Source organism: Sneathiella chinensis, from assembly GCF_012720115.1.
GTDB lineage: Bacteria > Pseudomonadota > Alphaproteobacteria > Sneathiellales > Sneathiellaceae > Sneathiella > Sneathiella chinensis.
On sequence record NZ_VNWN01000004.1, the window covers coordinates 401,533 to 457,815 of the forward strand.

Consider the following 56,283-nt stretch of genomic DNA (forward strand, 5'->3'; position numbering starts at 1 on the left):
CGGGGACATGAAACCATCTGAGAGGGTGGTTTAACACAACGACGAATTTGAATAGTTTACTCTGGAAGGAAATAGAGAAATGCGCGTTTATTACGACAGCGATGCCGATGTAAATCTGATCAAGGGCAAGAAAGTTGTCATCGTTGGTTATGGTAGCCAGGGCCACGCCCACGCCAATAACCTGAAAGATTCCGGCGTTGCCGATATCGCTGTCGCCCTGCGGGCAGGAAGCTCCTCCGTCAAGAAAGCGGAAGGCGCTGGCCTGAAGGTCATGACACCGGCAGACGCAGCCAAGTGGGCCGACGTTGTCATGATGCTGACACCGGACGAACTGCAGGCTGACATCTACGAGCAGGATCTGGCTCCGAACATGAAAGACGGTGCTGCCCTGGTTTTTGCCCACGGCCTGAACGTGCACTTCAACCTGATCGAGCCGCGCGCCGACATGGACGTGTTCATGATCGCACCGAAGGGGCCGGGCCACACGGTTCGTTCCGAATATCAGCGTGGCGGCGGCGTTCCGTGTCTGGTTGCTGTTCATCAGGACGCTTCCGGCAATGCACTGGATATCGCCCTGTCATACGCATCCGCCATCGGTGGCGGCCGCGCCGGCATCATCGAAACCACCTTCAAGGAAGAATGCGAAACCGACCTGTTCGGTGAGCAGGCTGTTCTTTGCGGTGGTCTCGTTGAACTGATCCGCGCCGGTTTCGAAACTCTGGTCGAGGCTGGATACGCTCCGGAAATGGCTTATTTCGAATGCCTGCACGAAGTGAAGCTGATTGTCGACCTGATGTATGAAGGCGGCATTGCCAACATGAACTACTCCATCTCCAACACAGCGGAATATGGTGAGTATGTCACAGGTCCGCGCATCATTACGCCGGAAACAAAGGCAGAAATGAAGCGGGTTCTGACCGACATCCAGACCGGTAAGTTCACCCGTGACTTCATGCTGGAAAACAAGGTTCGCCAGCCGTACCTGAAGGCAACACGCTCCCTGAACGACGCCCACCAGATCGAGGAAGTCGGTGCGAAGCTGCGTGGCATGATGTCCTGGATTGGCGAAAACGCCATGGTGGACAAATCCAAGAACTAAGGAACACTGTTCCCGACAGAAAGCCGGTGCCCTGCACCGGCTTTTTTTGTGTCTTTTACTGGTGATTTCGGGGGCAGGGGCGAGTCGGATTCAAGGCTGGGCGATCCGGCAGCAACCGGGGGCAACCAGCATGCCAAGAAAACGGCCCCTTGCAGATCAATTTATAGGGCTGTCTCGTGACAACCTTGTTGCCGGACTGTCATGCTCCTGCCTCATTTGTCCGAAAAGCCAAAAATCCCGTGCGTCCGGCCATAAATCGGTTGCTTGATCCGGGGAAAAGAGCGTAATAGTTTTTGTGTGATGGTTGGGAAATTTTAACGATATTCTGTCATACCCCATAAGGCATTGTGTAGCGCAAGGAATTATTGTGTAATCACAGCGCTTTTTTATGGTTAATCGGGTATGGCGTCGTCGGGCCCGATTGAAAACTGAATTGAAGGGCAAGGGGGGCTTGCTCTTTCGTAATATTTAGGTGAGTGAGGCAATTTAATGTTTTCCAAAATGCTCGGCATGCTTTCCGCTGACATGGCAATCGACCTTGGCACTGCGAACACCCTTGTTTATGTAAAGGGCCGCGGAATCGTCCTGAATGAACCTTCTGTTGTGGCAATCATTCATCGGGACGGGAAGAAACAGGTTCTTGCCGTTGGTGATGAAGCCAAAATGATGCTGGGCCGGACGCCGGGCAATATCGAAGCCATTCGCCCCCTTCGGGACGGCGTCATTGCCGATTTCGAAATTGCCGAGGAAATGATCAAGCACTTCATCCAGAAAGTGCATAACCGCCGCAGCTTCGCCCGCCCTCAAATCATCATCTGCGTTCCGTCCGGCTCAACCGCCGTTGAACGGAAGGCCATCAAGGAATCCGCTGAAAATGCCGGTGCCCGCGAGGTTTACCTGATCGAGGAACCGATGGCAGCCGCAATTGGCGCCGGGCTTCCCGTGACCGAGCCGACCGGCTCCATGGTTGTGGATATCGGCGGTGGCACCACCGAGGTGGCGGTCCTGTCCCTTGGCGGTATCGTGTATGCGAAAAGCGTCCGTGTGGGCGGTGACAAGATGGACGAGGCAATCATCGCCTATATCCGCCGCAACCATAACCTGCTGATCGGTGAAAGCTCTGCCGAGCGGATCAAGAAAACCATCGGGTCCGCCTGTCCGCCGGAAGACGGCAATGGCGAGACCATGGAAGTCAAGGGTCGCGACCTGATGAACGGGGTTCCGAAGGAACTGGTCATCAGCCAGCGCCAGATTGCTGAAAGCCTGGCCGAACCGGTGGGGGCCATTATCGAGGCCGTGAAGGTCGCGCTGGAACATACCGCACCGGAACTGGCCGCGGATATCGTGGACAAGGGCATTGTGCTGACCGGCGGCGGCGGCTTGCTGGGCAATTTCGATTATGTCCTTCGCCATGCAACCGGCCTGCCGGTTTCCATTGCCGACGAGCCGCTTTCCTGTGTGGCAATCGGTACCGGCCGTGCGCTGGAAGAATTGAAGACGTTGCGTCACGTTCTGAGCGGCGACAACTGATTAAGTGAACCGTATCTGACGATCGGGTGACCGGAGTTAATCTATGAGCTTGAGGCAGGGAACCGCTTCGAAAATTGCATTTCCGCTGAAGAATATCATTCAGCGCTTTGCTTTTCTGAGCCTGATTGTCCTGTCCATCGCCCTGCTGGTTCTTGGCAAGGCGGATCTGGTGCTGATGGAACGGGTGCGGACCATCAGCGTGGATGCCCTGTCTCCGGTTCTGGGCACCTTGTCGCAACCTGTCAATGCCATCAACAAGGGCATCGAGAGGGTGCGGGAACTGGCCAGCCTGATCGAGGAAAACGAACGTCTTCGGCGCGAGAATGAACGCCTGCAGAAATGGCAGGCGGCCAGTCTGGCGCTGGATAAGGAAAACGAGAATTTCCGCCGCTTGCTCAACGCCCTGTCCGATCCGCTGGTCCTGCCGATTACGGCCCGGGTTATTGGCGATTCCGGGGGGCCGTTTGTGCGGACCCTGCTGCTGAATGCAGGAAGCCGGGATGGCATCCGGGTTGGTCAGGCCGTGGTTGGGCCCCATGGCCTTGTCGGGCGGATCGCGGAAACCGGGCGGCAATCGTCCCGTGTCCTGTTGCTGACTGACTTGAACTCCCGCGTACCGGTGTTGCTGCAAAATTCCCGCCACAAGGGGATTTTGGTGGGGGACAACTCGATTTCTCCGAAACTTGAATATCTGCAGACCAACGCGCAGGTTTCCGCCGGGGACCGGGTGGTGACCTCGGGTGATGGCGGCATGCTGCCAAGCGGCTGGCCGATCGGAACCGTGTCCTCGGTTACGGAAGGTCAGGTCCGTGTGCAGGCCTTTGCCGATTGGGCCCGTCTGGAATTTGTCAGCGTGCTGCGCTATGACCTGCCGGGGCTGACCGATCAGGGAACCAATCCGGGTGATTTGGGGGAAAGCCGACTGGGCGAAAGCCGTTTTGGCAACTGACGGAGTGTCGTGTCGCCCATGAACCCTTCTTTTTCATATCAGGTTAATCGCCTTTTACGGGGCAGCTTGCCGTTCTGGCTGACCTTTCTGCTGGCGGTGATGACGGTTATCCCGGTGCGGATCGAGAATATGGCCACCGTGACGCCTTCTGTGGTGTCGATCTCGGTATTTTACTGGAGCTTGCAGCGTCCCTATCTGATGCCGGCACCCGCCGTGTTTCTGATCGGTCTGACAACGGATATCATGACCGGCGGCCCGATGGGGATGAGCTCCCTGATCCTGTTGCTGGTGCACTGGATTGCCAGTTCCCAGCGGCAGGTCTTTGTGGGCAAGGCCTTTATTCAATCGTGGTGGGGATTTCTGCTGGTGGCGACAGGGATGGCGGCGCTGTCCTGGGTGATCATGTGCCTCTATGCGTTTGCGTTCGTTCCGGCGCTTCCTTTCCTTGTGCAACTGGCGCTGACGGTTCTGTTGTTCCCCGCTTTTGCGTGGGTGTTCGGGCTGCTCCAGAACAGTATTTTGAGGCATATCTGAGATGTCAAACAGGCGGGACAAGGAAAAATCCAAGGTTTTCACCCGGCGGGCCCTATTGTTGGCTGGCGGGCAGGCTGGCCTGATGTCCGTTCTGGCCGGGCGCCTCTATTATCTTCAGGTGATCCAGTCCGACGAATATACCATGATGGCCAACGAAAACCGGATGAATATCCGTCTGTTGGCGCCCTTGCGCGGGCGGATCCTTGATCGGTTTGGGGTGGAAGTGGCCAGCAACCGCCAAAACTATCAGGTGGTCCTGATCCCGGAGCAGACAAAAAGCGTTGAAGAAACCCTGGACAGGTTGTCGGGTCTTGTTCCGGTCCCGGAAATGGACCGTGAGCGGGTTCTGAACGAGGTGAAGCGGAAGCGCGGTTTCGTTCCCATTCCGGTGATGGAAAACCTGACCTGGAACGAGTTTGCCCGCATCAATGTGCACAGCCCCGAATTACCCGGCGTCCAGATGGAAGTGGGGGAGACCCGCGATTATCCGTTCGGCGAGGTTTTTGCCCATGTGGTCGGCTATGTGGGTGCGGTTTCCGAAAAGGACCTGCAAAAGCTGGAGCCGGACCCGCTGCTTGAATTGCCGGGCTTTCGGATCGGTAAGAACGGTATCGAGAAATACTATGATCTGGCCCTGCGGGGCACGGCAGGCACCAGCCGGGTTGAGGCCAATGCCTATGGCCGTGTTATCCGGGAGCTGAGCCGGCAGGAAGGAACCGCCGGCGATGATCTGGTTCTGACCATTGATGCGGAATTGCAGAAATTCGCCACCCGTCGGCTGAATAACGAAAGCGCGGCGGCGGTGGTCATGGATATCCATTCAGGAGACATTCTGTCGCTTGTATCCGTGCCGGGCTTTGATCCCAACAGTTTTACCACCGGCATCAGCAGCCGGGAATGGAAGACACTGGTCTCCAACCCCAAGCGGCCGCTTGGCAACAAGGCGGTGGCCGGGCAGTATCCGCCGGGCTCCACCTTCAAGATGGTAGTGGCGCTGGCGGCCCTTGAGGCAGGCGTGATCTCGCCGGAAAATACGGTTTTCTGCGGCGGCTATACGGACCTTGGCAAGCATCGCTTCCATTGCTGGAAACGGGGCGGTCATGGCAAGGTCAACCTTCGGGAATCCATCGAGCAATCCTGCGATATCTATTTCTATGAAATTGCCGCCAAGGTGGGCGTGGACCGGATCGCGGAAATGGCCCATCGTTTCGGTCTTGGCGACAAGCTGGGGATCGACCTGTTGGGCGAACGCAAGGGCCTGATGCCGACCCGCGACTGGAAGCTGGCGGTTCACGGGGTGCCGTGGCAGAAGGGCGAAACCTATAACGTGGGGATCGGGCAGGGCTTTGTTCTGTCAACGCCGCTGCAACTGGCGGTCATGACGGCCCGGCTTGCCAATGGCGGCAAGGCCGTGACGCCGCGTCTGGTTCGCCGCGACGGCGGTGTTGATCATGGCGTGTCCGATGCGGAGCAAGCCCCGGATATGGGGATCAGCAAATCATCGCTGCAGGCGGTCCTGCATGGCATGTATGATGTGATGCATGGGCGGCTCGGAACAGGCCGGGGCGCCAAGCCAAAGGATGTGGACTGGGAGATGGCTGGCAAGTCCGGAACCGCACAGGTGCGGCGGATTTCCAAGAAGGAACGCCAGACCGGCGTCCTGAAATCCCATGAAAAGCCGTGGGAAGAACGGGATCATGCCCTGTTCGTTGCCTATGCGCCCTATGATGAGCCGCGCTATGCGGTGTCGGTCATTGTCGAGCATGGGGGCAGCGGCTCCAAGGTGGCGGCCCCCTTGGCGACGGCCCTGCTTGAGGAAACCATGCGTCTTGACCCGGTTCGCCGGCCCGGACGGGGGCAGTTCGCCCACACCCATGAGGACAAGGAGGATGGCAATGCTTAGGGAGCTTGGCTCGCCGGATCCGGCGCCGTCTTTCTCGCGCAAAATCTGGGATGTTAACTGGGGCTTCGTCCTGCTGATCTGTGCGGCGGCGGCGGTCGGCTTTACCATGCTCTATTCGGCGGCCAACGGCAGTATCGAGCCTTGGGCCTCGCGCCAGATGATCCGGTTTGCTGCCGGGTTGGTGATCATGTTTGTGGTTGCCTTTGTGGATGTTCGGATCTGGTTGCGGCTTGCCTATCCGCTTTACGCCATATCGCTGTTGTTGCTGGGCGCGGTCGAGGTCATGGGCGTTGTGGGCATGGGCGCGCGGCGCTGGGTGGAAATCGGCCCGTTGCAATTGCAGCCCTCCGAGGTTATGAAAATCACCCTTGTGATGGCGGTGGCCCGCTATTTCCATGGCCTGTCACTGGAAGATGTCCGGCGTATCCGCTGGGTTCTACCGCCCATTCTGCTGGTGCTGGCGCCGTCCGCGCTGGTTCTGCGTCAGCCGGATCTTGGCACCACCCTGTTGCTGGTGGCCGGGGCGGGGATCGTGTTTTTTGCGGCAGGGGTCAGTCTGTGGAAATTTGGCGCGGTGATCGGTGCCGCCATCCCGGTGGGTTTCTTTGCCTATCAGTTCCTGCATGACTACCAGAAGAAGCGCATCCTGATCTTCCTGAACCCGGAATCCGACCCGCTCGGTTCCGGCTATCATATCATGCAGTCCAAGATCGCGCTGGGCTCAGGCGGGATTTTTGGCAAGGGGTTTGTTCAGGGAACGCAAAGCCATCTGAATTATCTGCCGGAAATGCGGACGGACTTCATTTTCAGCATGCTGGCCGAAGAATTTGGCATGATCGGCGGCCTGACCCTGTTTGCCCTCTATATCCTGCTGATGGCCTATGGCTATGCCATTGCGCTCCGCTCCCGCAACCAGTTCGGAAAGCTCTTGGCGGTGGGGATGACCGGGGTGTTCTTCCTGTATGTCTTTATCAATGTGGCCATGGTGATGGGGCTGGTTCCCGTGGTGGGGGTTCCGCTCCCACTGATCTCATACGGGGGAACCTCCATGTTGACCCTGATGGTCGGCTTTGGTCTGATCATGAGTGTCTATATCCACCGGGACGTGGAAATCGCCCGCCGAAAATACTGAATTTTTGACGTATTTTTCTGTCGACATGTTCGTAAAACCGGTGTTATATTCCGCGCCCAACCCCTTGGGGGCGCTTAGCTCAGTTGGTAGAGCAGCTGACTCTTAATCAGCGGGTCACAGGTTCGAACCCTGTAGCGCCTACCATTCAAGCCCTTGAAAACGAACCGTTTTCAAGGGCTTTTTCGTTTCTGAAACATCTTCAGTGTTTATTAACGGCTCCTTGCTATGTCCTGCAGGTTAAAGTGGTAACTTGTGTGGTTGGAGTAAGGAAGTGTTGAAGAATATTACCATCAGTAAAAAGATACTGGCACTGGTCGGGGCGTCGCTGATTGCGATGCTGGTTATGGGGGGGCTGGGGATCACGGCGATTGACAGCGCCCTGACAAATGGCCGCAAGGCGACCCTGAAGACCGTTATTCAGAATGCGGAAAGTGTTTCCGACCATTACTACAAGATGGCTGTGGCCGGGGAGTTGACTGAGGAAGCTGCGAAGCTGGAGGCCATGAAGGTGCTTCAGGACATGCGCTATAACGACAGCGATTACCTGACCATCACCGATTCCAATGCGGTCATGCTGATGCATCCTTTTGTGAAAGACCTGATCGGCAAGGATCAGATGCAGACAAAGGATGCCAATGGAAAATTCTTCTTCCGTGAAATGCTGGAGGTCTCGAAGAAGCCGGACGGCGGATATGTGGGGTATGTGTTCCACAAGCCGGGATCGGATGTCCCCATCGAGAAATTGAGCTATGTGAGGCTTTTCAAGCCGTGGGGCTGGATCATCACAACCGGCGTTTATATGGATGATCTGGAGAAGACCCGTTCTGAATATGTCACCGAGTTGGTGGCAGCGGGGGCAGTTGTCCTGTTTGTCATTATCGGCATTTCCATGCTGATCGGCCGCAGTATCGTCCGGCCATTGGCCCGGATCACAGGCAATGTGGAACGTCTGGCCGAAGGGGACAAGGATTTCGAGCCTACGGATACGGACCGCGGGGACGAGATCGGGCGCCTGTCCAAGGCATTGGCCCTGTTCCGGGAGAATGCGATCCAGATGGATGCCATGGCGGCCGAGCAGGAAGAGATGCGTCAGCGCCAGATCGAAGAGGAACAGCGCGCCATCACGGAGCGGGAAGAAGCGAAGCGCCGCGAAGTCGAGCAGCAACAGGCCGCAGAACAGCGTGCGGAAGAAGAACGCAAGCGGGCCATGCTGCAACTGGCGGAAACATTTGAAAGCAGTGTGCAGGGGATCGTGACCACGGTGTCTTCCTCGTCCGAGCAGATGCGGGGCGCCGCGGAAGGTTTGAGCCGCAACGCATCCGATGCCAGCGAGCGGTCCAATCTGGTGGCTTCCGCGTCTGAGGAAGCATCGACAAGTGTGCAGGCGGTCGCATCGGCCACCGAGGAATTGTCTTCCTCCATCCGGGAGATTTCCTCACAGGTAAGCCGGTCGGCCAGCATCTCGACCCGTGCGGTGGAGCAGGCCAACAGCACCGGAAATGCCATGACATCGCTGCAGAATGCGGCCAGCAAGATCGGCGAGGTAATCACCCTGATCAACGATATCGCCGGCCAGACGAACCTGTTGGCCCTGAACGCCACGATCGAGGCGGCACGGGCGGGGGATGCCGGCAAGGGGTTCGCCGTGGTTGCGTCCGAGGTGAAGAGCCTTGCCAACCAGACGGCCCGGGCCACCGAGGAAATCTCTGCCCAGATCTCTGCCTTGCAGTCTGAAACCCAATCCACGACGACGGCGATCCAGGAGATTTCGGAGACCATTCGGGAGATCAACCACATCGGGACGGCCATTGCCTCAGCCGTGGAACAGCAAGGCGCGGCAACGTCTGAAATCAGTCGGAACGCGCAGACAGCGGCCCATTCCGCAGGGGATGTGACAATGAATATTACCTCCGTTCGGGAAACGTCCGGTGCCACCGGTGTGGCGGCGAACGAGGTTCTGGGGGCGGCGGAGTTGCTGTCCCGGCAATCTGGTGAGTTGCGTGATCAGGTGAGCCGTTTCCTGGCATCGGTCAAGGCATCCTGACCTGGGCGACAGATCAGAAAAAAAGCCGGGCCCAAGGGTCCGGCTTTTTTTGTCAGTAAAGGCAAGTTTTGCGCACAAAAAAAGGCGGGGAGACCCCGCCTTGATTTTGCATTGCAAAAATAAATTCTAAATTAGTGGTAGGAGCCAACTGCCCACAGAACCATCATGATCGGAAATGCGAAGATGGCTGCGAAATCCTTGATTTTGGAGGCGTTGAACGTCTTATTCGCGGATTGTGTGGCGTTGGTTGACATCGTGACTACCTATATTTTATGCAAAGTGATTCATTCAATTCGGTCGCCTTATAGGCAATGTTCGCATATGCAGCATTGATTGTGATCAAATGAATTGAAAAATATTTTTTCGTGATCCATTCGGTGTGAAAAAACGTAATCAGGTAAGGGTTGATAAAGGAAGTTGGCTGTACTATTGCAGCCTTGATTGCCGGGAAGCGAGCGAAAAGTCTGGTGGCGTCATTGGAGAAAATCGGGGCGAATGAACGGGGGCGGGCCGCCTTGGCAGCGGCGCTGCTGATGTGCGCTGGCACCGCGTTCCTGACAGGGCTGACGGTTCTTCCCAATGCGAAAACCCGTCATCTGGCCGTTATCTTTCCGCCAACTGCGGCGCTGACGGATATTCTGGGTGACCTGTCCGCCCATCCGGTCCAGTTCATCGGCACCGGGGGATGGGACAATATTGTGGTTGTCCGCCCGGAAGACGGTGTTCAGGCTGATCATATGCAGTTTGAGAATGCCCTGTTTGTTGTTGATGCGCTGGCGGGGGGCGCCTGCCTGTCCGCAGAAAGCCGGTCCGGTTCCTTGAAGAGGGGGTTATTATGAATGCACTCGAAAATCTGCGATTGTCCGTTGCCCGATCAATCGTAGTTCTGTTGTGGCTCCATGTGCCGGTAACCTTTCTGACGGCCATGGCCGTGGGCGCGGACTGGATGGCGGCAACGGTTGGGGCTGCTGTTCTGGCCGGGCTTACCACGCTGTTCTATCGGCGGGATGAGGTTTCGCTGCTGTTCCGGTATATGGCGGGCATCAGCTATATGGTTCAGGTCGGTTTGCTGGTTTACGTCTTTACGGGTCACCCGTGGCAGATCGATATTCATATGTATTTCTTTGCCAGTCTTGCCATTGTGGCCGCGCTTTGCTGTTGGCGGACCATTATTGTGGCAACCCTGACCATTGCCCTGCATCACCTGATCCTGAATTTTGTCTTCCCGGCGGCGGTCTTCCCGGACGGGGCGGATTTCCTTCGGGTTGTCCTTCATGCCGTTGTGGTGGTTCTGGAATCGGCGGTGCTGACCTGGCTGACCTTCAACCTTGTCCGGGCCTTCGGCAAATCAGCGGCAGCGGTTGAGGAGGCGGAACAGGCAACCCGGTCCGCCGAAAGCGAGAAGCTGCGCGCCCTGCAAGCAACCGAGGAGGCGCGGCAGTCAGAAGCGCATGTCAATGAACTGCGGGCGGAGGCAGAGCGTCTTAACCTTGAGAAGCTGGCAGAGGTGGAAAGCGCCCGGGAAAAACGCCAGAAGGAACGGGCAGAGGTGGCCGGGCATTTTGAGGAAAATGTCGGGCAGATTGTGCGCAAGGTCGCCGAGAATTCCCGCACCCTGACCCGTCTGGCGGCCAACATGCAGACCCTGTCCGGGTCGGTGAGCAGCAAGGTAACAGAAGCCGTCAATGTAACGGATACCATGTCCGGCAACGTTCAGTCTGTTACATCCGCAACCGAGGAATTGAGTTCGTCCATCCTTGAGATTTCCAGTCAGGTCAACCAGTCAAGCCGGGTGGCGGCCAATGCCACGGAGCGGGCTTCGGCAACGGCGCAGACCATGGGGCAACTGAAATCGGCGGCACAGCAGATTTCCGAAGTGGTCAGCCTGATCAGCGATATTGCGGAACAGACAAACCTTCTGGCGTTGAATGCGACCATTGAGGCCGCCCGGGCCGGTGAAGCCGGGAAGGGGTTTGTTGTGGTTGCCAACGAGGTGAAGAATCTGGCGACCCAGACGGCCCGTGCCACAGAGGATATCACCACACAGGTGGCCGGTATCCAGCAGGTCAGTGAAAAGGCCGCTGGCGAGATCGAGACAATCCTGTCCATCATCAACGAGATCAGCAGTACCACCACATCCGTTGCCGCTGCGGTGGAGCAGCAGACCGTGGCAACCAACGAGATATCCCAGAGCACACGGTACGCCTATGACGGGACGATCCGGGTCAAGAACGAGGTGTCCGAAATTGACGGATACTGCACGCAAAGTATCGAGGCGTCGGAAAATGTGCTGAACGCGTCGTCCGAACTGGTCGAGGATGCGGACAAGGTGCTGGCTGAGGTGAGCCGGTTCCTTGAAAAAATCCGCGCCTGACGCGGACCTGAGAAAAAATACCCTTCCTACAGCAGGATGATTTCCAGCCTGTAGGGAGGGGTTCCCTTGACCAGAACCACCTCAAGATCATGGGTGGTTGGAACGGATTTCCGAAAATGAACCCCCCACGCGGTGATGTCGATCCGGCAGATCAGCGGGCCGTATTTCAGGGCCACCTGATACCCGGCGGATGATCCGGTGCATTGGCAGCGGTGATACTGAAACGGGGGCAGGGTTTCAGGGGGCGGGGAGGTCCAGACAAGGTCGTCCGTCTCCAGCGACGTGTCCGAGGCAAGGGACGTGTAGGCCAGATCCTGACCTTCAATGGTATTGATCAACGCGATATCCACATCCAACGGCATTTTCTTCCCTTTCCTGTCGTGTCAGCTAGACGTTTTGCTGGCGGGACCTGTGACGAGGTGCGAATGCCGTTGCGTCGCGGGGTAATCTTCGATAGTGCTGAACAATGCAATGGAATGATGAAGGGCTGGTGCTGTCTGCCCGGAAATACGGGGAGAACAGCGTTATTCTCCACGCCCTGACACGGGAACATGGCCGATATGCCGGCATGGTCCGGGGCGGAACCGGCAAACGGCTGAGGGGTATCCTGCAACCGGGCAATGAGGTTGGCCTTGGCTGGAACAGTCGTCTGGCGGACCAGTTGGGCACCTTTTCCGTTGAGGCCCGTCGATCGCTGGCCACCCTGTTGTTTGACCGGCCCCTGAACCTGTTGGCCTGCGGATCGGTGACGGCGTTGCTGGAAATTGTCCTGCCCGAGCGGGAACCCCATCCGCCGCTTTTCGAGGCTACGCGCTATCTGCTGGAGCAATTATCCGGGGATCTGGATATCTGGGGGCCGCTTCTGGTGCGCTGGGAACTGGGTCTGCTGCGGGAGCTGGGATATGGCCTCGACCTTGGCCGGTGTGCAGCAACGGGAAGCACGGAAGACCTTGTTTTTGTATCGCCGAAATCGGGCCGGGCCGTCAGCCGGGCCGCTGGCGAGATTTACAAACAGCGCCTGTTGCCCCTGCCGGGCTTTCTGTCCCCTGAAGGGGGAGAGGCGGAGAGTGCCGATCTGGTGGCAGGGTTGACGCTTTCCGGGTACTTCATCCAGAAATTTCTGCTTCCCAACTATGGAAATGTGGTTCTTTCGACGCGAGAGCGATTTATTGATGCCTTGAGGCGAAGGAATATTTGATCCCTGCCGCCCTAAAAGGGTAAAAGGAACATCAGAAATTTGTGGCTTGGGGAGCGGCCGATAACTGCACGGCGGAAATGTCTTTCGCCTGCAATCCGCCTCCCCGTGTTCCGAGGGTAAAAGAATTCATGAGTGAGCAGTCTCCAATCAAACCGGGTGAAATCCTGCCGACATCGTTGAAAGATGCGATCAGCGAACGGTATCTGGCCTATGCCATGTCAACCATTATGGCCCGATCCCTGCCGGATGTTCGCGACGGCTTGAAACCGGTTCACAGGCGCTTGCTCTATGCCATGCGGCTGCTCAAGCTGGACCCCAACTCTGGCTTCAAGAAATGCGCCCGTGTGGTGGGTGACGTGATCGGTAAGTATCACCCCCATGGCGACCAGTCCGTCTATGACGCGCTTGTCCGTCTGGCTCAGGAGTTTGCCCAGCGTTACACCCTTGTGGACGGGCAGGGGAACTTCGGAAATATCGACGGGGATAACGCGGCGGCCATGCGGTATACCGAGGCGCGCCTGACTGTCATTGCCGAATTGCTGCTCCGGGATCTTGATCAGGATACGGTGGATTTCCGCCCGACCTATGATGGGGAAGATCAGGAACCGGTGGTTCTGCCGGCGGCCTTCCCGAATCTGCTGGCCAACGGGTCAAGCGGTATCGCCGTGGGGATGGCCACATCCATTCCGCCGCATAACGCGCTGGAACTCTGTAATGCGCTGCTGCACCTTGTGAAATACCCGAACGCGGGAATCGAGAAGCTGCTGGAATTCGTGCCGGGACCGGATTTCCCGACCGGCGGCGAACTGGTCGAGAAAGCCGAGAATATCCGCGAGGCCTATGTGACCGGACGCGGCGGTTTCCGACACCGCGCCAAGTGGGAAGTTGAGGATACGGGCCGCGGGACCTATCAGATTGTCGTGACCGAGATTCCGTATCAGGTGCAAAAAGGCAAGCTGATCGAGCGGATTGCCGAACTGATCCAGTCCCGCAAGATACCGCTGTTGTCCGATATTCGCGACGAATCTGCTGAAGACATCCGTCTGGTGCTGGAGCCGAAAAGCAAGAATGTGGATGCGGAGGTCCTGATGCAGGGGCTGTTCCGTCTGACCGATCTGGAAAGCCGCTTCTCGCTGAATATGAACGTGCTGGATGCCAGCCAGACCCCTCGTGTCATGGGACTGCGCGAGGTGTTGCAGGCCTTTCTGGATCACCGCTTCGAGGTTCTGGTCCGGCGGTCCCGTCATCGTCTTGCCCGAATCGAGAACCGGTTGGAAGTTCTGGAAGGCTATCTGGTTGTCTTCCTGAACCTGGACGAGGTGATCCGCATCATTCGTGAGGAGGACCATCCGAAACAGTCCCTGATGGACACCTTCAAGCTGACCGAGGTTCAGGCCGAGGCGATCCTGAACATGCGGCTGCGGTCCCTGCGGCGTCTGGAAGAAATGGAACTGCGGACCGAGCATGACAACCTGACACAGGAAAAGAACACGCTGGAAGCCCTGCTGGGAAGCGAGGATTTGCAGCGCGAAGCCATTTCCAATGAGTTGCGGGACCTGAAGAAAACCCTGAAGGACATTCCCGAAATCTCGAACCGGCGGACGGCGATCGGCGATTTTGTCGAGGTGCCGGACATTCCGCTGGAAGCCATGATCGAGAAAGAACCGATTACGGTTATCTGTTCCGAAAAAGGCTGGATCCGGGCCCTGAAAGGTCATGTTCAGGAAACCGGCGAAGAAAAATACAAGGACGGGGACAAGGGCAAGTTCTGGATTACTGCCGAAACCACGGACAAGCTGGTTCTGTTGGGAACCAATGGCCGTTTCTATACGCTGGGCTGTGACAAACTTCCGCGGGGCCGCGGGCAGGGGGAACCGGTTCGCCTGATGATCGATCTTGGCAATGATCAGGATATTGTCGCCCTGTTTGTTCACCAACCGGATCGGAAACTGATTGTGGCGTCAACGGACGGGCGCGGCTTTATAGTGGATGAGAACGGTATTATCGCACAGACCCGGAACGGCAAGCAGACGCTGAACGTCTCGGGTGATGTGGAAGCGTCCTTCTGTCTGGAGGCAACCGGGGATACGGTTGCGGTGATCGGCGATAACCGCAAGCTGAACTGCTTTGCGATTGAGGAAATCTCGGAAATGACCCGTGGACGCGGTGTCATGTTGCAACGCTACCGGGATGGCGGACTGTCCGATATCAAGACTTTCAACCGTGAAGAAGGGTTGACGTGGCGGTCCGGCGAGCGGACACGGACGGAAACGGATTTGACAGGGTGGTATACCCGGCGCGGAAATGCAGGGCGTCTTGCACCGCGCGGCTTTAACAGGAATAATAAATTTACTCAATAAAAGTCTAATAGGGGGTTGGGGGGAGTATGAAGACATTACATGACGCTTTTGCCGATACGGCAAAGCGGTTTCCGGATAATGCCTTTCTGGCGGTGCCGCCGCTGGAGGGGAGAAGTTATTATCCGGACGGTGCCGAGTTCACCTATGCGGAGGTGGTGGACGAGGTGGCGCGCCTTCAGGGGCTTTACAGGAAGGCCGGATACGCCCATGGGCATCGTGTCGGCCTTCTTCTGGAAAATCGCCCTGAATATGTGATGCATCTTCTGGCCCTGAACGGTTTGGGCGTCTCCTGTGTTCCGATTAATCCGGACTACCAACATGATGAAATGCTCTATCAGATGGAGCATTCGGAAGCCGATCTGGCCGTGTGTATCGCGGCCCGTCATGCGGACCTGATGAAGGTGTCCGAAGACAGGGAACAGCCCTTACCCGTGGTCCGGGTCGAGGATCTGGATCAGGGGTTGCCGACACCGGTTCGGCCTGCCCGCACCGACGCGCCGGATTTGATGACGGAAGCCACGCTTCTGTATACGTCCGGGACGACCGGACGGCCGAAAGGCTGCATCCTGACCAACGAATATCACCTGACGGCCGGACACTGGTATGCCCATATTGGCGGTCTGGTGGACATTCGGACCGGACAGGAACGGCTGTATAATCCGCTGCCTTTGTTCCATATGAATGCGGCGGTTGTCTCGCTGGGCTGCATGATCCTGACCGGCGGTTGCCTGATCATTCCCGATCGTTTCCACCCCCGCAGTTGGTGGAAAGAAGTGGTCGCCACACAGGCAACCATTATCCATTATCTGGGGGTTGTGCCCCCCATGCTGCTGAACCAGCCGGTCACACCGGAAGAAACGGCCCATTCGGTTCGGTTCGGGATTGGCGCCGGGGTCGAGCCGGAATTGCACGAGGTTTTCGAGAAACGGTACGGCTTCCCCCTTATTGAGGTTTGGGGCATGACGGAAACCGGGCGTATCTTTGTGGTCAATACCGAGCCGCGCATGATCCATACGCGGGCCTTTGGGCGCCCCACAGGGGATTTCGAGGCGAAGATTGTTGATGAGAACGACAATGAACTGCCGCGCGGAGAGCCGGGGGAATTGCTGGTACGCTGCCGGGGTAATGATCCGCGCCGGGGCTTTTTTGCCGGGTACCTGAAAAATGACGAGGCCACGGTAGAGGCCTGGAAAGGTGGCTGGTTTCACACCGGCGATACGGTTATTCAGGATGACAGCGGCATGTTGTTCTTTGTGGACCGAAAAAAGAATATCATCCGCCGGTCCGGTGAGAATATCGCCGCCGCCGAGGTGGAGGCCGTCCTGCAATCCCATGACGGTGTGGCGCAGGTGGCGGTGATTGCGGTCAAGGATGATCTTCGCGAAGAAGAGGTCATGGCCTGTATCGTCCCCATGGCGGGCTGGCAGCCCGATGAGGCGCTGGCGCAGGCCCTGTTTGATTATACTGCCGAACGGATGGCCTATTACAAGCCGCCGGGATGGCTGTTATTCATGGACCAGTTGCCGACAACGGGAACCCAGAAAATTCAGAAAACCCAGATTTTCAGCAAGGACGAGGACCCACGGGAGCAGCCGGGCATCTTTGATTTCCGGGCCCTGAAGAAAAAGAAAAAGCATTAAGACGGGACCGGGGCTGTTATGGCGCCGGTTTTTTCGGTTTTGACCACCAATAAAAAAGCCGCAGGTTTGACCTGCGGCTTTTTTGTCGGGACAGGACCCGTCTAGTAGGACGATCCGAATATCACCTGCGGCAACCATGTGGCGATCTGCGGGAACATCGCCAGCAGGATCAGGCCGAAAATCTGGATCAGCACAAAGGGAATGACCCCTTTATAGATCATGCTGGTGGTAACCTCGGGCGGGGCAACGCCGCGCAGGTAAAACAACGCAAACCCGAACGGCGGTGTCAGGAACGATGTTTGCAGGTTCATGGCAATCATGACGCCCAGCCACACCGGGTTGACATCCAGTTGCAAGATTACCGGGGCCACAATGGGAACCACCACAAAGGTGATTTCAATGAAGTCCAGAAAGAACCCGAGAACAAAGATGACCGCCATGACCATGAGGATGGCACCAAAGGCACCTCCGGGAAGGTTGGTCAGAAACTCGTGAACCATGTCGTCCCCGCCAAGACCCCGGAATACGAGGCTGAACAGGGCCGCACCGATCAGGATGACAAACACCATGGCGGAAATTTCCATGGTTGATTTACAGACATCCGTCAGGATACCGGCTTTGTGAACGCGGCGGAGGCTGATGAACAACCCATACAGCACGACACAAAGCAGCAGGACGCTGAGAACCAGCCCGACAATTGTTCCTGTCGAGAAGACCTCAAGCCCGACACGCAGGTCAAAGATATTGGCCAGTGCCAGCATCAGGAAAATGCTGATACCCGCGCCATAGATAAGCTTGCTGTGGGATTCGTCCAACCGCAGGCCCGCCAGAAGAATGGCGCCAAGTCCGCCCACGGCAGCCGCTTCGGTCGGCGTGGCAAAGCCCATCAGGATGGACCCCAGAACGGCGATGATCAGGATCACCGGTGGCAACAGGGCATGCAGGACCTGAAGGATGAAACTGCCCTCGATCTCGCCGATATCCTCGCGGGGGATCACAGGTGAACTGGACGGTTTGACGATGGCCATGAACACCTGATACAGCATGTACAGGCCGACCAGCATCAAGCCCGGCAGCAGCGCCCCGGCGAACAAATCCCCAACCGAGACCGGTTCAGGAGACCAGTTGCCGATGGTCCGCTGGGCGTCCACATAAGCATTGGAAATCTGTTCCCCCAGCAGCACCAGAACGATGGAAGGGGGGATGATCTGTCCCAGCGTCCCGGAAGCACAGATGGCCCCGCTTGCCAGTTTCGGATCATAGCCGCGCTTCAACATGGTTGGCAGGGACATCAGTCCCATGGTGACCACGGTTGCGCCAACGATCCCGGTTGAGGCCGCCAACAGCGCGCCCACCACGAAAACGGAGATACCAAGGCCGCCGCGCATCTTTCCGAACAGCATACCCATGGTTTCCAGAAGTTCCTCGGCCACGCGGGAGCGTTCCAGCATGACCCCCATGAACACAAAGAGCGGTACGGCGATCAGCACCTCGTTCCACATGGCGTTGCCGAACACCCGCGAGGGCATGGCACCAAGGATACTGAAGTCGAAAATGCCGACAATCCAACCCAGACCGGCCACAAACAGGGCGACCCCGGACAAGGTGAAGGCCACCGGAAAGCCCGCCATGAGGCAGGCAACAGCCAGAAGGAACATTCCAATGGCAAAAATCTCTACAAGTTCCATTGCTTAGATGACCTCCAGCTTTTCTTCTTCATGGGGTTTTTCATGTCCGGTCAGGATCAGAATGGAATGAAGAATGGTGGAAATGCCCTGTAGGATCATCATGCCACAAAAAATGACGATGACAGTTTTCAGGCCGTAAACGAACGGAATGCCGCTGGTCTCGCGGGAGATTTCAAGGATTTCCCAAGACTTGGCTACGTATGACCAGCTAAGCAGAAGGATGACCAGACACACCGGGATCAAAAAGAACAGGGTGCCGAGCGCATCGATGATGGCTTTGGTTTTCGGGGTGGTGTCGGCGTAAAAGATATCAACGCGAACATGCCCCCCATGAAGGAGTGTATAGGCGGATCCCAGCATGAACAGCAGGGCATGTGAATAGATAATGGTTTCCTGAACGGCGATTGAACCGATGCCGAAAACGTAGCGCGCAAGGACGACAGCGAACTGTACCAGGACCATCACAAGTGCCAGCCATGATACATATTTTCCCACAAAATCGCTGAACCCATCGATCCTGCGCGCAATGGAGGCAAGACCAGTCAAATGATTTTCTCCCTGAAAAATCAGAACATCAACAATTAGGATTCCCTAGTGGCCTTATAAGGGAAACCTGTTTTCTTGGCAAATAGCAGAAGAAAAAAAGGCCTGTACCGCACCGCGATACAGGCCTGCATTTTCCGACCCTTCAGGGTTAGCCGCCGTATTTGAACGGAAGGCGACGGGCCTTGGCATAGGCTTCGTCCGCATATTTGCCCATGGCAATGGCGTTCTTACGGAAGCTGACAAAGCTGTCATAGACCTTGCGGGTGATCTTGTCCGTGTTGGCCACATCCGCCATCACCTGACCGGATGCCTCGCCCATGGCATTGAGGATGTCATCCGCGGTTTTCTTGATCTGGACACCATGCTTGGTGACAAGGGTCTCAAGCGCGGCACCGTTGCGGGCGTTGAATTCCGCATAGAGATAGTTGTTCTCTGCGGTAGCGGCGTCCTGAACCAGGGCTTTTTCAGACTCGCTGAAGCCTTCCCAGACCTTGGAGTTGATCCCGACACCCAGTGAGGAGCCCGGCTCATGGAAGCCCGGATAGTAGTAGTATTTGGCGACCTTGTAGAAACCGAAGGCCAGATCGTTCCACGGACCAACCCATTCGGTGGCGTCGATGGCACCGGATTGCAGGGCCGGATAGATTTCACCGCCCGGTAGGGCCAGTGCATTGGCACCGATCTTGTTGAGAACGTCACCGCCCAGACCCGGCATACGCATTTTCAGGCCCTTCATGTCTTCCAGGCTGTTGATTTCCTTGGTGAACCAGCCGCCCCACTGAACGCCGGTATTACCGCACAGCAGGTGCTTGATCCCGAACTGGGAGCCCAGTTCATCCCACAGTTCCTGACCGCCGCTGTGATGAATCCAGGCGTCCATTTCATTGGCTGTCAGGCCAAAGGGAACGGAAGCGAAGAAGTTGTAGGCCTGGGATTTGCCTTTCCAGTAATAGTCCGCACCGTGATACATGTCGGCGGTTCCCTGAGAGACCGCATCGAAACTTTCAAAGGCAGGGACCAGTTCGCCGGCAGCGAAAACCTTAACGGTCAGTTTTCCGTCGCTGGCTTTGGTGATCCGGTCAGCGAAACGCTGTGCCCCGGTCCCGAGACCCGGGAAATTCTTTGGCCAGGTGGTGACCATTTTCAGTTCTCTTTTGCCCTGCGCGATGGCGGGTTTGGCAAAAGTCGCGGCACCAACAGCCAAGCCTGCTGCGCCGGTCAATACGGAGCGACGATCCATTTATATTCTCCCTGTAATAAACATTACGGTTCCCTGTTAAGATCCGCAGATGTTGTTTATGAAGAGCCGGGAAGACCGACCCTAGACGGTTGAGTATAAAAAAAGTCTGTATAAAGGCAACCGCAAGTATGGTTGGGGAGAGCAGAAAAATACTCTTTTTCAGTATTTTCCTTATATTTTCAAAATGTTGTCCGGATTTCGGGGCCTCAAAGAGGTTGCCAGCCTTCCTTGGTCAGAATCTCGGCTGGCTGGTACCGTTCCTTGTAGGACATCTTTGGGCTTTGGGCGATCCAGTATCCGAGATAGACATTGGGCATGGCCAGATATTTGGCCTGCAGGATGTGCCACAGGATCAGGAAGGTGCCGGGACTGCGCTTTTCTTCGTCCGGATCAAAATAGCTGTATACAAGGGAGAGCCCGTCATCCATCAGGTCCGTCAGACAGACCCCGTAAAGGGTGCCGTCGGCCCGCCTGAATTCCACCAGTTGGGAGCGTACCGGGCTGTCCTCGACCATGGCCTGATAGTCGCTGTAATCCATATCGACCATGCCGCCATCGGAATGGCGGTGGGTCAGGTAGCGGTGAAACAGGGCGTAATGCTCATCGGTTGCGAGGGGGGGCTTTTCCGTGACTTTCAGGTCGCGGTTGCGGCTCCAGATTCGCTTGAACGACTTGTTGAGGGTGAAATCCTTGGCCTTGACGCGGATGGGAATGCAGGCGTTGCACCCCTCGCAGGCTGGACGATAGGCAAGGTCCTGACTGCGCCTGAAGCCTGCCAGACTGAGGGCGTTGTGGAGGTGATCGGGCTCCTCTCCGGCAAGGAGGGTTACGATTTTCCGTTCCAGTCGGCCAGTCAGATAGGGGCAGGGGGCAGGCGGAGTCGAAAAGAAAAATCGTGATGGAATTTCGACTCGTTTCATCAGGGTGTGTGTTCCTCTCTTGCCGTCAATATGAGGGTAACGCGCTTTGGAAGTTTAGCAAATTTTCGGATAAAAAACCGCTAAAATACTAAAGAAGACCGTAATAAAAGGGCGCAAACAGTGAAAAAATAATCCACAGCAGCACCACCAGCGGTGCCCCCGCCTTGAAAAAGTCCATGAACTTGTAGTGCCCCGGCCCCATAACGAGAAGATTCGTCTGATACCCCATGGGGGTTGCGAAGGAGCAATTGGCGGCGAACAGGACCGCGAAAATAAACACCATCGGACTGACCCCAAGCCCTTCTGCCACACTGATGGCGATGGGGGTGAACAGGACCGCGGTGGCATTGTTGCTGAGCACATTGGTGATGACCGCAACCAGCAGGAAGAAGGCGGAGAGGATAAACGCCGGACTGGCCCCCTGCATGGTGCCAAGAAGCTGGTCGGCGATATAGCTGGCACCGCCGGTGGCCTGCATGGCGGCCCCCAGTCCAAGCGCCGCCCAGATTAGCATCAGTACCTTTCTGTCGATGGAGCGGCTGGCTTGAAACACGTTGAGGCAACCCGACGCAATCATGGCCGTGGCCCCGGCAACTGCCGCCACCAGAATGGGCAGCAGGCCCGTCGCGGCAGAAATAACAACAGCGCCGAAAATTACTCGGGCCCGCCACGAGAGGGCGAGGGCGGGCAGTTCGCGGGCGGACCATTCCAGAAGCAATACATCCGGGTTGCTGCGAAGCTGCATGACGTTCTTCTGCTTGCCAAGCAGCAACAGCACATCGCCAGCCTCAAGACGGATATCCCGCATCCGGCTGGTCCGGATCATCCGGGACCGGCGCTGGATCCCCACAATCACGCAGCCCGTGCGGTAGTGGAAATTGATCTGGTGCAGGGCTCTGCCGATCATGCGGGAAGCCGGGGCGATCACCACTTCGGCCAGTGTCTGGTCCCGGACAGAGTGAATTTCGTGGGCATCCCCTTCGGCGGGCTCCTCGGTGTCCAGGAAGTCCTGCAGGATTTGCGGGTTGTCTGAAAAAGCCTCCGCTAGGGATTTCCGGGTTCCGGCAAAGACCACCAGATCATCCGGGCGCAGGGCCATGTCATCAAAGGGAGGCAGCAGAAGTTTGTCATTTCGCTGGATGAAGCGGATGGTGATATTGCGCAGGCTGGGGAATTGGCCTGCCACGGCGGTTTCCCCCACCAGCGGGCTGTCCGCGGAAATTTCCATCTGGACAATAAACTGTTTGCCGGACAGGTTCTCCAACCCATCCGAGGAAGCCTCGCGGTTGGGCAGGAGGCGGGGAATGATCACAAGGGCATAGATCAGCCCTGAAACCGCAAGCACGGCACCGGGAATGGTGATGTCAAAAAAGGTGATGGCCGGTTGTCCCGCCTGCACGGCGGCGGCAGACACCAGAAGGTTGGTGGACGAGCCGATCAGGGTTGTCATCCCGCCCAGAATGGACGCATAGCTGAGGGGGATCATCAGGGTCGATGTGCTGCGGTGCAGGCGTTCGGCAAGAGCGGTCATCAGCGGAATGAAGATCACAACCACCGGGGTGTTGTTCATGAAGGCACTGATGATCAGCACGGTCGCAAGCACAACGGCAATGGCCATGACCGGGTGATGGCGTCGAAGGGTGACCAGAAGGCGGATCGGTTTTTCAAGGGCGCCCGTCCTGACCATTCCTTGCCCGACCACAAGAAGGGCCAGAACCGTGATCAGGGCCGGGTCGGCAAGACCCGCCAGAATATCCCGCGACTTCACCAGGATTTTTCCTGTTTCGTCTTGTAGCGGATAGATGTAAAACAGCAGAAGAAGACCGGCGATTACAGCGGTAGCGGAGATTTCAAGTTCGATCCGTTCGCTGGCAAAGGAGATCATCGCAACAGCAATAAACCCGAACACGATCCACATATGTAGTTGTGATTCAACCATTGTCCTTGAATAATCCGCCGTTTCTGGTGTGTTTCTCTTTAAGAAGGTTAAAGTGAAAGACCCGAATTAACATTAAAAATTTTGTCTGTCATGAAGAATACGTTCGAACCTTGAGCGTTCCTGTTTCCCTGCCCTTTCCCTATACTGTCCTTATTCAAAAGGATTGAAAGCCGTGTCCACCGAGACAAATTATTATTTTGCGACCTCAAACAAAAGCCTGACATTTCCGGAACTTCGCGGGGATGTGACGGCGGATGTCTGCGTTGTCGGGGCCGGGTTCACCGGCCTTGGGACAGCGCTGGAACTGGCCTTGCGGGGCTTGCGGGTTGTCGTGCTTGAGGCCCGGTGTGTTGGCTTTGGGGCATCGGGGCGAAGCGGCGGGCAGATCGCGTCCGGTTTTGCCGCCGGCATGATGGATGCCGCGTCTGAGGTCGGGGCCGATGATGCCCGGCTTTTGTGGCAGTTCTCGGAGGAAGCCAAGCGGATCCTGTATGGCCGGATCGAGCAACACGGGATCGAATGTGACCTGTTGCCGGGCGAGTTTTATTGTGTGCCCAACAGCTCCCACGAAAGCTGGTTGCGCGAAGAGCAGGCCTTTTGCGAAGAGAATTACGACTATACCGGTTACACTTGGTTGGACCGGGCGGAGTTGCAGGAGAGGATCAGCACGGATCGATATGCGGGGGCGCTTTATGATCGGGAAGGGGGCCATCTGCATCCCCTGAACTATACGCTGGGGTTGGCGGACGCTGCCCGCAAGGCCTCTGTGCAGATATTCGAGAACTCGCCGGCGCTGGCCTTTGACAAGGGGAAAACCGTTACGGTGAAAACCCTGCGGGGACAGGTGACATGTACGCATCTGGTGCTGGCGGGGAATGCCTATCTGTCGAATTTCGAGATCCCGGCCAACCGCCGGATCATTCCGGTCAGTTCCGGCATGCTGGCCACCGAGCGGTTGCCGGATGAACTGGCGCGGGAGTTGATCCGAACCGAGGCCTGTTTTTGCGATACCTATGACAATCTGGATTATTTCAAGCTGACGCCGGATCAGCGGATCGTTTATGGCGGTCAGGACGAGGCGTTCAAGTTTGGCAGATCGGGAAACCGGGGTCTGCGCCGTCAGATGTTGAAAACCTTTCCGCAACTGAAGGATACCCGGATTGAATTCGAATGGTCCGGCAAGGTCGCCATGACGCGCAACCGGCTGCCGGATATCGGGACCATGGGCGGGAATATTTTCTGGGCGCACGGATATTCAGGGCAGGGGGTTCCGCTGTCCGCCGTGGTCAGTGAAATTCTGGCCGATGCCATTTTGGGCGATGATGACCGGCTGCGGGTTTTCCAGCGGATCGAACACAGGAATATTCCGGGGCGCAAGCTGTTCCGGGCGCCGCTTCTGACGCTTGCGCTGCTTTGGTACAGGATCAAGGACCTGTTCTAGGCAGGTTTGGGGTGGCTCCGCTTGATGACGCTGTTGGTGATGAAATCATGCAGCAACCGGCCTTTCGCATTGAACAGCGAGATTGCCAGCAACAGGAAGGATGTCAGGGCCATTGTCACGTAGAACAGCGCCGCATGAAGGAACGCGGTGATATAGTCCGGCTCGCGCCCGTCCAGAAGACAGACTTCAAGCCCCATCATGCGCATCCCAACCGTGGCATTCCATTGGCTGCCAACCGTCAGGGTGTGATATCCCAGCGGCACCATGGTGATCGCTAGCACAAGAATGGGCGTCAGGGTCCCCAAAGAGATAATCCCCATGAGGGCGGCAATCACGTTGGCGGCAATGGTCAGGAAGAAGATACAGACAAGATCGATAATATAGGCGAATACGCGCTTGGAGCGGACGCCATCAAAATCGTCCGGTTGCTCTGTATACAGGGTCTCTTCCTCGAGGCCATCAAGAGATGACAGGGTAATCAAGGGATCTTTATTCTGGGCCACTTTCTAAAACACTCCCCAAAGAGAAAAAACTGTCTCTTGTTTACACTAGATGGTACTCGTATGCACGATTGCAAGATGATTGTAACACCACTTTTGCAGACACGGAACAATGCGGATTTCCACTTGATGGTAATTAAAGAATCCCGACAAACAGGTTGGCCCCCCATTCTGGTCACGGCAGGGGTTCAGGCCGCCCTGTATTTTCTGGGGATGTTCATCCTTCCCCATGTTGCCAACTGGACCGGGATGGGCGTACCCTTTTTCTGGCAGATGGTGGCGCAGGGCCTGTTGGCGGGATTGCTGACCTATCTGCTTCGGTTTTCCATGTGGTGGGTCGTTATTCAAGGGGTGGCACCGCCGCTGCTGGTGGTGTTCCTGATCCTTGATCCGCCGGTCTGGGTGTATCCGGTTCTGGTGGGCGGCTTGTTGCTGGTATTCTGGAATGTGGCCATCAACCGGGTGCCCCTGTATCTGACCAACCGGGCCACGGCGGATTGCTTGCACAGGCTGTTGCCTAAACGGGCTGGGTTGGCCGTTGCCGATCTTGGCAGCGGGTTTGGCGGGACGCTGCGGGTTCTCAGCCTGAAACGCCGGAACCAGACATTCTTCGGTCTTGAAACCGCCCCTGTCCCTTGGGGGATTTCAATTCTGCTGAACCGGTTGGCCGGTGCAGGAAACTATCGCATTCTGTTTCAGGATATCTGGAAGCAGGACCTGTCCGGGTTCGATGTGGTTTACTGTTTCCTGTCCCCGGTTCCCATGCCCGCCCTTTATGAGAAGGCGAAGAAGGAAATGAAGCCCGGAAGCCTGTTCATCAGCAACAGTTTCACTGTGCCGGACGTACCTCCAGACCGCACCCTTACCGTTGAGGACAGCCGCAAAACCACCCTGATGATCTGGACCCTTTAGGAAAAATCCTGCGGCAGAGGACGCTATTTCAGGTCAGGCGGCAGGACCGGTGCCTCGCGCAGCAGGATGATGCTGATCCTGCGGTTGCCGGGGTTGGACGGGTCATCCGCAATCAGCGGTTCCTGATCGGCCTTGCCGGAGACACGGCGAATGCGTTCAATATCCAGCCCGCCTTCCATCAGGGCACGGCGACTGGCATTGGCGCGGTCCGAGGACAGTTCCCAGTTGCCGTAGGTGCTGCTGGCAAACCCGGCGCTGTCCGTATGGCCGCTGATGGACAGGCCATTGGGAAGATCCTCGATGGCCTTGGCAATCTTGCCAAGTAACCGTTTGACGCGGGGCGAGATTTTGGCACTGCCGCTTTCGAACATGCTTTCGTCATACTGATCGACGATCTGAATGCGCAGTCCTTCGGGGGTCATGTCGATAATGATATTGTCGGCCAACCCTTCAAGTTCAGGGTCTGACGAGATGGCCTGCTTGATCTGTTCCTTGGCGTGATCGAAGGCCCGTTCTTCCAGTTCGGCAAGCCGTTCCAGAAACTCGGTTTCGTCAATTTCACTGGGGCTGTCTTCCTTGGCGTCGTCCTTGCGGCCCTCCTCGGGCGGGGAAATGCTGGATACGACAGACGGTACGCCGGTATTGGAGACCATGGCCCCTTCGGTCTGCATGCTTTGTCCGCCGAGAATACCGCCGGCACCGGAACGGCTGGAACTGGCCATGGTGGGGGCGAAATACTCGGAGATGCCCTTTTTCTGCTCGGCGTCTGTCACATTCAGCAGCCACAGCAGCAGGAAGAACGCCATCATGGCCGTCACAAAGTCGGCATAGGCCACCTTCCAGGCGCCGCCATGATGTCCATGACCGCCCTTCTTGACCTTCTTGACAATGATGGGTTTTGCGTCGTCAGCCATTGTTCAAAAACCGATTTACCTGTGACCTAGACCGCCGGAGCGTTGTTGCAGGCTTCCTCAACTTCAAGGAAGGAGGGGCGCTCGTGGCTATACAGGGTCTTGCGGGCAAACTCCACGGAGACAGCCGGGGCATAGCCCTGCAAGTGGGCAAGCAGGCCCTGTTTCATACATTCATAGTATTTGCCGTCGGCCTCGAAATACTGATTGAGGTTGCTGCCCATGGGGGAAAACAGGCCATAGGCGACCAGAATACCGAAGAAAGTACCGACAAGGGCCGCAGCAATCAGGCCACCCAGAACTTCCGGCGGTTCGGCGATGGAACCCATGGTCACAATCACACCCAGAACGGCGGCCACGATACCAAAGGCGGGCAGGGCGTCGCCAAGGGTGGTAACGGCGGATGCCATGGCGTGATGTTCCTGATGGTGGGTTTCCAGATCCTGATCCATCAGCGCTTCCAGCTCGTGCGGGTTTTCCGTTCCCATGGTCATGAGACGCAGATAATCGCACATGAAATCCACCGCGTGGTGGTTCTTGGTGAAGCTGGGGAAATTCTGGAACAGGGCGCTGTCCTTGGGGTTTTCGATATGGGGTTCCAGCGCGATCATGCCCTTGGTCTTGGCCAGCTTGAACACGGAATACATCAGGGTCAGAAGATCGGAATAGGCCTTTTTGTCATAAGGTGATCCCTTGAGCAGTTTGCCAAGGTTGCCCAGCACGCCGAAAATCACCCATTTCGGGTTCCCCTGAAGGAAGGCACCGGCACCGGCCCCAAGAATGATCAGAAATTCCAGTGGTTGGAACAGTACGCCAAAATCGCCATGCGGGGCGTACCCGCCAGCAACGCAACCAAAGGTAACGACGACACCTATAATCCAGAACATCCCTTTGGAATTCCCCTCGTTTGTCCAATTGTAACTTGTGGTCGCGATTTTGGCCTGAATTTGGTTAATAAACCATGAGCAACTTTAAGGTGAATTTTAAAATAATTGTTTTCCAGAGACAATTCCTACTCGGGATGATAGCGATTGAAGAACGTCCACCTCCGGTATTTTCTGCCGGTTTTTCTGCGGTTGCCATAAAAAACAGATGATTTTGACGGGCAGCTGTGGGATGGTGCCCCCGCTTTGATCAGGATCAATGCGTTTACAGTTTTTATTTATCGGTTCTTTTGAAGCGTAACAGAAAAAATGACATTTGATGCCAGAACATTTCGTGATGCCCTTGGTTGCTTTGCTACCGGGATAACCGTGGTGACCTCCCTGAACGGAGAGCGCGAGCCCATGGGGATTACGGTGAATTCCTTCAATTCGGTATCTCTTGATCCGCCGCTGGTCCTGTTCAGTCTGGGCCATACAGGCAATCATTGTCAGGAATTCAGGGAATCAGGCGTTTTCGCCATCAATATTCTGAGCGATGAGCAAAAGCATCTGTGTGACCGGTTTGCCTCCCCGAAAGAGGATCGCTTCAACGGGGTGCCCCATATCCTTGGGGAAAATGGCAGCCCCGTGTTCGAGGACAGCCTTGCCGTGTTCGAGTGCGAGACCTTCAAGACGGTTGAGGCCGGGGATCACCTGATCTTCATTTGCCGGGTGACCAACGTGGCGGTGGATACAAGCCGGTCCGCCCTGTTGTTCCATAAAGGCCAGTTCCCCGTTCTTTGAACCGCCTATCGGGGGCGCAGAACCAGCGTCCCGATGGCGTTTGCCTGATAATCTTCCGGTCGGGTTGACATGGGGCGATAGCGTGTCGCGGCCCAGTCACTTGCCATATCCGCATAGAAACGGGACAGGATATTCCCCGACTGACCGGTTGAGTGGATGAAGAGCGATTTGTCCAGATCGGAAAAATCGTATATGGCCCGCAAGGATGCCGCATGGGTGTTGGCAAAGGGCTGCTGTTCATCCTTCAGGCGGTTGCGCCCCACATTCACGGTATAGGACCCTCCCATGGAGGGAACGCGGATATCGAACAGGTCCTTCAGCACCGGTATGCGCGAAAAGGGCAGATGATCCCCGTGGGCAAAATGGGCATCCCCCCAGTTCCAGTCCGGCATGGACGTCCCGAAGCGTGCGGTCAGATCCTGCAAGGCGGTTTGCAGGGATGTTTGCAGGATATCCTGACAGGTTTCGACCTGATCGGGGGTGGACTGGTCATCACACCATTGGCCCTGATTGCCGCGATTGCGAAGCACGTTCAGCAGGAACGCGGGGCGCTGGCGCCAGAAATCGGGGAACATATCGCCCAACTCATCCGCATAGACCGCCTTGTTCAGGTTGCGTATCCAGGCGCTGAAAATCAGCGGGGCGGGATCGTTCATGGTCATGTGACTGTCCCACGTGGACAGGCGGATCAGGGCGTCGCGGGATAGATCGTCCGCCGGTGTGGTGGTCAGCAGGATTTCCAGAAACTCCTCTGCCATCAGGGAATGGACATCACCATGCATTAGCTGGAAGCTTTCCACGCTGTGATTGCTGTCATGGTCAAGAAGGCCGCGAATGCGATTTGCCCGGTAGGGGGCCGACCAGTCCGATGTGATGAAATGCGGATAGCTGGCGGGAACAATTTTGTGATTGGCGGTGTAAAAGAGGCCGGACGGCGGATTATAGGCCTGTGGTAATTCCTCGAAGGGGATGTATCCGTCCCAATCATAGTCGGCAAGCCAGCCCGGTACCGGGATTTTGCCGCGGGCGGTGTTTTCAGGTTTGCGCACGGGGACAAGTCCGGGCGCATAATAGCCGATATTCCCGTCCGTATCCGCATAGACCATGTTTTGCTGGGGGCTGTTGAAGTTGCGGATGGCGCTTTTAAATTCGTCCCAGTTTTTGGCTGCCATCAGTCTGGCCGAGGCATCGGGGGTGCGATCCTCCAACCGAAGGGCGGTCCAGGCCAGCGACAAGGCATGGCTTTCCCCCATCATGTCAGCAGATTTTCGGTGACTGTCCGACAGGACAGGGCCGTGGCGGGTGCTGCGGACCGTCAGGGTGACAGGGTCGGCGTCCTTGACAAGGATGGTTTCCTCGCGCTTTTCGAAATCGGCCCATCCGGTCGGGGTTTTGTACTGATCGGGATTGTCCGGGTTGATTTTCTCAATATAGAGATCCTGAACATCCGGGCCTGTATTGGTGAACCCCCATGCAATCTGTTGGTTGCGGCCAAGGATAATGGCGGGGACACCCGGCAAGGTGGCCCCGATGGCATCAACGTCCGGGGTCTGGATATGGGCAAGATACCAAAGGGCCGGGGCGCTCAGCCCAAGGTGGGGATCGTTGGCCAGTAGCGGTTTGCCGGTTTTGGTATGAGCGCCCGACACCACCCAGTTGTTGGAGCCGGCCCCTTCCGGCAGCGGTTCGGGGGCGGCGGCATAAAGGCGGCCCGCATCAAGGCCAGCCTGCTGATACATCTCCCGGAAATCGGGGAGCGGGTGGGCCGGGTCTCCCGGATAGGGCGGATAGAATTCCAGCACCTTTTCCGGCGGCATCACGGCCATCAGACGCATCCGCTCCAGCTCTTTCGCCCAGTTCCCGCCAAGGTCCCATGCCATCATTTTCGTCCAGACAACCGAGTCCTCTGGCTTCCACGGTTCAGGGGAGACCCCCAGTATGAGGAATTCCGGCGGCAGGGTGGGGCCGGTCTGGCCCAGAAAGGCGTTCACCCCGGCAGCATAGGAGGAAAGCTGGTCCCGTGTGTCCGGCTGAAGAAGGGGCAGCACGTTTCGCGAGGCCTCATAAACCCCAAGGGTGCGCAGGAACCTGTCCGTATCCAGTGTGGCATCACCCATGATTTCCGACAGGCGGCCCGCCCCGATCCGGCGGTTGGTTTCCATTTGCCAAAGGCGATCCTGCGCATGGACAAACCCAAGCCCGAACAGGGCATCGGTGAGGGTGTTCGCGACGATATGCGGCACGCCTGAGGCATCGCGGGTGATGCGGATTTCATCCTGCAGGCCCGCCAGCCGGATTTCACCGTCCATTTGCGGAAGGGAGGTGCGAAGATAGAGGTATCCACCCGCAGCGATCACGGCGACAAGCAGAAGCAGGCCGGCAGTCAGGCGTAGAAACCATTTCATCATAATTCTCCTTTTCCGCATATGAGGGGATTGTGACCCCAAGCCGGGAATTTGGCAACCTGTCCGTCAGGATCGAAATTAGCGCTTTTCTGAAACAGGCCCAATGGATACAAAAGGAGAAACATTCTTGTACGGGGAGATGGCGGATGAGCAAAAAAGCGGCGTTTATCGGACTGGGTGTCATGGGATATCCCATGGCTGGCTTTCTGGCGAAAGCCGGATATGCGGTAACAGTGTATAACCGGACCACATCGAAGGCGGAGGCATGGGTTGCCGAATATGGCGGGGCCTTTGCGGGGACACCGCGCGAAGCCGCGGCAGACGCGGATTTCGTCATGACCTGTGTTGGCAATGATGATGACCTTCGCAGCGTGGTTCTGGGGCCGGACGGCGCCTTTGCCGGAATGAAGGCCGGGGCCCTGTTTGTGGATCACACCACCGCATCGGCGGAAGTTGCCCGTGAATTGGCCGATGTGGCAGGCGGAAATGGGATCGGTTTCGTGGATGCGCCTGTTTCCGGCGGGCAGGCCGGGGCGGAAAATGGTGTTCTGACCGTTATGTGCGGCGGGTCGGACGCGGATTTCGACCGGGCGAAAGAACCGATCGATGCCTATTCCCGCGCCTGTATGCTGATGGGTGGTGTCGGTGCCGGGCAGCTTGCCAAGATGGTCAACCAGATTTGCATCGCCGGTGTTGTTCAGGGCCTGTCGGAAGGAATTCACTTCGCGCAGAAGGCCGGGCTGGATGCGGAAAAGGTGATCGAGGTGATCTCGAAAGGGGCGGCGCAAAGCTGGCAGATGGAAAACCGCTACAAAACCATGATCGCGGACGAGTTTGATTTCGGCTTTGCCGTGGACTGGATGCGGAAGGATCTGGGGATTTGCCTTGATACGGCAAAGGGAATTGGCGCGTCCCTGCCCAATACAGCCCTTGTGGATCAGTATTACAGTGATGTTCAGGCCATGGGCGGCGGCCGGATGGATACGTCCAGCCTGATTGTGCGGCTTCGCAAGTTGAGTGAAAAATAGAAACGGGCGCGGGGGGCAACTTGTGCACCGGCAGGGTCAGGAGGGGCACCCTTCATCGCCCCCTGATGATTGCGGCGTGCCAAGAATAAGGCACCAGTAATAATCCGCCGCCGTGTCGGTGTCTTCCGTGATGTCCGGGCCGCAGGCCACGCCGACCCCCACCTGGGTGTAGGAGGGGTAGAGCATGGTTTTTCGGTGCGGTGGGCTGTCCTGCCACAGGGCGAAGGCGTCATATGCGGAATAGGGGCAGCAGGCCAGATTCTCTCCGGCGAACAGAAAGCTGTAGCCCGCAGCCCGCAGCCGGTCTGCCAGTTCGGCATCGCCGGGGCCAAAATGGGTGAGGGCGGTCACATCGGCCATAAACTGCGCCTGCAGGCCCGCCGCCTGACAAAGGCGGCCGTTCAGGGAAAGTGGCAGGCGGTTTTGGGACAGGCGTTCCCGGTTGATCAGGGAAACAAGTTCTGTCGTCATGTTCATGGTGCAGCCCCTCGGTGGTGTGATCCGGCAGTGACATGACGGCTGATGGGAAAAGTTGTGAGAAAAGGAACGGTTATGAAGAAGGAACGGACGGTTCGGCCCGAAACACTGGTTGCGCAGGGGCTGGGGCATATGGACAGCGAATTTAAGGGGATCATCCCCGGTATCTTCCCCAGCACCACCTTCGAGCGGGACGTGGATGGTGGTTATCCGTCCGGGCGGGTTTATACCCGCGATCAGAACCCCAACTATGACCAGCCCGAGGCGGTCCTGACCGCGCTGGAAAAGGGGGCGGACAGTTTCCTGTTTTCCTCCGGGATGAGTGCGGCAGTGACCGTTTTTCAGGCGCTTCGGCCGGGGGATCACGTGATTGCCCCGAAGGTCATGTACTGGTCGCTCAGAAACTGGCTGGCCACCTATGCGACGGAATGGGGGATTGAAACCAGCTTTGTTGACAATGGCGATCTGGACGCGCTGAAGGCCGCCGTCCGGCCGGGGCAGACACGGCTGTTGTGGCTGGAAACCCCGGCGAACCCCACATGGGTGGTGGATGATATCGCTGGCTGGGCGGAGGTGGCCCGGTCCTGCGGTGCCCGCCTTGCGGTGGACAATACAGTGGCAACACCGATCCTGACCCGCCCGCTTGAGCTCGGGGCGGATATCGTCATGCACTCCGCCACCAAGTATCTGAACGGCCATTCCGATGTGCTGGCAGGGGCGCTGGTCACCCGGCAGGCGGATGAATTCTGGGATCGGATCAGGACCATCCGGGCCGCAGGCGGCGCGGTGATGGGACCGTTCGAGGCGTGGCTTCTGATGCGGGGGATGCGGACCCTGTCGATCCGGGTTCGGCAGGCATCAACCAACGCCCTGAAAATTGCCGAAGCCCTGAAAACCCATGCCGGTATTGCCGAGGTGCTGTATCCCGGATTGCCGGAACACAAGAACCATGCGGTTGCGGCAAGCCAGATGACCGGCGGGTTCGGCGGGATGCTCAGCATCCGGGTTGCCGGGGGCGAGGCGCGGGCCATGAATGTGGCCGGGCGCCTGACGCTGTTTAAACGGGCGACTTCCCTTGGCGGGGTTGAAAGTCTGGTGGAACACCGGGCGAGTATTGAGGGGGCAGGCACCCCCTGTCCAACGGATTTGTTACGCCTGTCCGTCGGGATTGAGGATGCGTCCGACCTGATTGCGGACCTTGAACAGGCGCTGGAGGAATAATTGATGAAGGGTTCTATTGTCATTACCGGGGCCAGCCGCGGTATCGGGGCTGTCACGGCCATCAAGGCAGCCGAGGCCGGGTATGAGGTTTGCGTCAATTATCATTCAAACCGGGCCGCCGCAGACAGCGTTGTCGCCGCCATTGAGGCAAAGGGCGGGAAAGCCATTGCCGTGCAGGGGGATGTGGCTGTTGAGGCCGATATCCTGCGGATGTTTGAAACCGTGGACAGCCAACTGGCGCCGCTTTCGGCACTGGTCAACAATGCCGGAATTCTGGAGACCCATGACCGGGTCGAGAATATCACCTTTGATCGGCTGCAGCGGGTCATGACAACCAATATCACCGGGTCTTTTCTGTGTGCAAGGGAAGCGGTGCGGCGCCTGTCCACAGCCCACGGGGGGCAGGGCGGGGGTATCGTCAATATCTCGTCTGCTGCATCCCGGCTGGGGTCGCCCAATGAATATGTGGACTATGCCGCCTCGAAGGGGGCGATTGACAGCTTTACCATTGGGCTGGCGAAGGAAGTCGCAACCGAGGGGATCCGGGTGAATGCGGTTCGCCCCGGTGTGGTCTATACGGAAATTCACGCGCTGGGCGGAGAGCCGGGACGCGTGGACCGGGTCAAGGACGCTGTTCCCATGCAGCGCGGCGGTCAGCCTGAGGAAATCGCCAATACGGTCCTTTGGTTGCTGTCGGATCAGGCCAGCTATATCACCGGTTCGTTGCTGGATGTGTCGGGCGGACGCTAGAGCAAAAAGAGACTGAAAAAGAGAAGGGCGAGAATATCTCGCCCTTTTTCGTTTAGCCTTGCATATATTTCGCGGCCTCAACCGAGAAGTAACTGAGGACGCCGTCACAGCCCGCCCGCTTGAAGCTGAGCAGGGCTTCCATGACCACTTTTTCCCGGTCAAGCCAGCCATTGTCGGCAGCCCCGGCAATCATGGCATACTCACCCGAGACCTGATAGGCAAAGGTGGGGACGCCAAATTCGTCTTTCACGCGGCGACAGATGTCCAGATAGGGCATGCCCGGCTTGACCATGACCATGTCCGCGCCTTCTGAAATATCAAGGGCGACCTCGCGAATGGCTTCGTCCGAGTTGGCGGGGTTCATCTGATAGGTGCGCTTGTCCCCGGTGCCAAGATTGCCGGTTGATCCGACCGCATCCCGGAACGGGCCATAGAAACCGGAGGCATATTTGGCGGAGTAGGCCATGATGGATGTTTCCGCATAGCCATCCTGTTCCAATGCGCCGCGAATGGCGCCAATGCGCCCGTCCATCATGTCGGACGGGGCCACGATATCGCAGCCGGCAGAAACCTGATTGAGTGTCTGGGCGATCAGGGCGTCAATGGTGCGGTCATTGACCACATAGCCGTTTTCGATCAGGCCGTCCTGACCGTGGGTGGTGAAGGGGTCCAACGCCACATCACACAAGACCCCCATGTCGGGAACCGCATCCTTCAGGGTCTTGATCGCCTTGCAGATGATATTGTCCGGGTTGGCGGCTTCCCGCCCGTCCTCGGTTTTCAGGGACGGGTCCACCGCCGGGAACAGCGCAATGCAGGGGATCCCAAGGGCATAGGCCTCTTTGGCAGCCTTGGCCAGCAGATCGGTGCTCAGGCGCTGGACACCCGGCATGGAGGGAATGTCAACGGCGTGGTCCTTGCCTTCGTGCACGAAAACCGGCCAGATCAGGTCGTTGGGGGTGAGGGTGTTTTCCGCCACCATCCGCCGTGACCAGTCAAATTTACGGGTTCTGCGCATTCTTGTTCCGGGGAAGGATGGGCTCGGTCTGGACATATCCTGCTTCTCTCTCGCTCGATTATTTTGCGTCAATATATCCTTGCGGGTGGGGCGGGGCAAATGATTAAGGCGACGCATTTTGTCACATGGCCTGCCAAAAAACCTAACGGTCGTTAGGTGAGTGTTTGACAGGGTGCGCGGAAGGCCGTATCTAAATTTGTAAAGGGAAATGGAGGAGACGTCATATGGATTTCAACCTGACAGAGGATCAATGTGCCTTTCGGGATATGGCCCGATCATTCGGACAAGAGGTTTTTGCCCCCCATGCCGACACATGGGATGAGGAAAAGATCTTTCCGGTGGACGAATTGCGTCAGGCCGCCGAACTGGGGTTTGCGGGAATTTATGTGGGCGAGGAATATGGCGGCTCCAACCTGACCCGCCTTGACGCTGCCATCATTTTTGAGGAACTGGCGGCGGGCTGCACGTCCACGGCGGCCTATATCTCCATCCATAATATGGCGACATGGATGATTGACCGGTTCGGATCGGACGTGGTGCGGGGCAAGTTCTTGCCCAAGCTGACCACCATGGAACATTTCGCCAGTTATTGCCTGACGGAACCGGGGGCCGGATCTGACGCGGCATCGCTGACAACCCGTGCTGTCCGGGACGGGGACCATTATGTCATTGACGGCGGCAAGGCCTTTATTTCCGGGGGCGGGCGGTCCGATGTTTATGTGACCATGGTTCGCACAGGCGATGAGGGTGCCGGCGGGATCAGCTGCATTGTGATCCCGAATGACACGCCCGGCCTCAGTTTCGGGGCGCAGGAACGCAAGATGGGCTGGAATTCCCAGCCCACGGCACAGGTTCTGTTCGACGGGTGCCGGGTGCCGGTGGAAAACCTTGTTGGCAAGGAAGGCGAAGGGTTCAAGATCGCCATGATGGGGCTGGATGGGGGGCGCCTGAATATCGGCGCCTGTTCCCTCGGGGCGGCGCGGGCCTGTCTGGAGGCCGCGCAGGAATATACGGCGGATCGCAAACAGTTCGGGGCACCGATCGGGCATCTTCAGGCGGTTCAGTTCACGCTTGCGGATATGGCAACGGAACTGGAGGCCGCCCGTCTCATGATCCGTCAGGCTGCTGCCAAGCTGGACGCCAAGGACCGGGAAGCCACGCTTTTTTGTGCCATGGCAAAGCGGTTCGCCACCGATGTGGGCTTCAAGGTGTGCAATGAGGCCTTGCAGCTTCATGGTGGATATGGATATTTGAAGGACTTTCCGATCGAGAGGTTCGTCCGGGATACCCGGGTTCATCAGATTCTGGAAGGCACAAATGAAATCATGCGTGTGGTGATTTCCCGTAAATTGCAGGACGGTCAGGGTCGGGGGTAACGATGTCAGAAGAGCAAAAACAAGAGCAAGAAATCATTTTTGAAATCCGGGGGCAGATGGGTGTCATTACCCTGAACCGGCCCAAGGCGCTGAATGCCCTGACCCATGAAATGGCGGTTGCGCTGGACGCGCAACTGGTGGAATGGGCAGATGATCCGGCGGTTCAGGCCGTTTTGGTGAAGGGGGCCGGGGAAAAGGCGTTCTGCGCTGGCGGCGATATCGTCCGGCTGTATAACGAGGGCAAGTCCGGCGGTGATTACCCCTATCAGTTTTACCGCGATGAATATGTCTGTAATGCGAGGGTCAAGCATTTCCCCAAACCCTATATCGCGTTTCTGGATGGGATCGTCATGGGCGGCGGTGTCGGTGTGTCGGTTCATGGCAGCCATCGCATCGCAACGGAAAAGACCCTGTTTGCTATGCCGGAAACGGGCATCGGGCTGTTCCCCGATGTGGGGGGAACCTATTTCCTGCCCCGCTGTCCGGGAGAGGTCGGCATGTATCTAGGCCTGACCGGGGATCGCCTGAAGGCCGCCGACACGGTCTATGCGGAAATCACAACGGGGTTTGTGGCATCTGAAAATCTGCAGGCGCTGGAAAATGCGCTGGTGTCCATGGAATTTTCCGGCAACAGCTTTGTGCAGGTCAACCAGCTGATCAAGGCCTATGAGGAAGACCCCGGGGAAGCACCGCTTCAGGTCCTGCAGGCGCAGATTGATGCGCATTTCTCGAAGGGATCGGTCGAGGATATTCTGACAAGCCTGGAAGCGGCCGGGGATGCTTGGGCGATGCGGGTGGCCGCGTCCCTGAAAAGCAAGTCGCCGACTGCCCTGAAGCTGGCGTTCCGGCAATTGCGGGAAGGGGCCAAGGCCGAGTTTGACGAGTGCATGCAAATGGAATGGCGCATGGTGAACCGGGTCATCAAGGGCACGGAATTCTATGAAGGAACCCGTGCGGTCCTGATTGACCGGGACCAGTCCCCCAAATGGAACCCCGCCACCCTTGAGGACGTCCATGAAGCGGACATCGACGCGTATTTCGCGCCGCTGGAAGTCGGGGAACTGGATATCTGATGTCTGAGTTCAGGTGGCGCCCTTATTCGGGCACGTAACCATCCAGAATGACAAACTGGCCCTCGGCTGCCCCGGAACGGGCGTCGCGGGCCTTTTTGTATTCCGGGCTGTCATAAAAGGCGCGGGCTGTCTCGAAATCGGGAAATTTGACCAGAACAACACGCTGGGTTTCCTCAGGCCCTTCCAGTGTTTCCATGGCCCCGCCCCGTGTCAGGTATTCGCCGCCATATTTCTGAATGGCAATCGGCGCAAGGGATTTATAGACCTCATACTGGTCCGGGTCACTGACGGTAATACGGGCAACCATATAGGCGGGCATGAAAGGATCCTTCTTTCCGGTTTGGAACGGTGTTAGTCTTCTTGAAAAAAGACAATAACGGGGGGTTCCATGTCCTACAAGTACGTTACCATTGAAAAGAAAAACCGGATTGCAACGGTTCGTTTTGATCGGGGGAATGAAATGAACCCCCTGTCCGTGGACCTGATGAAGGAACTGACGGAAGCGGCCCGGTCGTTTGAGGGGGATACCGAGACAAATGTGGTTATCCTGACCGGGAACGGACGCAATTTTTCCGCAGGCTTCGATCTGAAGGACGCCGCCCTGAAAGAACGGATGGAAGCCGGGATGCTGGAAAAGCGTCACATGCTGTCCGTTGGGCCAAAGCTGTGCAAGGCGTGGGAAGAGGTCGAGCCCATGACGCTGGTTGCGGTGGATGGATACTGTATTGGCGGCGGCGTTGCGCTGGCGGTGGCCTGTGATATGCGGATTGCCCATCCCGACGCCCTGTTTTATGTGCCAGAAATCCGCAATGGCATGAATATGAGCTGGCAATCCATTCCCCGGATGGTCAACCTGATGGGACCGGCCAGAACGAAACAGCTTTGTATTGTCGCCGATATGATCACCGCGGCGCGGGCCGAGAAATGGGGGCTGATCGAGGAGGTGAGCGACGGTGTCCCAGCGTACGAGTTGGCGCTGGCCTATGCGGAAAAGATTGCGGAACGGCCGCCCATTCCGGTGCGCATGATCAAGCAGGGGGCGACCGCGGCGGCAACGGCCCTGAACCATGCGACCAGTTACATGGATCTGGATCAGTATTCACTGGCCACCCTGTCCGAAGACTATGCCGAAGGCATTCAGGCTTTTGTGGAAAAACGGGCGCCCCGCTTCAAGGGGTGTTAGGCGGTATCGGGGCAGGCGAGCCTGCCCCGGTCATTGCTGGAATTGGTAAGTTGGTAGTCTGTTATCGGCCTGTTCCCAGTTTTGCCAGTTGCCTGTCATGCAGGCGGGGCAGGGTGATCAGGGCCAGAATGGCGCCCAGCAGGGCCAGCGCCATGTCCGACTGGGTGTCCCAGACATATCCTTGTGTGCCAAGAAACGCCTCGGCGGCCTCGCCGCTGAGAAGGGCTGCCCACCATTCGATCAGTTCGTAAAAGGCGCTGAAGGCCAGACAGATACTGACAATGAACAGGGTACGCCATCCGGCGGAGGGGACCACGTTCAGGCGGATCAGGATTTCGCGGGCAATGATGGCGGGCACGAACCCCTGCGCCAGATGTCCGACCTTGTCATAGTTGTTCCGCTCAAACCCGAAAACCTCTTTCAGGTCGTCAAATAGCGGCACCTCGGCATAGGTGTAATGGCCGCCAATCATCAGAATGACCGCGTGGATCAGGATCAGCCCATAGAGAAGCGGGGTCAGCGGAAAGGTTTTTCGGGTGACGGCCAGCAGGATCAGGCCGATGATGGCCGGACTGACTTCCAGAAACCATGTGAAGCCGTCCTTCGGGTTGATGCCCGACCAGATCAGGACACCCAGATAAATCGCCAGCCAGAGTATTTTCATCCCAAAAAAATCCTTTCCCGCGAACCCCTGTTGCGAGGGGGGATTACTTTACATAGAGGTCCCGCAAGCGCCGCATGCCGTTGATCCAGCGGTCATAATCGGCTGTTTTGCGGCGCATGTAGTCCAGCACTTTCGGGTGCGGCAGGATCAGGAATTCCTCCCGGTCCATGGTCTCGATAACGCAATCGGCCAGTTCCTCCGGCTCCAGCGTACCGTCCACGTCGGAAACGGATCCGGCCCGGTTCTGGGTCATGGCCGTGCGGACCTGCTGCGGACACAGGACGGACACCCGGACCCCCTTGTCGCCATACCGGATCGCAAGGGTTTCGGCAAAGGCCACCGCCGCATGTTTGCTGGTGGCGTAACTGGCGCTGTCGATCTGGCTGAGGAGCCCGGCGGCCGACGCCGTGTTGATCAGGTAACCGGAGCCGCGCTGGACCATCTTGTCCACCAAGGCGCGAGCCGCATAGACATGGGCCATGACATGGATATCCCAGTTCATCTGCCATATTTCGTCGGGGGTTTCCTCCCATCCATAGCGGGCAATCCCGGCGTTGGAGACAAAGATATCAATGGGGCCGTATGCCTGTTCCGCTTGGGCGACAAGGTTCTGGATGTCGGCCTCTTTGGAAACGTCGCAGCGGACTGCCAACCCGTCAATGCTGGCGGCAACCTCCTTGAGAAGGTCTTCCTGCAGGTCGGCGACGGTAATCCCGGCGGCACCTTCGGCCCGGAAGCGTTCCGCAAGGGCCTTGCCAATGCCGCTAGCACCGCCGGTGATGACGATATTCTTTCCTGCTACTTTCATGATGGTCTCCCTGTCAGCTGCCTGTATGGTTTTTTGTATGGCAGTCTTTTCTTGTTTACGGACAGGGTACCCCAATCGGGGTCAAGTACAATAAAAAATGGCCCGGGGGATGCCCGGGCCATTTCTGGTATCTGTGTCAGACAGAGCGCTTATCAGGCGCCTGTGAAAGACTGCAGGCCGGTCTGTGCGCGGCCAAGGATCAACGCGTGAACGTCGTGCGTCCCTTCATAGGTGTTGACCGCTTCAAGGTTCATGACGTGGCGAATGACGTGGAATTCGTCACTGATGCCGTTACCGCCATGCATGTCACGGGCAACACGGGCAATGTCGAGGGCCTTGCCGCAGGAGTTCCGCTTGATCAGGGAAATGGTCTCCGGTGCAGCGCGGTTCTCGTCCTTCAGCTGGCCAACGCGCAGGCAGCTTTGCAGGCCAAGGGTGATTTCAGTCTGCATGTCAGCCAGTTTTTTCTGGATCAACTGGTTGGCAGCGAGCGGGCGGCCGAACTGCTTGCGATCCAGAGTGTAGTTGAGGGCAGCCTGCCAGCAGAATTCAGCGGCGCCAAGGGCACCCCATGCAATACCGTAGCGGGCGTTGTTCAGGCAACCGAACGGACCGGCCAGCCCCTTGACGTTGGGCAGCAGGTTTTCTTCCGGCACGAAAACGTTGTCCATGACAATTTCGCCGGTGATGGAAGCCCGCAGGGAGAATTTACCCTCGATCTTCGGTGCGGACAGACCTTCCATGCCTTTTTCAAGGATGAAGCCGCGAATAACATCATCGTCGGTCTTGGCCCAGACAACGAAAACATCCGCAACCGGAGAGTTGGTGATCCACATCTTGGCACCGTTCAGGCGATAACCGCCGTCAACGGACTTGGCGCGTGTGACCATGCCGCCCGGATCGGAACCGTGGTCCGGCTCTGTCAGGCCGAAGCAGCCGATCCATTCGCCGGTGGCCAGCTTGGGCAGGTATTTCTGGCGCTGCTCTTCTGTGCCATAGGCGTGGATGGGGTGCATCACGAGGCTGGACTGTACGCTCATCATGGAGCGGTAGCCGCTGTCCACACGCTCGACCTCACGGGCAACAAGGCCGTAGGAAACGTAGGACATGCCGGCGCAGCCATATCCGTCAATGGTGCAGCCGAGCAGGCCCAGTTCACCCATTTCCCGGAAAATGCTGACATCCATCTTTTCGTGACGGTTAGCTTCCAGCACCCGCGGCATCAATTTTTCCTGGCAATAATCGTGCGCGGTTTGCCGGACAAGGCGTTCTTCTTCGGTCAGTTGTTCCTCAAGCAGGAAGGGGTCTTCAGCATTGAAGGCGGGGCGGTGGTTGCTTGGGGTGCTCATGGCATGATCTCCGATGCTATATACTTCTGTTATTGTTTTTCAAAATGAACCAGATGCGGTGTCCAGCTTGTATCGGATGTTATATACAATCTCAACGCTGGCTGTGGTATTCTTTTTATCTGTTCAGGCTGTTCCGGGTGAAAAATATGTCGGGCCGACAAGAAAATGAAGGATATATCGTTGAATTTGTGCCGAACGGGAACGCGGTAAAGGTGTCCGCGGTGGACCCTGTGAGCCTTCGGGAGGTTTCGATCGTGGGTCCTGCGTCGGCCAGTCGCATGGAGTTGCAGATGGCGGCGGTGCGAAAACTGGAATATGTTCTGAACAGGGAGGCGGAGAAATCATCCGCAGAAACCCAGACCCCGCCCCGGCGCGGTATCATTGTCTAGCGCGGGCAAGCAGGGCCGACCGTGTCCGGGCCGGCCCTTGATTTAATCAGTCTTTATCCATCCGGGGATGCCAGACCTGAAATCAGTGCTGACAGATTCTGGCCACTTCCGCGCCGCGCATCAGGATTTCAAAATCCCAATCCGTGACATGGACCAGATTTTCGTGGTCTCCGGCTTCGAAATAGATGTCGGTTTCCCCTTCCAGAGACTGGTCCATCATGACCTTCATGCCATAGGCATTGCCGATCGGCGGGACAGCCCCCACCTCGCAGTCATTGAACAGGGTGCAGAATTCCTGTTCCGGTGACAGGGCAAGGTGGCGATGGGTCTTTTTATTGACCTGATCGATGGACAGTTTTTCGGTGCTGGGCAGGACGGCCATGATAAAGCCCTGATCGTCCTTGAGGACCACAGCCTTGGCAACACAGTCCGATTTTACATGGGCATTCCGGGCTGCGCCCTGGGCCGTCATCGAAGGTTTGTGGTGAACAAGGTCGTATTCAACGCCCGCGTTCAGCATGTAATTTTCAAGTGAGGATGCAATTCCCATTGTGTTTCCTTTCCGTAAGAAGGCGTAGGGGCAGAACTTCTGTCACAATGGTACGGAAAACGCGCTAACAAGAGGCATTAGGTCTGCTTCTGTTCGGTATTGCTAATATACACAAATTTGCGGCGTTTTGGTAGCGGGAAACTTGGATCAGATGGAAGGTTCCGGGAGGTGGTGGGGCAGGTCCCCAATTTTCTCGGAAATGGGCGTTTCTTTCCTATGATCTCGCCGGGGGTTGTGCTATTGAACCGGGGCCGATTGTGGGGCTGAAGTTGATAGCCGACCTGACTGACGACGACCCCGCCCCTTTCGGGAGATGGAAGGGGAATTTCCTTTTTACCCGGCTTGATTGTCCTGTCAGGGTGGAACCGCAAAGTCAGTGCGCCCTGCTCAAATTGAATGGAGTGATTTCGTGACCAGCCAGAGCTCTAACCACGTTAAGTTTTTCAACACCGATCTCAAGACGAATGACGCCGACGTCTTCAATGCGATGGAACAGGAACTGGGTCGTCAGCGGGACCAGATTGAACTGATCGCATCCGAGAATATCGTCAGCCCTGCTGTTCTTGCCGCCCAAGGGTCAGTTCTGACAAACAAGTATGCCGAAGGATATCCGGGGCGCCGCTACTATGGTGGCTGCGAATATGTGGACATCGTCGAAAATCTTGCCATTGAGCGGGCCAAGAAACTGTTCGGTTGCGAATTTGCCAACGTTCAGCCGAACTCCGGCTCACAGGCCAACCAGGGCGCCTTCATGGCCATGATCCAGCCGGGTGATACCATTCTGGGGATGTCGCTGGCCGCTGGTGGTCACCTGACACATGGCGCCGCACCGAACCAGTCCGGTAAATGGTTCAATGCCGTTCAGTATGGTGTTCGCAAGGAAGATCATCTGGTCGATTTTGACGAGGTTCGCAAGCTGGCGCAGGAACATAAGCCGAAGCTGATTGTTGCCGGTGGGTCCGCCTATCCGCGTCATCTGGACTTTGCCAAGTTCCGGGAAATTGCCGACGAAGTTGGCGCCTTCCTGATGGTTGATATGGCGCATTTCGCCGGTCTGGTTGCCGCCGGTGTTCACCCGAGCCCGTTCCCGCACGCCGATGTGGTTACCACAACAACCCACAAAACCCTGCGCGGTCCGCGCGGCGGCATGATCCTCACCAATAACGAGGCGCTGGCCAAGAAGATCAACTCTGCCATCTTCCCGGGCATTCAGGGCGGCCCCCTGATGCACGTGATTGCCGGTAAGGCCGTTGCCTTTGGCGAAGCCCTGACACCGGAATTCAAGCAGTATGCGGCGGCAGTGGTTGAAAATGCGAACGCCCTTGCCAGCACACTGGTCGGGCATGGTCTGGATATCGTATCCGGCGGTACGGATACCCACGTTCTGCTGGTTGACCTGCGGCCCAAGAAGCTGACCGGTAACGTTGCCGAACGGGCGCTGGAAAATGCCAACATCACCTGCAACAAGAACGGTATTCCGTTCGACCCGGAAAAGCCGATGGTGACATCTGGGGTCCGTCTTGGATCGCCTGCTGCAACAACCCGTGGCTTTGGCCGCGAGGAGTTCGTGAAAGTTGGTGACCTGATCGCCGAAGTTCTTGACGGACTGGCCGCAAACCCAGAGGATAACAGTGCGGTAGAGGCGAAGGTGCGGGCCGATGTCAAGGAGTTGTGTGCGCAATTCCCGCTCTACCCGGCAATCTGATAGGGACGGGACGTCGGCGCCGCCCGGTGTTGGCGCCGACCTATTGAGGAGTTAGGATATGCGTTGCCCATTTTGTCACGGTGAGGAAACCCAGGTAAAGGACAGCCGTCCGACGGAAGACAATACGGCCATTCGTCGGCGTCGTGTCTGTACGGGGTGTGGCGGTCGCTTCACCACGTTTGAACGGGTTCAGCTTCGTGAACTGACCGTGGTCAAGAAAAATGGGCAGCGAATTCCCTTTGAACGGGACAAGCTGGAGCGGTCGGTGATGATCGCCACCCGCAAGCGTCCTGTTGACCAGGAAAAGGTGGACCGGATGATCAACGGGATTGTCCGCCAGCTTGAAAGCAGTGGTGAACAGGAAATCCCGTCGGATAAAATCGGCGAACTGGTGATGGAAGGGTTGGAAAACCTCGACAGTGTCGCCTATGTGCGCTTTGCCTCGGTCTACCGGGACTTCCGCGAGGCAAAGGATTTCGAGAAATTTATTGGTGAACTCAGCAGTGGCGTCACCTCCTGACCATACCGTCGTTGATGCGGAATTCATGGCGCTTGCGCTTCGTCTGGCCCGGCGGGGCCTTGGACGCGTGGCGCCCAATCCGGCTGTTGGCTGTGTGATCGTTCGGGACGGGGTTGTGGTTGGCCGGGGCTGGACCCAACCGGGTGGTCGCCCCCATGCCGAAGTGGGGGCGCTGGCCGCTGCCGGGGAACAGGCCCGGGGCGCCACGGCCTATGTGACGCTGGAGCCTTGTTCCCATCACGGAAAAACACCGCCTTGTTGTGATGCCCTGATTGATGCCGGTGTGGCGCGGGTGGTCGTGGCGGTTCAGGACCCGGATGGCCGGGTCAACGGACAGGGGCTGGCGCGGCTGAAACAGGCCGGGATCACCGTCACAACCGGCCTTTGCGAGACTGAGGCCCGGACCCTCAATGAAGGGTTCATGTTGGCCAAGACAGCGGGTCGGCCCGTGGTTACCCTGAAAATGGCCACCTCGCTGGATGGCAAGATCGCCACCAAAACCGGTAACAGTAAATGGATTACAGGCGATGCCGCCCGCCGCTACGGACATCTGTTGCGGGCCAGTCATGACGCCATCATGGTCGGGGTGGGAACGGCCCTTGCGGATAATCCGTCCCTGACCTGCCGGATTGACGGGCTTTTGGACCGCTCGCCGGTTCGAATTGTCGCCGATACCCGGTTGAGCCTGCCCCTGACCAGTGAACTGGTTAAAACCGCAAGGCAGGTTCCCGTGTGGATCGTGACCGTTCCCGGCAATGACCCGGACCGCCTTGAAGCGTTTCGCGATCTTGGGGTTGAAATTATCGAGGTCAAGCCATCGGAAAGCGGTTTTGCCCATATGAAAACGGCCCTTGATGTGCTGGCCCAGCGCGGAATTACGCGTTTGCTGGTCGAAGGTGGTTCCCATCTTCAGGCATCATTGGTAAAAGAACATTTGGCCGACTACCTGATGTGGTTCAGGGCGGCAAAGATCATTGGAGGGGACGGTATTTCCGCGCTTCAGTCCATTGGGCTGACAAATGTCGGATTGGCGCCTTCTCTGGAATTACTGGAGACCCGTCGGGTGGGCGGGGATCAACTGGAAAAATACCTTCTTCGGAAATAGGCGACCATGTTCACGGGAATAATAACGGATGTTGGCACGATTGATGCCATCGAAAAAAGCGGTGACACGCGTATCACGGTCAAGACAAGCTTCGATACTGATGATATCGAAATCGGGGCGTCCATTGCCTGTTCCGGGCCGTGCCTGACTGTTGTCGACAAGGGCGATGACTGGTTCGCGGTCGAGGCGTCTGACGAAACCCTGTCCTGCACCAACCTGAACGGCTGGGCTGTCGGCACGCCTGTCAATCTGGAACGCGCCCTGAAACTGGGTGACGAGCTTGGCGGGCATGTTGTCACCGGGCATGTGGATGCGGTGATTACCCTGAAATCCATCGAGACAATCGGGGATTCCACCAAGCTGACCTTGTCGCTGCCCGCCGATTATGCGGCTTTTGTGGCGGCCAAGGGCTCGGTGACACTGGACGGCATTTCACTGACCGTCAACGAGGTGGGGGATGACTTCTTTACCGTCAATATTATCTCTCATACCAAGGCCCACACAACTTTCCGGACTGTGCAGGAAGGCCAGAGGATCAATTTCGAAATCGATGTGCTGGCGCGGTATGTGGCACGGATGACCGAGGTGCAAAACAAGAAATGAGCGACAGCTATAAACAATACCTCTCTCCGATCGAGGATATTCTGGATGATGCCCGCAATGGCAAGATGATCATTCTTGTGGATGCGGAAGATCGCGAAAATGAAGGGGATCTGGTGATCCCGGCCCAGATGGCGACCCCGGACGTTATCAATTTCATGGCGAAATACGGGCGCGGCCTGATCTGTCTGACCATGACGGAAGAGCGGATCAACGAATTGGAACTGCCGCTGATGGCGCAGTCCAATGCCTCCCGCCTGCACACCAACTTCACCGTCTCCATCGAGGCGCGGGAAGGGGTGACAACGGGTATTTCCGCTGCCGACCGGGCGCATACCATCTCTGTCGCCATCGACCATTCAAAAGGCGCGCAGGATATTGTCAGTCCGGGGCATGTGTTCCCGCTGGTCGCCCGCGAAGGCGGTGTATTGCGCCGCACCGGCCATACAGAAGCCGCCGTTGATATTGCGCGGCTGGCCGGCCTGATGCCGTATGGTGTCATCTGCGAAATCATGAACGATGACGGGACCATGGCCCGTCTGCCCGATCTGGTCGAGTTTGCAAAAACGCATGGCTTGAAAGTCGGAACCATTGCCGACCTGATCGCCTATCGCCGCCGTCATGACAGCCTGATCACGCGGGAAGTGGAAACCGACATTTCCAGTAAATATGGCGGTGACTGGAAGATGATTGTGTTTTCCAACAAACCGGAATATGCAGAGCATGTGGCGCTGGTCAAAGGGGACATTACCGCTGACGAGCCAGCATTGGTCAGAATGCATGCCCTGAACCTGCTGGGCGATGTTCTGGGGGAAAGCGACGAGCACCCGGACATGCTGCATGACGCGATGGAGCAGATCAACGAGGCAGGCAAGGGTGTTGTGGTCCTGATCCGCGAGCCGCGCCCGATGGCCTTGTCCGATCGGGTTCGCAAGAAGCTGGGCAAGCCGGTCAAGGAAAACCCGGACCTGCGCGACTATGGTATCGGGGCGCAGATTCTACTGGATCTTGGCGTTCGGGAAATGGTCCTGCTGTCCAATACGGAGCGGCATATTATCGGCCTGGAAGGCTATAGTCTGAAGATCGTGGAAACCCGGCCGATCACGGCAAAAGGATAAGAGTATGAGTGACAATATTCATGTATTGATCGTGGAGGCGGATTTCTACCGCGATATTTCTGATGCTCTGCTGGACGGGGCGAAGACGGTTCTGGACGGGGTGGATGCCACCTATGAAATCGTTCGGGTTCCGGGCTGTCTGGAAATTCCGGCGGCGGTTCGCTATGCGGTCAAGTCCATGGAATTCATGGGCGGACGGCGCCGGTTTGATGCCTATGTGGCGCTCGGCTGTGTGATCCGCGGTGAGACCTCCCACTATGACACGGTTTCCGAGGAAAGCGCCCGCGGCCTTCTGGACCTGTCCACTGAATTCTGCCTTGCCCTTGGAAACGGGATCATTACCTGTGAGAACGAGGCTCAGGCCTGGGCACGTGCCCGCAAGGAAGAAAAAGACAAGGGCGGCGCTGCGGCGCAGGCGGCCCTTGACATGTTGTCAGTTAAAGAACATTTCGGACTATTCCCACGATGACAAGCAAATCCGATAAGCGCGGTGACAAGCACAGCCGGCGGCGGCTGGCCCGGTTGAACGCGGTTCAGGCCTTCTACCAGATGGGGTTGGAGCAAAAATCCCCCCACGAGGTCGTTTCCGAGTTTGAGACTCACCGCCTTGGTGCCGAGATAGACGGTGTCCAGTTCAAGGATACGGACAAGACGTTTTTCCGTGATCTGGTGATCGGTGCATCGGAACGACAGGGTGAGATTGATGCCGCCATTTCCGCCGTTCTGGACAAGGACCGGAAGCTGGAGCGGCTGGAACTGGTGTTGCAGGCCCTGCTGCGTGTTTCCACCTATGAACTGATGGCGCGGATTGATTTCCCGGCCAAGGTGGTCATCGCCGAATATGTGGGATTGGCCCGCTCCTTCTTTGGGGGGAACGAACCGTCCTTCGTCAATGGTGTTCTGGATCGGCTCGCCCGCGATATGCGTTCTGCCGAATTCGAATAAATGACCAAAACCGGCTCAACATCCGGCGAGTTTGACATTATCCGTCAGGCCTTTGCGCCTCTGGCATCCGCGATGCCAGGGGCGCTTGACTTGTTGGATGATGCCGCGCTTCTGGATGTGCCGGCAGGGGAGCAGCTGGTCCTGACAAAGGATGCGCTGGTTGCGGGCGTTCATTTTCTGGAAACGGACGCCCCCGACCTTGTGGCGCGAAAATTGTTGCGAACCAATTTGTCCGACCTTGCAGCCATGGGCGCAGCGCCCGCCGGATATTTGCTGGCAACAGCATGGAGCCCGGATTGCGACGATGCGTGGATACAGCGCTTTGCCGACGGGCTGCGGCAGGATCAGGAAGAATTTGGGATTGCCCTGCTGGGCGGCGATACGGTCAAGACACCGGGCCCGAAAACCTTCACCCTGACAGCCCTCGGCCGGGTGCCACGCGGAACGGCGCTGCGGCGCGGCGGGGCGACTGCCGGCGAGACGGTTTATGTTTCCGGTACCATAGGGGACGGGTTTTTGGGGCTGATGTCCCTGACGGGCAAGCTGCCGGCAGGTGCGGTTTCGAAAACCGATGCGGAATATCTGGAAGGCCGGTATCATCTGCCCCGCCCTCGTCTGGCACTGGGCCAAAGGTTGCGGAATGTTGCATCGGCCTGTCTGGATGTGTCGGATGGTCTGGTCGCGGATCTTGGGCATCTTTCGGAGGTGTCCGGTGTGGGGATCAATCTGTATCTGGATCAGGTGCCCTTGTCGGATGCGGCAAGACCCCTGACAGAAGCAGACCCTGCCTTGGTTGCCCGTCTGGTCACCGGCGGGGATGATTATGAACTGGCCTTTACAGCCCCTGCAGACTTGGCGGGGGAGATAGAGGCGATATCTTCTGAACTGAACCTTTCGATCACGGCCGTTGGCACGGTGGTGGAGGGGGCCGGGGTCAGGGGGTTTGACAAATCCGGTGCGGAAGTGGTTTTTGACCGCGCCGGCTGGACACATTTTTAGGGGGTATTTGGAAAAAGCGGTTTATGCCTTCCTTATATGCATGCGAGGTATGCGTATCTGACAATTGTTCTGGGCGCCGCTTTTTGGAAAAATCCCCTCTTCGATCCATCGTGTGGGAGAGCTATATGCTGGCAATGCAGTATTCAGTCCGTTTGCCCGAAGATTTCGATGATGCCCGGGTCCATGATCGTGTATCCGCCCGCGGCCCCATGTTCGAAGGGTATCCCGGCCTGACATACAAGTTTTATTTGTATGATGCCGAAGAGCATATCTATGCTCCGCTGTATATTTGGGAAAATGCCCAGGCCGCACAAAGTTTTCTGATGAACAACCTGTTTGGGGATGTGGTTCAGGATTTTGGCCGCCCTCGGGTTAGAAGCTGGCAGATTCTTGAATTCGGTTATAAAGGGGCTGATGTGGAGCCGCGCTTCATGATGTCCGAAATCGACAAGGTCCAGTGTCAGAAACCGCTTCGCGACCTGAAAGAGCGGGAAAGCTGTACGCATCAGGAAATGATGAAACATGAAGAACTGGTGGCCCATATGGTCCTTTTGGACCCGGACCGCTGGGAAATTTCACGTTTCAGCCTCTGGACGTCAGAGGACAAGGCCGTTTCTTCAAAGGCCGATTGTGTCTGTCGGTACGAAGTGCTGGAAGAAACCAAGCAGATCAGCGGAGCGGCGTAGGACGGGGAACCCTGTCCTGAGTCGCTTTTTCTGTTTTTGTGGCTGGTGTAAACCTTTCGGTAAATCTTGTGTGCAAAAGTCTGCCCAGGTGAAACAAGTACCAAGAGGTGGATGCGGATGGCCCGGGAATGTTCAAGGCGCCTGTTCGGCAAGGTTATCGTGGCGGTCCTGATGTCCGTTCTTGTTCTGGGGAATCCGGGACACAGCATGGCGGCCGGTTCCTCCGAAGAGGAAGAAAACGCGGAAGTCGGTCCCTTCTACTGGGAGATGGAGCCGCTGAGCATCCCGGTTCGGTCCAAAAGAAGCGGCCGGACCAAATACTATATGTTCATGACCTTGAGCATGGAATTCGCCGAACGGTCCCAGAAAGAATACTCAGAGCGTCTGGCCCCCCGTATTCGCGACGCCTTCCTGATGGAGATGAACGGAACCGGTGCGGTACATGACGATCCGGCAAATGGGGTCAATCTGGCATTGGTCAAGTCCCGCCTGAAGAAACAGGCAGAAAAGGTTCTTGGGGGAAATGCCCCTACTGACATTCTCGTTGTCAGGGTGATAAAAGGTAGTTAGGAGCGACCCTTTCTGTCCCTCCTTGTTCTGATTTAAAGGAGTGGCAGACGTGAATAGCCGCCAAACAAAAATAAGTATTCTGCTCATGGCCGGGTGTCAGGCCATGATGACCAGCACCACATCGATCATGATCAGTTCCGCATCGCTTGTGGCGCTGCTGCTTCTTGGGGATGACAAGACCCTGGCGACCTTGCCGGTCACGGCCGTTGTGACGGGAACCGCCCTTGCCACCATTCCGGCCTCCCTGTTCATGAAGAAAGCCGGGCGGAAAGCCGGTTTCATTTTTGGCGCCCTGCTGGGGATCATGGGTGCGGTGATCGCGTCGCTGTCGATCTATATGGGCAGCTTTATCGGCTTTACGCTGGGTGTTCTTCTGGTCGGTACCTACACCGCCTTTGGGAACTATTACCGGTTTGCGGCCATTGATGTGGCAGGCCCTGCCTTCCGCAGCAAGGCGGTCTCCTATGTCATGGCAGGGGGATTGATCGCCGGTTTCCTGGGGCCGCAGATTGCCAGCCATAGCAAGGATCTGTTCCTGCCCTTTACCTATCTGGGGCCGTATCTTGCGATTATCCCGTTGGGACTGCTGGTTGTCCTGATGATCAGTTTTGTGAAAATCCCGTCCCCCAAGATGGAAGAACAGGCCGCCGAAGCCCGGCCATTGCTGGAAATTATCAGCCAGCCGACGGCCGTTCTGGCGATCCTGAGTGCCATGATCGGTTATGCGGGGATGAGTTTTGTCATGACGGCAACACCGCTGGCCATGATTGGCTGCGGGCTGACGCCGACCGACTCTTTCAACGTGATCAGTTGGCATGTGGTGGCCATGTATGGCCCCAGTTTCTTTACCGGCTCCCTGATTGCCCGGTATGGGGAATTTAAAATCATCTTTATCGGGGCTGTTCTTGGCATGCTCTGTGTTGCCGTTGCGCTGTCCGGGCTGGCCATTTCCCATTTCTGGGTGGCGCTTGTCCTGCTTGGGGTGTCGTGGAACTTCATGTTCATTGGCGGGACAACCCTGCTGGCCACGACCTATCGGCCGTCAGAAACAGCCAAGGTGCAGGGCTTCAACGACTTCATGGTGTTTGGCACGGTGGCAACTGCCTCCCTGTCCGCAGGTATCCTGCAGCAGACCTTTGGTTGGGATGTGGTCAACATGACCGTTCTGCCGTTCTTCGCCGTTGTGGCCGGGATCGCCCTGTTCAAGATTTTCGGGCGCCGCCGGTCCGAGGTCATGGCGGAAGGGGCTGAATAACCCCTTTTTCCAACGTGAAAAGAAAGCCGCAAATCCGCATCAGGGTTTGCGGCTTTTTTCGTTTTGGAGGGTCGCTTTCTTTCGGGGGTTCTTTTTTATGAGGGTAAGTTAAAGTAATATATTCTCTTTTTAGGGGAGAAATTACATTACAAATATATAAACTATGTTAGGGTAAGGGCGGGGAAGGAAGAAAACCTGGGGGTGCCTGACGTGACCTTTTATCCTGATCCGCCTTGTTTCCCATTGCGGGACCTTCCTCCGGGGGTGGTGGCGAATACGGCACAAATCGGGGAGGGAAAATGCCTTACAACTATATTGTCGGCTTTGACGGAACAGATCAGTCCCGCCGGGCCGTGGACTATGCCGCGGCGCAGGCGGAAAAGTCCGGTGCTGAACTTCATCTTGTTTTTGTGATTGAGTGGTCACCCTACAGTTTCCATACCGCTGCTGAACTGGCCGAACGCAAGGGACGGCGGGTTCAGGAATTGAAACGGGCCGAGGAAATTGTTCTTCCGCTGGCGGAGGAATTGAAGGCGAGGGGCGTTGTGTCCCATGCCGTTGCCCGCCATGGCAATGCGGTCGAGGTTCTTTGCTCGTTGGCGAAGGAAAAAGAGACCGCCCAGATCATCATCGGCCGGACGGGAGATACGGCCCTGACGCAGCGGTTGCTTGGCGGGCTTGCCATTTCATTGGCACAGGCCTCGCCCGTACCGCTGACGATCGTGCCGTAACGGCAGACTGAAATCACAGACAACAGGGGGGAATATTATGCTAAGAAGCCTTGCAGGCGCCATTTGCAGCCTGTTTTTCATGACATCCATCGCCCATGCCGAGGGCAGTATTGATCAGGCCATCAGTGATATTGTGGCGCCGATCGTCAATCCGATTGTCAGTACGGTTTTCTATTCCGTGCCTATTTTCGGCACCGACTTTCCGTTGATTGTGGGCTGGCTGGTGCTGGCGGCGACAATCTTCACCATCTATTTCGGTTTCGTCCAGTTTCGCGGGTTCAAGCATTCGATCGAACTGGTAAGGGGCGACTATCTGGACCCGAAAGATGCAGGCGAGGTGACGCCGTTTCAGGCGCTGGCCACGGCTTTGTCCGGGACGGTCGGGCTTGGCAATATCGCGGGTGTCGGCGTGGCCGTCTATATCGGCGGTCCCGGCGCAACCTTCTGGATGATCCTTGCCGGATTGCTGGGAATGGCCTCCAAATTCACCGAATGTATTCTGGGGGTTCGGTATCGGAATGAATATGCGGACGGGACGGTTTCCGGTGGCCCCATGTATTATCTGTCCAAGGGCCTGTCCGAGGATGGCCGGGCCAGACTGGGCAAGTTCCTTGCCATTTTCTTCTCCATTTGCTGCATCGGCGGGGCACTTGGCGGCGGCAACATGTTCCAGGCCAATCAATCCTATGCCCAGATTTCCGGCATTTTCCCGTTTTTTGAAGGCAGGGGCTGGTTATTTGGCCTGATCATGGCGGCCCTTGTGGGGGTTGTTATTATCGGCGGGATCAAATCCATTGCGCGGGTTACGGAAAAAGTGGTCCCGGCCATGGCGGTGATCTATGTGGGGGCGGCCCTGATCATTATCCTGATCAACTTCACGGCCATTCCAGACGCCATCAGCGCCATTTTCACAGGGGCGTTTGCCCCGACGGCGGTTGCCGGCGGGATTGTGGGGGCCCTTATTCAGGGGTTCAAGCGGGCGGCCTTTTCCAATGAGGCCGGTATCGGTTCTGCCTCGATCGCCCATTCCGCCGTCCAGACCAAGCATCCTGTGACCGAAGGGTATGTCGCCCTGCTGGAGCCGTTCATTGATACGGTTGTCATTTGTACCATGACCTCGCTGGTGATCATCATTACCGGTTCCTGGGTTCCGGGCGATGGTGTGACGGGCATCGCGCTGACCTCGAAGGCGTTTGAAGCCAATTTCGCGGGCTTTGGATATGTACTGGCCTTTGCGGCAGTCCTGTTCGCCTTCTCGACCATGATTTCCTGGTCCTATTATGGGCTCAAGGCGTGGACCTATATGTTTGGGGAAGGCAAGTCGAAGGAGGTGACGTTCAAGTTGATCTTCTGCGTCTTTGTCGTGATCGGCGCGTCCATGAGCCTTGGACCGGTCATTGATTTCTCGGATGCCATGATCTTTGCCATGGGGATTGCCAATATCATCGGGTTGTATCTGTTGATGCCGAAGGTGAAGGCCCTGCTGAAGGATTATCACGAGAAACTTTCCAGTGGTGAAATCCGCAAGGTCAAGGAACTGGCCGCTGCTGAATAGGTAAAATACCGCTTTCACCTGAAAGGGCTGGCGCCACGGTGTCAGCCCTTTTTTGTTTTTTCGCATCGGAAGAGAGAGGGGGGGCGGCAGAGGCGGGGGGACGTGTTTCAAAATTGTGAAATAATCTGGCAACCTCTTCGCTTTTAAAAAGATTTTCTTGTTTATCCGTTCGGGAAGTCTCTAGACTGCTGGCGGCAGGAAAAGGAAAAATAACATCCTGCCTCATAAGGTTACAGTATCCGGGCGCGTCAATGACTGTAAATGCACTATTGGAAGTTCTCAGGTTCACGGTAATGACCGGCCTGATCACCGTTATCCTGTTCAAGGGCTGGCCCCGAACGGGGCAGGGGGGCAGGCTTGGCTATCTGATGGTTGTTGCGGGATTTGTGTTGCTGCTGTTCGGAATGGTGATCGATGTTCTGGATGACTTCACCGATTTCATGCCGACCGTTCTGGCGCTGGACCCGTCGGGCGGGCTTGTCACATTTTTGGAAAAAGGCGTGGGCTATACGGCGGGCTTCACCGTTCTCGGGGTCGGATTTTTCCTGTGGTTGCCAAAGGTCAAGCGCTATGGCGAGGCGGTTGCGGGCCGGGAGTTGGCGGAAGGGGCACTGAAAGCACGGGAAGAGGATCTGGTCCGTGCCCAGCGGCAAGCCCGCATCGGTAGTTTTCGCTGGAATGTGGAGAAGGATGAGCTGTCCTCGTGGAGTGAGGAATATGCCCGAATTCTGGGCGTTCCCGGTCAGGATGTCCGGGCCTATCTGAAAGAGCATATGCTGGAAGCCATCCATCCCGATGACCGGAAATGGGTTTCTGCCGAATTCGAGAATATTGATCGGGACCGGAAGGATTACGAACTGGCTTACCGACTGGTTCGTCAGGATGGGTCCTTCATGGATGTGCTGGAGCATGGGGAATTTGTCCGGGGGGCGGACGGGACCGTAACCGAGCGGTTTGGCACCTTACAGGATGTGACCCAGATGCGGGATGCCGAAGCAAAATTGCGGCAGTCCCAGAAAATGGAAGCGGTGGGCCAGCTTACCGGCGGGATTGCCCATGATTTCAACAACCTGCTGGCGGTGATTCAGGGCAATGCGGAACTGCTTGAAGATGAACTGGGCAGCGGGAACAAAATGTTGCAGGCGGTGCTGCGGTCGTCAGAACGGGGCGCCCAACTGACCCAGCAACTGCTTGCCTATTCCCGCAAGCAGGCCCTGTATCCGGAAGTGGTGGATATCAACGCCACGCTGGAGGTGGTGGGGTCCATGCTGAACCGTATTCTGGGCGAGGCGGTGCAGCTTGATATGGTGGCTGGCAAGGATTTGTGGTCCAGTAAAATTGATCCGGGTCAGCTTGAAAATGCCCTTCTGAACCTGTCGATCAATGCACGGGATGCCATGCCGAACGGGGGCTGCCTGACGGTCGAGACCGGGAATCTCGCGCTGGACGAGAACTGGGCCGAGGGGCGAAACAGCATCCCGGCGGGGGAATATGTGGTTCTGTCGGTCAGTGATACCGGGCAGGGGATGTCCCCGGAAATTCAGGAACGGGCGTTCGAGCCTTTCTTCACCACAAAGGAAGTGGGCAAGGGATCGGGGCTTGGGCTCAGTATGGTGTCCGGCTTTGTCCGGCAAACCGGTGGCCATATCACGATTTACAGTGAAATGGACAAGGGC

55 protein-coding genes and 1 tRNA gene (2 of these 56 cut by a window edge) are annotated in these 56,283 nt (G+C 57.1%); 38 read left to right on the plus strand and 18 right to left on the minus strand.

What is annotated here, in order from left to right; all coding sequences use genetic code 11:
- The 11 genes from ilvN to FQB27_RS08525 form a co-directional block, all read left to right on the plus strand.
- On the plus strand, positions 1-21 hold the 3' portion of the coding sequence (gene ilvN, locus FQB27_RS08475) for an acetolactate synthase small subunit (protein WP_169560485.1). The gene continues 492 nt to the left of window position 1, outside the view; 21 of the gene's 513 nt are visible here — the last part of the coding sequence; its start codon lies off the left edge, out of view; the stop codon is at positions 19-21.
- 58 nt (positions 22-79) lie between these two features.
- A complete protein-coding gene (ilvC, locus tag FQB27_RS08480) occupies positions 80-1,099 on the plus strand; it encodes a ketol-acid reductoisomerase (RefSeq protein ID WP_169560487.1) in 1,020 nt (339 codons plus the stop codon).
- Between the two features lie 489 nt (positions 1,100-1,588).
- The gene (locus tag FQB27_RS08485; protein WP_169560489.1) at positions 1,589-2,629 is read left to right on the plus strand and encodes a rod shape-determining protein; all 1,041 of its coding nucleotides are present in this window, start codon (positions 1,589-1,591) and stop codon (positions 2,627-2,629) included.
- Between the two features lie 43 nt (positions 2,630-2,672).
- Positions 2,673-3,578, plus strand: coding sequence for a rod shape-determining protein MreC (gene mreC / locus FQB27_RS08490; RefSeq protein ID WP_169560491.1), 906 nt, complete (start codon positions 2,673-2,675; stop codon positions 3,576-3,578).
- A gap of 18 nt (positions 3,579-3,596) precedes the next feature.
- On the plus strand, positions 3,597-4,112 hold the full coding sequence (gene mreD / locus FQB27_RS08495) for a rod shape-determining protein MreD (protein WP_169560493.1): 516 nt from the start codon (positions 3,597-3,599) through the stop codon (positions 4,110-4,112).
- Position 4,113: 1 nt separating this feature from the next.
- On the plus strand, positions 4,114-6,015 hold the full coding sequence (gene mrdA / locus FQB27_RS08500) for a penicillin-binding protein 2 (protein ID WP_169560495.1): 1,902 nt from the start codon (positions 4,114-4,116) through the stop codon (positions 6,013-6,015).
- Positions 6,008-7,147, plus strand: a complete 1,140-nt coding sequence (gene rodA / locus FQB27_RS08505) for a rod shape-determining protein RodA (protein WP_206374464.1) — start codon at positions 6,008-6,010, stop codon at positions 7,145-7,147. The genes mrdA and rodA overlap by 8 nt, the downstream gene beginning before the upstream one ends.
- A 68-nt stretch (positions 7,148-7,215) precedes the next feature.
- Positions 7,216-7,291 (plus strand) — tRNA-Lys (locus FQB27_RS08510).
- 127 nt (positions 7,292-7,418) lie between these two features.
- The gene (locus FQB27_RS08515; RefSeq protein WP_169560498.1) at positions 7,419-9,191 is read left to right on the plus strand and encodes a methyl-accepting chemotaxis protein; all 1,773 of its coding nucleotides are present in this window, start codon (positions 7,419-7,421) and stop codon (positions 9,189-9,191) included.
- A gap of 404 nt (positions 9,192-9,595) precedes the next feature.
- Positions 9,596-10,030, plus strand: coding sequence for a hypothetical protein (locus FQB27_RS08520; protein ID WP_169560499.1), 435 nt, complete (start codon positions 9,596-9,598; stop codon positions 10,028-10,030).
- Positions 10,027-11,565 (plus strand): methyl-accepting chemotaxis protein, encoded by a 1,539-nt coding sequence (locus FQB27_RS08525; RefSeq protein WP_169560500.1) that lies wholly within the window; start codon positions 10,027-10,029, stop codon positions 11,563-11,565. The genes FQB27_RS08520 and FQB27_RS08525 overlap by 4 nt, the downstream gene beginning before the upstream one ends.
- A gap of 26 nt (positions 11,566-11,591) precedes the next feature.
- On the opposite strand, the gene FQB27_RS08530 is transcribed toward FQB27_RS08525, so the two are convergent.
- Positions 11,592-11,927: a hypothetical protein gene (locus FQB27_RS08530; protein WP_169560502.1), complete on the minus strand. Its 336-nt coding sequence runs from the start codon at positions 11,925-11,927 to the stop codon at positions 11,592-11,594.
- Positions 11,928-12,031: 104 nt separating this feature from the next.
- Here FQB27_RS08530 and recO point away from each other — a divergent pair, with 104 nt between their 5' ends.
- The 3 genes from recO to FQB27_RS08545 all read left to right on the plus strand — a co-directional run bounded on the left by recO (position 12,032) and on the right by FQB27_RS08545 (position 16,763).
- Entirely contained in the window at positions 12,032-12,763 is a 732-nt protein-coding gene (recO, locus tag FQB27_RS08535; protein WP_169560503.1) for a DNA repair protein RecO, read from the plus strand.
- A 128-nt stretch (positions 12,764-12,891) separates the two neighbouring features.
- Positions 12,892-15,123, plus strand: a complete 2,232-nt coding sequence (gene parC / locus FQB27_RS08540) for a DNA topoisomerase IV subunit A (RefSeq protein WP_169560505.1) — start codon at positions 12,892-12,894, stop codon at positions 15,121-15,123.
- A gap of 26 nt (positions 15,124-15,149) precedes the next feature.
- Entirely contained in the window at positions 15,150-16,763 is a 1,614-nt protein-coding gene (locus FQB27_RS08545) for an AMP-binding protein (protein ID WP_169560506.1), read from the plus strand.
- 101 nt (positions 16,764-16,864) lie between these two features.
- On the opposite strand, the gene FQB27_RS08550 is transcribed toward FQB27_RS08545, so the two are convergent.
- The 5 genes from FQB27_RS08550 to FQB27_RS08570 form a co-directional block, all read right to left on the minus strand.
- Complete coding sequence (locus tag FQB27_RS08550; RefSeq protein WP_169560508.1) at positions 16,865-18,451, minus strand: TRAP transporter large permease; 1,587 nt, start codon at positions 18,449-18,451, stop codon at positions 16,865-16,867.
- Positions 18,452-18,454: 3 nt separating this feature from the next.
- Positions 18,455-18,997 (minus strand): TRAP transporter small permease subunit, encoded by a 543-nt coding sequence (locus tag FQB27_RS08555; protein ID WP_206374465.1) that lies wholly within the window; start codon positions 18,995-18,997, stop codon positions 18,455-18,457.
- A 148-nt stretch (positions 18,998-19,145) separates the two neighbouring features.
- Complete coding sequence (locus FQB27_RS08560) at positions 19,146-20,237, minus strand: TRAP transporter substrate-binding protein (RefSeq protein ID WP_169560509.1); 1,092 nt, start codon at positions 20,235-20,237, stop codon at positions 19,146-19,148.
- A 206-nt stretch (positions 20,238-20,443) separates the two neighbouring features.
- Complete coding sequence (locus FQB27_RS08565; RefSeq protein ID WP_169560511.1) at positions 20,444-21,157, minus strand: arginyltransferase; 714 nt, start codon at positions 21,155-21,157, stop codon at positions 20,444-20,446.
- 88 nt (positions 21,158-21,245) lie between these two features.
- Complete coding sequence (locus FQB27_RS08570; RefSeq protein WP_169560512.1) at positions 21,246-23,096, minus strand: SLC13 family permease; 1,851 nt, start codon at positions 23,094-23,096, stop codon at positions 21,246-21,248.
- Between the two features lie 172 nt (positions 23,097-23,268).
- Here FQB27_RS08570 and FQB27_RS08575 point away from each other — a divergent pair, with 172 nt between their 5' ends.
- On the plus strand, positions 23,269-24,537 hold the full coding sequence (locus tag FQB27_RS08575) for an NAD(P)/FAD-dependent oxidoreductase (RefSeq protein ID WP_169560514.1): 1,269 nt from the start codon (positions 23,269-23,271) through the stop codon (positions 24,535-24,537).
- Here FQB27_RS08575 and FQB27_RS08580 read toward each other — a convergent pair.
- Complete coding sequence (locus FQB27_RS08580; RefSeq protein ID WP_169560515.1) at positions 24,534-25,040, minus strand: RDD family protein; 507 nt, start codon at positions 25,038-25,040, stop codon at positions 24,534-24,536. The genes FQB27_RS08575 and FQB27_RS08580 overlap by 4 nt on opposite strands.
- A 126-nt stretch (positions 25,041-25,166) precedes the next feature.
- Here FQB27_RS08580 and FQB27_RS08585 point away from each other — a divergent pair, with 126 nt between their 5' ends.
- A complete protein-coding gene (locus FQB27_RS08585) occupies positions 25,167-25,949 on the plus strand; it encodes a class I SAM-dependent methyltransferase (RefSeq protein ID WP_169560517.1) in 783 nt (260 codons plus the stop codon).
- Between the two features lie 23 nt (positions 25,950-25,972).
- Here FQB27_RS08585 and motB read toward each other — a convergent pair whose 3' ends face one another.
- Positions 25,973-26,863, minus strand: coding sequence for a flagellar motor protein MotB (gene motB, locus FQB27_RS08590; RefSeq protein ID WP_169560518.1), 891 nt, complete (start codon positions 26,861-26,863; stop codon positions 25,973-25,975).
- A gap of 26 nt (positions 26,864-26,889) precedes the next feature.
- The gene (motA, locus tag FQB27_RS08595) at positions 26,890-27,747 is read right to left on the minus strand and encodes a flagellar motor stator protein MotA (RefSeq protein ID WP_169560520.1); all 858 of its coding nucleotides are present in this window, start codon (positions 27,745-27,747) and stop codon (positions 26,890-26,892) included.
- 306 nt (positions 27,748-28,053) lie between these two features.
- On the opposite strand from motA, the gene FQB27_RS08600 reads away from it, so the two are divergent.
- Positions 28,054-28,527 (plus strand): flavin reductase family protein, encoded by a 474-nt coding sequence (locus FQB27_RS08600; protein WP_169560522.1) that lies wholly within the window; start codon positions 28,054-28,056, stop codon positions 28,525-28,527.
- Between the two features lie 5 nt (positions 28,528-28,532).
- Here FQB27_RS08600 and FQB27_RS08605 read toward each other — a convergent pair whose 3' ends face one another.
- Positions 28,533-30,935, minus strand: a complete 2,403-nt coding sequence (locus FQB27_RS08605) for a penicillin acylase family protein (RefSeq protein WP_169560524.1) — start codon at positions 30,933-30,935, stop codon at positions 28,533-28,535.
- 86 nt (positions 30,936-31,021) lie between these two features.
- Between FQB27_RS08605 and FQB27_RS08610 the strand changes: the two genes are divergently transcribed.
- Entirely contained in the window at positions 31,022-31,960 is a 939-nt protein-coding gene (locus FQB27_RS08610) for an NAD(P)-dependent oxidoreductase (RefSeq protein WP_240953460.1), read from the plus strand.
- Between the two features lie 36 nt (positions 31,961-31,996).
- Here FQB27_RS08610 and FQB27_RS08615 read toward each other — a convergent pair whose 3' ends face one another.
- Positions 31,997-32,437: a CAP domain-containing protein gene (locus tag FQB27_RS08615; protein WP_169560527.1), complete on the minus strand. Its 441-nt coding sequence runs from the start codon at positions 32,435-32,437 to the stop codon at positions 31,997-31,999.
- A gap of 75 nt (positions 32,438-32,512) precedes the next feature.
- Here FQB27_RS08615 and FQB27_RS08620 point away from each other — a divergent pair, with 75 nt between their 5' ends.
- A complete protein-coding gene (locus FQB27_RS08620) occupies positions 32,513-33,658 on the plus strand; it encodes a trans-sulfuration enzyme family protein (protein ID WP_169560529.1) in 1,146 nt (381 codons plus the stop codon).
- A 3-nt stretch (positions 33,659-33,661) separates the two neighbouring features.
- Positions 33,662-34,408 carry an SDR family oxidoreductase gene (locus tag FQB27_RS08625; RefSeq protein ID WP_169560531.1) on the plus strand — a complete coding sequence of 249 codons (747 nt, stop codon included), beginning with the start codon at positions 33,662-33,664 and terminating at the stop codon, positions 34,406-34,408.
- Positions 34,409-34,460: 52 nt separating this feature from the next.
- Here FQB27_RS08625 and hemB read toward each other — a convergent pair whose 3' ends face one another.
- A complete protein-coding gene (gene hemB / locus FQB27_RS08630; protein ID WP_169560533.1) occupies positions 34,461-35,462 on the minus strand; it encodes a porphobilinogen synthase in 1,002 nt (333 codons plus the stop codon).
- Positions 35,463-35,650: 188 nt separating this feature from the next.
- Here hemB and FQB27_RS08635 point away from each other — a divergent pair, with 188 nt between their 5' ends.
- Both FQB27_RS08635 and FQB27_RS08640 read left to right on the plus strand, forming a co-directional pair.
- Positions 35,651-36,802, plus strand: coding sequence for an acyl-CoA dehydrogenase family protein (locus FQB27_RS08635; protein WP_169560535.1), 1,152 nt, complete (start codon positions 35,651-35,653; stop codon positions 36,800-36,802).
- Between the two features lie 2 nt (positions 36,803-36,804).
- A complete protein-coding gene (locus FQB27_RS08640) occupies positions 36,805-37,875 on the plus strand; it encodes an enoyl-CoA hydratase/isomerase family protein (protein WP_169560537.1) in 1,071 nt (356 codons plus the stop codon).
- Between the two features lie 22 nt (positions 37,876-37,897).
- Here the strand turns inward: FQB27_RS08640 and FQB27_RS08645 are convergent, their stop codons facing one another.
- Entirely contained in the window at positions 37,898-38,194 is a 297-nt protein-coding gene (locus tag FQB27_RS08645) for a DUF1330 domain-containing protein (RefSeq protein ID WP_169560539.1), read from the minus strand.
- 69 nt (positions 38,195-38,263) lie between these two features.
- Between FQB27_RS08645 and FQB27_RS08650 the strand changes: the two genes are divergently transcribed.
- Positions 38,264-39,058 (plus strand): enoyl-CoA hydratase/isomerase family protein, encoded by a 795-nt coding sequence (locus FQB27_RS08650; protein ID WP_169560541.1) that lies wholly within the window; start codon positions 38,264-38,266, stop codon positions 39,056-39,058.
- Between the two features lie 61 nt (positions 39,059-39,119).
- Here FQB27_RS08650 and FQB27_RS08655 read toward each other — a convergent pair whose 3' ends face one another.
- The 3 genes from FQB27_RS08655 to FQB27_RS08665 all read right to left on the minus strand — a co-directional run bounded on the left by FQB27_RS08655 (position 39,120) and on the right by FQB27_RS08665 (position 41,879).
- Positions 39,120-39,722 (minus strand): DUF2238 domain-containing protein, encoded by a 603-nt coding sequence (locus FQB27_RS08655; RefSeq protein ID WP_169560543.1) that lies wholly within the window; start codon positions 39,720-39,722, stop codon positions 39,120-39,122.
- Positions 39,723-39,765: 43 nt separating this feature from the next.
- Complete coding sequence (locus FQB27_RS08660) at positions 39,766-40,530, minus strand: SDR family oxidoreductase (RefSeq protein WP_169560544.1); 765 nt, start codon at positions 40,528-40,530, stop codon at positions 39,766-39,768.
- 152 nt (positions 40,531-40,682) lie between these two features.
- Entirely contained in the window at positions 40,683-41,879 is a 1,197-nt protein-coding gene (locus FQB27_RS08665; protein WP_169560546.1) for an acyl-CoA dehydrogenase, read from the minus strand.
- Between the two features lie 146 nt (positions 41,880-42,025).
- Between FQB27_RS08665 and FQB27_RS08670 the strand changes: the two genes are divergently transcribed.
- Positions 42,026-42,268, plus strand: coding sequence for a DUF6898 family protein (locus tag FQB27_RS08670; protein ID WP_169560547.1), 243 nt, complete (start codon positions 42,026-42,028; stop codon positions 42,266-42,268).
- An 82-nt stretch (positions 42,269-42,350) separates the two neighbouring features.
- Here the strand turns inward: FQB27_RS08670 and FQB27_RS08675 are convergent, their stop codons facing one another.
- Positions 42,351-42,818 (minus strand): aminoacyl-tRNA deacylase, encoded by a 468-nt coding sequence (locus FQB27_RS08675; protein WP_169560548.1) that lies wholly within the window; start codon positions 42,816-42,818, stop codon positions 42,351-42,353.
- A 409-nt stretch (positions 42,819-43,227) separates the two neighbouring features.
- Between FQB27_RS08675 and glyA the strand changes: the two genes are divergently transcribed.
- The 13 genes from glyA to FQB27_RS08740 all read left to right on the plus strand — a co-directional run bounded on the left by glyA (position 43,228) and on the right by FQB27_RS08740 (position 54,607).
- Positions 43,228-44,523: a serine hydroxymethyltransferase gene (gene glyA, locus FQB27_RS08680; protein ID WP_169560549.1), complete on the plus strand. Its 1,296-nt coding sequence runs from the start codon at positions 43,228-43,230 to the stop codon at positions 44,521-44,523.
- 58 nt (positions 44,524-44,581) lie between these two features.
- Complete coding sequence (nrdR, locus tag FQB27_RS08685; RefSeq protein ID WP_169560550.1) at positions 44,582-45,043, plus strand: transcriptional regulator NrdR; 462 nt, start codon at positions 44,582-44,584, stop codon at positions 45,041-45,043.
- Entirely contained in the window at positions 45,027-46,148 is a 1,122-nt protein-coding gene (gene ribD / locus FQB27_RS08690) for a bifunctional diaminohydroxyphosphoribosylaminopyrimidine deaminase/5-amino-6-(5-phosphoribosylamino)uracil reductase RibD (RefSeq protein WP_206374469.1), read from the plus strand. Before nrdR ends, ribD begins: the two co-directional genes overlap by 17 nt.
- Positions 46,149-46,154: 6 nt before the next feature.
- Positions 46,155-46,751, plus strand: a complete 597-nt coding sequence (locus FQB27_RS08695; protein ID WP_169560552.1) for a riboflavin synthase — start codon at positions 46,155-46,157, stop codon at positions 46,749-46,751.
- Positions 46,748-47,866, plus strand: a complete 1,119-nt coding sequence (gene ribB / locus FQB27_RS08700) for a 3,4-dihydroxy-2-butanone-4-phosphate synthase (protein WP_169560554.1) — start codon at positions 46,748-46,750, stop codon at positions 47,864-47,866. The genes FQB27_RS08695 and ribB overlap by 4 nt, the downstream gene beginning before the upstream one ends.
- Positions 47,867-47,870: 4 nt before the next feature.
- Positions 47,871-48,335, plus strand: coding sequence for a 6,7-dimethyl-8-ribityllumazine synthase (ribH, locus tag FQB27_RS08705; RefSeq protein WP_169560556.1), 465 nt, complete (start codon positions 47,871-47,873; stop codon positions 48,333-48,335).
- Positions 48,332-48,811, plus strand: coding sequence for a transcription antitermination factor NusB (gene nusB / locus FQB27_RS08710; RefSeq protein WP_169560558.1), 480 nt, complete (start codon positions 48,332-48,334; stop codon positions 48,809-48,811). The genes ribH and nusB overlap by 4 nt, the downstream gene beginning before the upstream one ends.
- A complete protein-coding gene (gene thiL / locus FQB27_RS08715; protein ID WP_169560560.1) occupies positions 48,812-49,810 on the plus strand; it encodes a thiamine-phosphate kinase in 999 nt (332 codons plus the stop codon).
- A gap of 110 nt (positions 49,811-49,920) precedes the next feature.
- Complete coding sequence (locus tag FQB27_RS08720; RefSeq protein WP_169560562.1) at positions 49,921-50,496, plus strand: DUF4865 family protein; 576 nt, start codon at positions 49,921-49,923, stop codon at positions 50,494-50,496.
- Positions 50,497-50,613: 117 nt separating this feature from the next.
- Entirely contained in the window at positions 50,614-51,066 is a 453-nt protein-coding gene (locus FQB27_RS08725; protein WP_169560564.1) for a hypothetical protein, read from the plus strand.
- A gap of 49 nt (positions 51,067-51,115) precedes the next feature.
- A complete protein-coding gene (locus tag FQB27_RS08730) occupies positions 51,116-52,321 on the plus strand; it encodes an MFS transporter (RefSeq protein ID WP_169560566.1) in 1,206 nt (401 codons plus the stop codon).
- Between the two features lie 299 nt (positions 52,322-52,620).
- Positions 52,621-53,052 (plus strand): universal stress protein, encoded by a 432-nt coding sequence (locus FQB27_RS08735; RefSeq protein ID WP_169560568.1) that lies wholly within the window; start codon positions 52,621-52,623, stop codon positions 53,050-53,052.
- Positions 53,053-53,089: 37 nt separating this feature from the next.
- Complete coding sequence (locus FQB27_RS08740) at positions 53,090-54,607, plus strand: alanine/glycine:cation symporter family protein (RefSeq protein WP_169560570.1); 1,518 nt, start codon at positions 53,090-53,092, stop codon at positions 54,605-54,607.
- Here FQB27_RS08740 and FQB27_RS08745 read toward each other — a convergent pair.
- The gene (locus FQB27_RS08745) at positions 54,582-54,833 is read right to left on the minus strand and encodes a hypothetical protein (protein ID WP_169560571.1); all 252 of its coding nucleotides are present in this window, start codon (positions 54,831-54,833) and stop codon (positions 54,582-54,584) included. The two genes, FQB27_RS08740 and FQB27_RS08745, sit on opposite strands and share 26 nt — an antisense overlap.
- A gap of 25 nt (positions 54,834-54,858) precedes the next feature.
- Here FQB27_RS08745 and FQB27_RS08750 point away from each other — a divergent pair, with 25 nt between their 5' ends.
- On the plus strand, positions 54,859-56,283 hold the 5' portion of the coding sequence (locus FQB27_RS08750; protein ID WP_169560573.1) for an ATP-binding protein. It continues 468 nt past the right edge of the window; the window shows 1,425 of its 1,893 coding nt (coding positions 1-1,425); it begins with the start codon at positions 54,859-54,861; its stop codon lies off the right edge, out of view.

What these genes read in the sequence shown, in the direction of transcription:
- ilvC (WP_169560487.1), top strand. Translation starts at nt 80, where the DNA reads ATGCGCGTTTATTACGACAGCGATGCCGATGTAAATCTGATCAAGGGC.
- FQB27_RS08485 (WP_169560489.1), top strand. Translation starts at nt 1,589, where the DNA reads ATGTTTTCCAAAATGCTCGGCATGCTTTCCGCTGACATGGCAATCGAC.
- mreC (WP_169560491.1), top strand. Translation starts at nt 2,673, where the DNA reads ATGAGCTTGAGGCAGGGAACCGCTTCGAAAATTGCATTTCCGCTGAAG.
- mreD (WP_169560493.1), top strand. Translation starts at nt 3,597, where the DNA reads ATGAACCCTTCTTTTTCATATCAGGTTAATCGCCTTTTACGGGGCAGC.
- mrdA (WP_169560495.1), top strand. Translation starts at nt 4,114, where the DNA reads ATGTCAAACAGGCGGGACAAGGAAAAATCCAAGGTTTTCACCCGGCGG.
- rodA (WP_206374464.1), top strand. Translation starts at nt 6,008, where the DNA reads ATGCTTAGGGAGCTTGGCTCGCCGGATCCGGCGCCGTCTTTCTCGCGC.
- FQB27_RS08525 (WP_169560500.1), top strand. Translation starts at nt 10,027, where the DNA reads ATGAATGCACTCGAAAATCTGCGATTGTCCGTTGCCCGATCAATCGTA.
- FQB27_RS08530 (WP_169560502.1), bottom strand. Translation starts at nt 11,927, where the DNA reads ATGCCGTTGGATGTGGATATCGCGTTGATCAATACCATTGAAGGTCAG.
- recO (WP_169560503.1), top strand. Translation starts at nt 12,032, where the DNA reads ATGCAATGGAATGATGAAGGGCTGGTGCTGTCTGCCCGGAAATACGGG.
- parC (WP_169560505.1), top strand. Translation starts at nt 12,892, where the DNA reads ATGAGTGAGCAGTCTCCAATCAAACCGGGTGAAATCCTGCCGACATCG.
- FQB27_RS08545 (WP_169560506.1), top strand. Translation starts at nt 15,150, where the DNA reads ATGAAGACATTACATGACGCTTTTGCCGATACGGCAAAGCGGTTTCCG.
- FQB27_RS08550 (WP_169560508.1), bottom strand. Translation starts at nt 18,451, where the DNA reads ATGGAACTTGTAGAGATTTTTGCCATTGGAATGTTCCTTCTGGCTGTT.
- FQB27_RS08560 (WP_169560509.1), bottom strand. Translation starts at nt 20,237, where the DNA reads ATGGATCGTCGCTCCGTATTGACCGGCGCAGCAGGCTTGGCTGTTGGT.
- FQB27_RS08565 (WP_169560511.1), bottom strand. Translation starts at nt 21,157, where the DNA reads ATGAAACGAGTCGAAATTCCATCACGATTTTTCTTTTCGACTCCGCCT.
- FQB27_RS08570 (WP_169560512.1), bottom strand. Translation starts at nt 23,096, where the DNA reads ATGGTTGAATCACAACTACATATGTGGATCGTGTTCGGGTTTATTGCT.
- FQB27_RS08585 (WP_169560517.1), top strand. Translation starts at nt 25,167, where the DNA reads ATGGTAATTAAAGAATCCCGACAAACAGGTTGGCCCCCCATTCTGGTC.
- motB (WP_169560518.1), bottom strand. Translation starts at nt 26,863, where the DNA reads ATGGCTGACGACGCAAAACCCATCATTGTCAAGAAGGTCAAGAAGGGC.
- motA (WP_169560520.1), bottom strand. Translation starts at nt 27,747, where the DNA reads ATGTTCTGGATTATAGGTGTCGTCGTTACCTTTGGTTGCGTTGCTGGC.
- FQB27_RS08600 (WP_169560522.1), top strand. Translation starts at nt 28,054, where the DNA reads ATGACATTTGATGCCAGAACATTTCGTGATGCCCTTGGTTGCTTTGCT.
- FQB27_RS08605 (WP_169560524.1), bottom strand. Translation starts at nt 30,935, where the DNA reads ATGATGAAATGGTTTCTACGCCTGACTGCCGGCCTGCTTCTGCTTGTC.
- FQB27_RS08615 (WP_169560527.1), bottom strand. Translation starts at nt 32,437, where the DNA reads ATGAACATGACGACAGAACTTGTTTCCCTGATCAACCGGGAACGCCTG.
- FQB27_RS08620 (WP_169560529.1), top strand. Translation starts at nt 32,513, where the DNA reads ATGAAGAAGGAACGGACGGTTCGGCCCGAAACACTGGTTGCGCAGGGG.
- FQB27_RS08625 (WP_169560531.1), top strand. Translation starts at nt 33,662, where the DNA reads ATGAAGGGTTCTATTGTCATTACCGGGGCCAGCCGCGGTATCGGGGCT.
- hemB (WP_169560533.1), bottom strand. Translation starts at nt 35,462, where the DNA reads ATGTCCAGACCGAGCCCATCCTTCCCCGGAACAAGAATGCGCAGAACC.
- FQB27_RS08635 (WP_169560535.1), top strand. Translation starts at nt 35,651, where the DNA reads ATGGATTTCAACCTGACAGAGGATCAATGTGCCTTTCGGGATATGGCC.
- FQB27_RS08640 (WP_169560537.1), top strand. Translation starts at nt 36,805, where the DNA reads ATGTCAGAAGAGCAAAAACAAGAGCAAGAAATCATTTTTGAAATCCGG.
- FQB27_RS08645 (WP_169560539.1), bottom strand. Translation starts at nt 38,194, where the DNA reads ATGCCCGCCTATATGGTTGCCCGTATTACCGTCAGTGACCCGGACCAG.
- FQB27_RS08650 (WP_169560541.1), top strand. Translation starts at nt 38,264, where the DNA reads ATGTCCTACAAGTACGTTACCATTGAAAAGAAAAACCGGATTGCAACG.
- FQB27_RS08655 (WP_169560543.1), bottom strand. Translation starts at nt 39,722, where the DNA reads ATGAAAATACTCTGGCTGGCGATTTATCTGGGTGTCCTGATCTGGTCG.
- FQB27_RS08660 (WP_169560544.1), bottom strand. Translation starts at nt 40,530, where the DNA reads ATGAAAGTAGCAGGAAAGAATATCGTCATCACCGGCGGTGCTAGCGGC.
- FQB27_RS08665 (WP_169560546.1), bottom strand. Translation starts at nt 41,879, where the DNA reads ATGAGCACCCCAAGCAACCACCGCCCCGCCTTCAATGCTGAAGACCCC.
- FQB27_RS08670 (WP_169560547.1), top strand. Translation starts at nt 42,026, where the DNA reads ATGTCGGGCCGACAAGAAAATGAAGGATATATCGTTGAATTTGTGCCG.
- FQB27_RS08675 (WP_169560548.1), bottom strand. Translation starts at nt 42,818, where the DNA reads ATGGGAATTGCATCCTCACTTGAAAATTACATGCTGAACGCGGGCGTT.
- nrdR (WP_169560550.1), top strand. Translation starts at nt 44,582, where the DNA reads ATGCGTTGCCCATTTTGTCACGGTGAGGAAACCCAGGTAAAGGACAGC.
- FQB27_RS08695 (WP_169560552.1), top strand. Translation starts at nt 46,155, where the DNA reads ATGTTCACGGGAATAATAACGGATGTTGGCACGATTGATGCCATCGAA.
- ribB (WP_169560554.1), top strand. Translation starts at nt 46,748, where the DNA reads ATGAGCGACAGCTATAAACAATACCTCTCTCCGATCGAGGATATTCTG.
- ribH (WP_169560556.1), top strand. Translation starts at nt 47,871, where the DNA reads ATGAGTGACAATATTCATGTATTGATCGTGGAGGCGGATTTCTACCGC.
- nusB (WP_169560558.1), top strand. Translation starts at nt 48,332, where the DNA reads ATGACAAGCAAATCCGATAAGCGCGGTGACAAGCACAGCCGGCGGCGG.
- thiL (WP_169560560.1), top strand. Translation starts at nt 48,812, where the DNA reads ATGACCAAAACCGGCTCAACATCCGGCGAGTTTGACATTATCCGTCAG.
- FQB27_RS08725 (WP_169560564.1), top strand. Translation starts at nt 50,614, where the DNA reads ATGGCCCGGGAATGTTCAAGGCGCCTGTTCGGCAAGGTTATCGTGGCG.
- FQB27_RS08735 (WP_169560568.1), top strand. Translation starts at nt 52,621, where the DNA reads ATGCCTTACAACTATATTGTCGGCTTTGACGGAACAGATCAGTCCCGC.
- FQB27_RS08740 (WP_169560570.1), top strand. Translation starts at nt 53,090, where the DNA reads ATGCTAAGAAGCCTTGCAGGCGCCATTTGCAGCCTGTTTTTCATGACA.
- FQB27_RS08745 (WP_169560571.1), bottom strand. Translation starts at nt 54,833, where the DNA reads ATGAGGCAGGATGTTATTTTTCCTTTTCCTGCCGCCAGCAGTCTAGAG.